We start from the raw sequence: 56,931 nt of genomic DNA on the forward strand, positions 1-56,931 counted from the left end.
CGTTGGCGATGCGGAAGGCGCCGTGCACCTTGCCGTCGCCGTCGGGTCCGCCTGCCCCCGCCGAGCTGACGCCGAGCTGTTCGGCCCCGCACATCGGCAGGGATCCGGGGGCCGCGTTCTCCGCCTCCTGCGAGGTGCCGGACACGCCGGGGCCGGGCCGCTGCGGCTTGCCCGAGGGGCCGTCGGCCGCGCCCTGGCTCGGGGACACGGTGCCGGCGGGGGGCTCGGCGCTCTGGCCGCCCTCGATGCCGGTCTCCGTGCCGGTCTCGGTGCCGGTGCCGCCCTGGGCTTCCTCGCCGTGGCCGGCGTTCACCGGGTTGGCGGCGGAGACGCCGCCCGAGGCGGCGACGTGCACGAAGGCGGGTACGGCCGTCCCGATGAGGACCGCGGCGGCGGCGGCGCCCACGACGGCCTGCCGCTTACGGGCACGGCGCGCGGGCACGGCCCGGCGCAGGTGTTCGAGGGAGCCGAGGGAGGGTTCCAGGCCGGACACGGCGCTCTGGAACAGCCGCCGCAGCGCGAGTTCGTCGTCCCCGTCGCCCTCGCCGGGGCCGGGCTCGATGTTCACCATGCGCTGTCCACTCGGTTCGTCACGTTCATCTCGACGGGCGCCGTTCTCGCCGTTCTCGCCGTTCTCGCCGTTCTCGACGGTCGCGGTGTTCTCGCCGCTGTCGACGCTCGCGATGCCGTCGCCGTTCTCGACGCTCTCCACGCCGTTCTCGACGTCCTTGCCAGGTGCCTCGCTCACGAAGTCGCTCCCATCGCGACGCGCAGCGACGCGATGCCCCGCGAACCGTACGCCTTCACCGAGCCCAGGGATATCCCGAGCGCCTCGGCGACCTGAACCTCGGTCATGTCCGAGAAGTACCGCAGGGCCAGCACCTCACGCTGGCGCCGCTGGAGTCCGCGCATCGCCTTGATCAGGTCCTCGCGCTCCAGCTGGTCGTACGCCCCCTCCTCCGCGCTGGCCATGTCCGGCATCGGCTTGGACAGCAGCTTGAGGCCGAGGATGCGGCGGCGCAGCGCGGACCGGGAGAGGTTCACGACGGTCTGGCGCAGGTAGGCGAGCGTCTTCTCGGGCTCGCGCACCCGCTTGCGGGCGGAGTGGACGCGGATGAACGCCTCCTGGACGACGTCCTCGCAGGAGGCCGTGTCGTCGAGGAGCAGCGCGGCGAGACCGAGGAGCGACCGGTAGTGGGCGCGGTAGGTCTCGGTCAGGTGGTCGACGGTCGTCCCGGCCGCGGAGGCGCCTTCGGCGCTGGTCCGGGGCGAGGGGATGCCGTCGACTGCGCTCGCGCGGGATCCGGTGGGCACGGGGGCGATCACCGGCATGCCGCCGAGAGCGCGCGGTCGTCGATAGGGGCTGACCGCGGAGCCGCGTACGGGGACGACGCCGATGCTCCGCACGGGGAGCACAGCTGTGCCCGCGCCGCGCAGCGGAGCGATGGTCGCGATGTCGAGTACCTCTGCCACGCCTGTTGGACACGCTTCCCCCCGGCAGGGTTGTACGCGTACGCCACCCTTTTTGACGGTGAGTTGTTTGTCCTCATGCGTAACCGTTCTCCCCCGATGCCCCGCTTCACAGCGTGTTCCGCGCCACACATGGTGAGTGCACGCAGAGACGCTCTCCACCCAACTACTGGTTGCAGTAAGGGGGAAGAGCATCGTCGACCACGGCATCACCGCAGTTCAAGAGGTATCTGACGCCTATTTGCTCACAGGTCGTTCACAGATCCTACAAATATGTGACAACAGATTCCGCGATCTGCAGGGCGTTGAGGGCCGCGCCCTTGCGCAGGTTGTCGGCGCAGACGAAGAAATCAAGCGCCCGCTCGTCGTCCATGGAGCGCCGCACCCGCCCGACCCAGGCGGGGTCGGTGCCGACGACGTCGGCGGGGGTGGGGAAGTCGCCCGCGGCGGGGTCGTCGTACAGCACGACTCCCGGTGAGGTCGCGAGGATCTCGTGCGCGCGTCCGAGGGGGACGGGGTTCTCGAAGCGGGCGTGCACGGAGACGGAGTGCCCGGTGACGACGGGCACGCGCACACAGGTGGCGGCGACCCGCAGCGCGGGAAGCGCGAGGATCCGCCGGGTCTCGTCCCGTACGCGCTCCTCCTCGGAGGAGGCTCCGTCGGCGCCCGCCGTGCCCGACCAGGGCAGGACGTTGAGCGCGAGCGGTCCGGGGAAGGGCCCGGTGTTCTCGCCGACGGCCCGCCGTACGTCTCCGGGCTGGGTGCCCAGGTCGTCGTGGCCGGCCACCAGACCGAGCTGGGCGCGGAGCGCGTCGACGCCGGCCTGTCCGGCACCGGCGCCGCTGGCGGCCTGCTGAGCGGTGACGACCAGTTCGGAGAGCCCGAACTCGGCGTGCAGGGCGCCCACGGCGACGATCAGCGCGAGGGTGGTGCAGCCGGGGCTCGCGACGATGCCCCGGGGGCGTACGCGCGCCGCGTGGGCGTTGGTCTCGGGGACCACGAGGGGGACGTCGGGGTCCGCGCGGAAGGCGGCGGAGGTGTCCACGACGACGGCGCCCTTGGCCGCGGCGATGGGCGCCCACTGGGCCGCCACCGCCTCGGGCACGAGGAAGAGCGCCAGATCGACGCCGTCCAGGGCCTCCTCGCTCAGTGCGAGGATCTCGCACTCCTCCCCGCGGACGGCGGCCTTTCGGCCGGCCGAGCGCGGGGAGGCGAGGAGGCGGATGTCGCCCCAGACGTCCGCGTGGTGCGAGAGCATCTGGAGCATCACCGAGCCGACGGCTCCGGTCGCACCGACGACCGCGAGCGTCGGCTTCGGCGTCATCGGCCGGTGCCTCCGTAGACGACGGCCTCGTCGGAGTCGCTGTCCAGGCCGAAGGCGCTGTGGACGGCGCGCACGGCCTCGTTGACGTCGTCGGCGCGGGTGACGACCGAGATGCGGATCTCGGAGGTCGAGATCAGCTCGATGTTCACACCCGCGTCGGAGAGCGCGCGGAAGAAGTCCGCGGTCACGCCGGGGTTGGTCTTCATACCGGCGCCGACCAGGGAGATCTTGCCGATCTGGTCGTCGTAGCGGAGCGAGTCGAAGCCGATCGCGCTCTTCGCCTTCTCCAGGGCGTCGATGGCCTTGCGGCCCTCGGCCTTGGGGAGGGTGAAGGAGATGTCCGTGAGGCCGGTGGAGGCCGCGGACACGTTCTGCACGATCATGTCGATGTTGATCTCGGCGTCCGCGACGGCCCGGAAGATGGCCGCGGCCTCGCCCGGCTTGTCCGGCACGCCAACGACGGTGATCTTCGCCTCGGAGGTGTCGTGGGCGACACCCGAGATGATGGCCTGCTCCACCTTCTGGTCCCCTTGCGGTTCGTTGCTGACCCAGGTGCCCTGCAGTCCCGAGAAGGACGAGCGGACGTGGATCGGAATGTTGTAGCGGCGCGCGTACTCGACGCAGCGGTGCAGCAGCACCTTGGAGCCGGAGGCGGCGAGCTCCAGCATGTCCTCGAAGGAGATCCAGTCGATCTTCTTCGCCTTCTTCACCACACGCGGGTCGGCGGTGAACACACCGTCGACGTCGGTGTAGATCTCGCAGACCTCGGCGTCGAGGGCCGCGGCCAGGGCCACGGCGGTGGTGTCGGACCCGCCACGGCCCAGCGTGGTGATGTCCTTCTTGTCCTGGGACACGCCCTGGAACCCGGCGACGATGGCGATGTTGCCCTCGTCGAGGGCGGTACGGATCCGGCCCGGCGTGACATCGATGATGCGCGCTTTGTTGTGGACCGAGTCGGTGATGACACCGGCCTGGCTGCCCGTGAACGACTGGGCCTCGTGGCCCAGGTTTTTGATCGCCATGGCCAGCAGGGCCATGGAGATCCGCTCTCCGGCGGTCAGCAGCATGTCGAACTCACGCCCGGCAGGGATCGGGGATACCTGCTCGGCGAGATCGATCAACTCGTCCGTCGTGTCGCCCATCGCGGAAACCACGACGACCACCTGGTGGCCGTTCTTCTTGGCGTCCACGATCCGCTTGGCGACGCGCTTGATGCCTTCGGCATCGGCAACGGAGGAGCCTCCGTACTTCTGCACGACAAGGCCCACGTGCGCTCCTCGCTCAGTGTGTGCCGCAGCCGGCGCTGCGATCGGCTCAGTCTAACGAGGGACCCGCGAACGCCTACGTGATATCGCATCGTGAGACACGGCGCTCACTGGGTGATCATTCCGGCCCCTGTGCAGGCTTCCCTCCGTGCACCCACCACTCCACCGTGCGCTCGTTCTTCGCACCGAGTGGGTCGCCCGGCCCCTGCGCGTCGAGCGCCTCGCGTACGTGGACGGTGTACGGATGGTCCTCGCCGAGGACACGGCTGCAGACGGACAGCAGCTCCGTGTATCCGGCGCGGGCCTGGTCGATCGCCCCGACGCCCACGTGGAGGCCGACCTGGTTGATCCGGATTCTCAGGGTGTCCGGGTCGTCCTCGCCGATGAGCAGGCTCATCTCTGCCGCCGCGTACGTGTTCAGCGTGAGGGCCTCCAGGGTCCGGTTCGCGGCCTGGTAGATCCCGGCGAGCTCGGCGTAGGTCTCCAGCGTCCTCCGGTCCTTCGGGCCCAGGACCCGGACCATGTCCCCGAGCACGCTTTCCTGCAGGACGGTCGCCCTGTGGGTCAGCCCGGCCTTCGCATGGGCCGTCGCGAGGCAGGACCGCGCCAGGAGCGTGTTCGGGTCGTCGGCTCCCAGCGCCTCGGTCATGCCGCGCACCGTCGCGGCCGCCGCCTCGATCGCCTCGTCCGCGCGGCCCGCCGAGGCGAGGTTCTCGGCCAGCGCGCCACGCAGGCCCAGGAGGGGGAGGTAGTCCGGGCCGTACAGCCGCTCGCAGCCGGCCAGCGACCGCTCGTACGCCTCGGCCGCCTCCTCGTACAGCCCGTTCAGGCTCAGGTACGCGCCCGCGTCGGCCAGCACCCACAGCAGGGCCTCGCCGTCCCCCGCGGGGTCCGTGTGCCGCAGGTGCGCCTCAAGGTGCGGCAGCAGCGCCCGCCACACCTCCCGGTGGGCCGGTTCCTCGCTGTCCAGCGAGGCGGCGTGGGCGAGCGCCGTCTCCGCGAGCGATCGCATGCGTTCGATCAGCCCCGGCTGCCCGGGTACGTCCCCGGGGGCCGGCCGGCGGGCGATGGCCTGCACGAGCCGGTGGACGGAGACCGAGCCGTCCTCGTGCAGGGTGATCATGCTGTGCGCGGCCAGCTCCCCGAGCGCCTCCCGGGTGCCGGGGAACGGCGGCAGGAGCATCGCGGGAATCCGGTCGGGGGCGAACCAGCCGAGCATCCGGAGCAGCCCGGAGGCATACGGGACCGTGGCGGCGAGCCTGTTGAACGTGACGCGCAGGGTCCGGGCGACGGCCTCCTCCGCGTTGCCGGGCCCGCGGCTCCGGCCCAGCTCCGCCAGGTAGTCGAGCGGGGGCGTGGCCGTGCGGCCGCAGTACGCGGCGGCGATCTCGACGGCCAGCGGCAGCTGTCCGAGGGTCTCGCAGAGCCGCTCGACGCCGGTGGTGTCCCGGGGGCCCGCGTGGTTCGCGACCCGGGTGAAGAGTTCCACGGCCTCGGCGGCCGGCAGCACGGGCAGCGCGAGGACGCGCCCGATCCCGTACCAGGCGTCCGTCGTCCGGCTGGTGACGACGACCCGCCCCCGGCCGGTCCGGGCCAGCAGGTGCTCCACGTCGGCCGGATCGGTGACGTTGTCGAGGACGAGCAGCCAGCCGTCGTGCGCGGCCAGCCACTGCAACGCCCGCTCGCGCAGGGCCTCCTGCGGGAGTACGTCGATCAGCGCGGGCTGCATCGCGGCGGCGAGGCCGGCGAGCCCGGCGTCCACGTCGGCGCGACTCTCCGCGGTGATCCACCAGACGGGGTTGCGGTGCATCGCCTGCCGCAGGGCCCAGCGGGCGGCGAGCGAGGACTTCCCCACCCCGCCGAGGCCGCTGATCACGACGGTCTCCGGCTCCTCGTCGAGCAGGGCTCCTTCCTCACCGCGCCCCACGAAGTGGGCTGCCCTGCGGGGCACGTTGACGAGTCCGGGCGGACACACCACGGGCCCGAGGGCCTCGGGCGGCAGCGCCGTCACCCGGTCCCCGGTGTGCACCCACCCGATGTACCCGCCGGCCGCGACGGAACGGTCCCCCGACGCGGATACGTCCCCGCTCACGCGCCGCGCGCCCCGACGCTCACGCGTCGCCCGTCGATACGGAGCCGATGTCGCCGCCCGCCGCGACGGACCGGTCACCGGAGGCGGTGACGGACCCGGGGGCGGCAGGGGCGGGCACGACGGAGGCCGGGGCCGTGGGAGTCGGAGCGGGTGCCGGGCTCGTACCCCTGCCCGTCGCCACGGACCCGATGTTCCCGCCGGCGGCGACGGCACCCGCACCCGAGGCGGTCACTTCCGGCGCGGCCGGAGCCGGCACCGCCGGAGCGGGCGCGGCCGGAGCGGGTGTGGCAACCCCACCGCCCCCGAACTGCCCCCAGAGGGAGAGCCCGAGACCGGCGGCCGCCAGGACGACGCCGACGACGCTCGCGATCTGGTCGGCCTTCCCGAGGTCGGCGGCCGCGACGGCGATCAGCGCGCCGATCCCGACGACACCGACGACGACGCCGCTCCACAGCCATGCCTTCGACCGTCCCCGCGTCTGCGTCGTCATGCGTCCATGATGGCAGCGCGGCGGGCGCGGCGGGTGGGCTTACGGGAGCATCTCCCGTACCAGCCGCGCCAGTTCGCCCTCCTCGATCCCGAGCGGTCCGCTACTTCCTCGACCTGAGGCCCAGCGGTGCGCCGATCTCCTCCGCCATCACGCGGCCGGCCTCTTCCGCGAGGTCGTCCTCGGTGAGGTCCTCGTCCGTGTCGAGGCCGTCCAGCTCCGCGAGCGGCTGGTCGAGGCGGACGTGGGCGACGAGGGACTGGAGGGCGCGGAGGGTGGCCGAGGCGGTGGGGCCCCAGTTGGAGAAGTAGGAGAACTGCCACCACCACAGGGCCTCGCTGGTGCGCCCGGCCCGGTAGTGGGCGAGGCCGTGGCGGAGGTCGGTGACGATGTCGGCGAGGTTGTCGGAGATCCGGGCCGGGACGGGGGCCTTGCGGGGCTCGTACGGGTCGAAGACCTCGGAGAAGACGTCGACCGGTTCGAGGAGGACCGCGAAGCGCATGCGCAGGTCGTCGACGTCGGGCTCGGGGCCCGTGTCGGTCTCGTACCTCTCGTCCGGGACGATGTCCTCGTGCGCGCCGAGCCGGCCGCCCGCGAGGAGCAGCTGCGAGATCTCCAGGAGCAGGAAGGGCACGGCGCTGTCCGGCTCGTCGCCCTTGGCGACCTCGGCGGTCGCGACGATGAAGCTCTCGATGGAGTCGGCGATCTGGACCGCGAAGTCGTCGGGGTTCTGCGTGATCGCGTGCAGCGTGGGGTCAGACATCGAGGAGCCTCCCTGAGAGCGCACCGGCCCGGTCGTCATACATCTAGCAGCCTCCGCCCCTCGAAGGCACGGCCGAGGGTCACCTCGTCGGCGTACTCCAGGTCGCCGCCGACCGGGAGCCCGCTCGCGAGCCGGGTCACCTTGAGTCCCATGGGCTTGATCATCCGCGCCAGGTACGTCGCGGTGGCCTCGCCCTCCAGGTTCGGGTCGGTCGCGAGGATCAACTCGGTGACCGCCCCGTCGGCGAGCCGCGCGAGCAGCTCGCGGATGCGGAGGTCGTCCGGGCCGACGCCCTCGATCGGGCTGATCGCGCCGCCGAGGACGTGGTACCGCCCCCGGAACTCGCGGGTCCGCTCGATCGCGACGACGTCCTTCGGCTCCTCGACCACACAGATGACGGTCAGGTCGCGGCGCGGGTCGCGGCAGATGTTGCACTGCTCCTGCTGTGCCACGTTTCCGCAGACCGCGCAGAACCTGACCTTCTCCTTGACCTCCAGGAGCGCGTGCGCGAGACGCCGTACGTCGGTCGGCTCGGCCTGGAGGATGTGGAAGGCGATCCGCTGCGCGCTCTTGGGACCGACGCCGGGCAGCCTGCCCAGTTCGTCGATGAGGTCCTGAACCACGCCTTCGTACACGGAACGCCCTTTCAAGGGAGTGCTTGATTCTTACGGTAGTGGCTTAAAGCGAGCCTAAGAAGCCCGCGGGAGGAGGGGCCTCGGAAGCCCTGCGGCCGGAAGCCTCAGAAGCCGAGGCCCGGCATGCCGCCCATGCCCTGTGCCAGCGGGCCGAGCTTGGCCTGCTGGAGCTGCTGAGCGTTGTCGCTGGCGGCCTGCACGGCGGCCACGATCAGGTCGGCGAGCGTCTCGGTGTCCTCGGGGTCCACCGCCTTGGGGTCGATGACCAGGCCGCGCAGCTCGCCGGAGCCGGTCACGGTCGCCTTGACCAGGCCGCCGCCCGCCTGTCCGTCGACCTCGGTCGCGGCCAGTTCTTCCTGCGCGCGGGCGAGGTCCTGCTGCATCTTCTGGGCCTGCTGGAGAAGCTGCTGCATGTTGGGCTGGCCACCACCGGGAATCACGGTCACTCCTGAGGTTCGCTATGTCCGTATGTCGGTACGCCGAGCCTACGTGGTCCCCGCCCGCCCTGCCTCCATCACTCTTTCGAGTGAGAAACTGCGGGCTCCTCTACCTGATCAAGACCCCCTTGCGGGCGGAAATCCCGGGATTCCGGGCCCATCGCCCACCATTCGGCGGTAGGAAGGGCAGGCACCACGTGCACCGCACGTCACAGAAGGACATGAGCGCTGAGCTGAACAGAGGAGTCCCCCGGTGAGCCAGCAGCCGGAGATGCAGCCACCGGGACCCCCCGGGGGAGACGTCCACCGCGATCTGACCGGTACGCCGTTCCCCCTGGGTGACTGGGGCGAGCCCGCCGAACGGCTCGACGAGCTGTACCGCTGGGTGGAGTCCAATGCCCTGCGCACGGCCGAGTGGTACCTCTCCGACCGGGTCTGGAAGCGCCGCAGCGCCCGGATCCTGCGGATCGGGACGGCCGCCGGGGTGATCGCGGGCGCCGCGCTGCCGCTGCTCGACCTGACGGGCGTGGCGGAGGGCACGGCCGGCTGGGGTTATCTCTCGCTACTGCTCGGCGCCGCCTGCATCGCCTGCGACCGGTACTTCGGTCTGACGTCCGGCTGGATAAGGGACGTGGCGACGGCACAGGCCGTGCAGCGGCGTCTGCAGGCCCTGCAGTTCGACTGGGCCTCGGAGAGCGTCCGGGAGGTCCTGGGCCCCACGGAGGGCACCGCCAGCGAGGCCGCCGAGCGGTGTCTGGGCGTGCTGCGCCGTTTCTCGGAGGACGTGACCGAGCTCGTACGGGCGGAGACCGCGGACTGGATGGTCGAGTTCCGCTCGGGTCCGGCGCCGCTGGCGCTCCAGTCGGTGGGCGTGGTGCCCGCGCGGGCCGAGAGCCATCACCCGTCGGGCCGTTTCCCGCTGCCGCCCGGCACCCGTCCGAACATGCCGCGTCAGCGGCCCCCGGAGGCCCGCTGACGCAGGCCTCCGGGGGGGGAGCCGCGACGGTCTCAGCTCAGGATGATCATCGAGCCCTGGGCCAGGCTCCGGGTCGCCGCCGCGTGCAGCCCCAGCCACACATGGCGCTCCCGGGCGAAGGGGCCGCCGTCCAGCTGGATCGGTACGGCCGGTTCCTCCAGGGTGGTCGGCCGCTCCGGCGGTACGGGGGGCGCCGGCGGGTTCGACGGGTCGATGCCGATCGAGGGGGCCACGAATTCCAGCTCCCTCAGCAGCCCGTACGAGGAGCCGAGCGGCCCGCCGCCCTCCAGGAGCTCGTCGCTGGTGAGCGGGACCGGGAAGTCGACCGGCACGTAGGCGCCCGCGTGGTCGTAGTGCCAGACCAGGTGGGACTGCTGGGCGGTCGCCTCGAACATCTCCAGGAGCTGTTCGTAGTCCCCGCCGAGCTCGCCGACCGGTTCGACCGGCAGTCCGCACATCTGGAGGAGGTAGGCGCGGCGCAGGAAGTGCAGGGCCTCGTAGTCGAAGCCGGCGATCGGGGCGACGTCACCGGAGAGTCCCGGCATGTACGCGTAGACCGGCACGGTCGGCAGCCCGGAGGCGCTGAGCACGGCGTCGTACGCGGCGATCTCTTCGGCGAAGGGATTGTCGGGGCTGTGGCACAGCACGTCGACGAGGGGGACCAGCCACAGGTCACAGGCCAAGGGAGGCTCGCTCTCCGTCAGTTGCGGGGGACGCTCGCAGGGCGTACGCCAGGCTTTTTGCAGGGACGGCCAGGTTAGTCGGCGCCCCACGGACACCGTCCACCCGCTCAGGAACTGCCCGGGGAGTCGGGCCCTCAACCCGACCGGCCCGTCCCGGTCGCCTCACGCGGCGCGGTCAGCGGGCCCGCTGCTCCAGCCGGTCCGCCCATTCCATCGAGTGCGTGTTGTACTCCCGGACGACCGCGACGGCCGCCTCGGCGTCGCCGCGTGTGATCGCGTCGACCAGGTTCACGTGGTCGCTCCACAGCCAGCCCAGCATGTCGCGCTCGGAGCGCAGGTACGGCACGGAGAAGACCCAGGCCTGGACGCGGAGCTTGTGCAGGAAGTCGGCGATGTAGTCGTTGGCGGCGACCAGGCGCCCCAGCTCGCGCCAGTAGCGGATGTCGTAGCCGATGAGGATGTCGAGGTCCCCGGCGCGGGCCGCGCGGGCCGCCGCCTCGCCCCTGCGCCGTATGGAGACGAGGGCGACGCCGATGCCGAGGTCGGGTTCCGTGACGGCGGAGCGGGGCGGAACCATGGCGGCGTCGCGGCGGAAGATGCCGTCGACGACGAGCATCCGGGCCTCGACCATGCCCCGGTAGTCGTCGACCGAGTACTGGTGGACGCGGAAGCCGCGGTGCTGGTCGGAGTCGAGGAGGCCCTGCGCGCAGAGGTCGACGAGGGCTTCGCGTACGGGTGTCGCGGAGACGCCGTACTGCTCGGCGATCTGCTTGACCGTGAATTCCTCGCCCGGCTGGAGACGGCCCGCGAGCACTTCGTCACGGAGCGCGTCCGCGATCTGCTGTCGCAAGGTGTTGCGGGTGACAGCTCCGCTCGCGGGCATGGGTCGGCCCCCTCCGTCCGGCTCCGGACACCCTAGTCCAGACGGAAGGGGCCGCCTCTGTGCGGCACCGCCGACGCGGTTACGCGGTGTGTTCGTCGGCGACCGCGAGGGCCGCGTCGAGGGCGGCGAGGCCTTCCTTGGCCTCCGCCTCGGTGACGTTGCACGCGGGGACGGCGTGGGTGCGGTTCATGTTGACGAAGGGCCACAGGCCGTTCTTCTTCGCCGCCGCGCCGAAGGCGGCCATGGGCGCGTTGGCCTCGCCGGCCGCGTTGTACGGGACGAGCGGCTCGCGGGTCTCGCGGTTCTTGACCAGGTCGAGCGCCCAGAAGACGCCCATGCCGCGGACCTCGCCGACGGACGGGTGGCGCTCGGCGAGCTCGCGCAGGCCGGGGCCGAGGACGTTCTCGCCGATGTGGGCGGCGTTCTCGACGACCTTCTCGTCCTCCATCACCTGGATGGTGGCGACGGCGGCGGCGCAGGCCAGCGGGTGACCGGAGTAGGTCAGTCCGCCGGGGTAGGGCCGCTTGTCGAAGGTGGCGGCGATCTCGGCGTTGATGGCGACGCCGCCGAGGGGCACGTAGCCGGAGTTCACGCCCTTGGCGAAGGTCATCAGGTCGGGCACGACGTCGAAGTGCTCGGCGGCGAACCACTTGCCGGTGCGGCCGAAGCCCGCCATGACCTCGTCGAGGACGAAGACGATGCCGTACTTGTCGCAGATCTCGCGGACGCCCGCGAGGTAGCCGGGCGGCGGGGTCATGATGCCGGCGGTGCCGGGCACGGTCTCCAGGATGATCGCGGCGATCGTCGCCGGACCCTCGAAGGCGATCGTGTCCTCCAGGTGCTGGAGGGCCCGTGCGCTCTCCTCCGCCTCGGTGGTGGCGTAGAAGGGCGAGCGGTAGAGGAACGGCGCCCAGAAGCGCACGACGCCCGCGGAGCCGTTGTCGGAGGCCCAGCGGCGCGGGTCACCGGTCAGGTTGATCGCGGTGGAGGTGGCGCCGTGGTACGAGCGGTAGGCGGAGAGCACCTTCGTACGGCCGGTGTGCAGCCGGGCCATGCGGACGGCGTTCTCGACGGCCTCGGCGCCGCCGTTGGTGAAGAAGATCTTGTCCAGGTCGCCCGGAGTGCGCTCGGCGATGAGGCGTGCGGCCTCGGAGCGGACGTCGATGGCGAAGGCGGGCGCGAAGGTGGTGAGCTTCGCGGCCTGCTCCTGGATGGCGGCGACCACACGGGGGTGCTGGTAGCCGATGTTCGTGTAGACGAGGCCGCTGGTGAAGTCCAGGTAGCGGTTTCCGTCGTAGTCCCAGAAGTACGAACCCTCGGCGCCGGCGACGGCGAGCGGGTCGATCAGGCCCTGGGCGGACCAGGAGTGGAACACGTGCGCGCGGTCGGCTGCCTTGACGGCGGCCCCGGCCTGGGGATCGGGTTCGATGACATGAGGGGTCATGGGTTCGAGGGTAAGGAACCGCAGGTAGGGCGGGCCATGGCCATCTTGTCCACCGAGACCGGGGCGGACGCGACACCTTGCTTCCCGAGGCCGATCGATTGACAGCATCCTGTCGAGATGACAGTCTGTTGTCATCGAAGTCCTGGGAACAGCCGAGGGAGCAACCATGGGAACGAAGACCGTCCACCTCGCCGTCTACGACACCCTCGCCGACTGGGAGACGGGCCACGCCACCGCCTGGCTCGCCCGCGCCGGCTACACGGTCAGGACCGTCGGCCCGGTCGCCGGGGAACCCGTCACGACGATCGCCGGGATCCGGATCGTCCCCGACCTCGCGCTCGCCGACCTCCGCCCCGAGGACAGCGCCCTGCTGATCCTTCCGGGCGCCGAGAAGTACGACGAGGGCGACGAGCTCGCCGCCTTCCCGGCCGCGGCCCGGACCTTCCTCGACGCCGGGGTGCCGGTCGCCGCGATCTGCGGCGCCACCGCCGGACTCGCCAAGGAGGGCCTGCTCGACGACCGCCCGCACACCAGCGCGGTCTCGTTCTACCTGGCCGCCACCGGCTACAAGGGCGGCGAGCACTACGTCGACGCGGACGCGGTGACCTCCGGCGGCGAGGCCGGGACCGGCGACCTGATCACGGCGGGCCCGACGGAGCCGGTCGCCTTCGCCCGCGAGGTCTTCGCCGCGCTCGGCGCGTACGAGGGCAAGCGGGACGCCTGGTACCGCCTCTTCCACGACTCGGACCCGGCGGCCTTCGTCGAGCTCAACGCCGAAGAGGACGAGTAGATGACGCGCGCGTCACAGGACGCCCTCTCCCGCACGGCCCTGGGCGTCTTCCGCCTCAACGGCCAGTTCCTCGCCGTCTCCGAGAAACTGGCCGAACCGGCCGGCCTGACCGCCGCCTGGTGGCAGGTCCTCGGAGCCGTCCTCCCGGAACCCCTCCCGGTCGCCGGGATCGCCCGGGTCATGGGCATCACCCGGCAGAGCGTCCAGCGGATCGCGGACCTGCTCGTGCGGGAGGGACTCGCGGCCTACGAACCGAACCCGGCCCACCGCCGCGCCAAGCTCCTCACCCCCACCGAGGCGGGCCGGGCGGCCATCGCCCGCATCGAACCGGGCCACGCGGAACTGGCCGCCGCGCTCCTGCGGGAACTGGGCGGCCAGGAGGCCTTCGACGAGACGGTACGGGTGCTGGACCGGCTGTCGGCGGCGCTTGACGCCGTCGAGGCCGACCACCCGTAGGCCCCGACGACCTGCCGGAACCGAGCGGTCAGGACACGCTGCTGAACAGCTCGGTCACGGCGCCCCTCAGGAGCGGCGGATGGACGAAACGGTCCGGCGACGACGGCGGGAAACGCCACGACAGCGGCCGGGTCGAGGTCGCCACGCCGTCCACCTCCGCGACGCGAAACGGAGCGACGGGCCCACGTTCGCCGTGGAGCCCGTCGTCCGGAGTGTCTTCGCCGCCCGGCAGTGATCGACTAGCAGGACAGGTTCGACCCGGCGGGGACGCCCAGGATCTGGGTGAACTGCTGGTACTTGGTGACCCGGCTCTGGACCTGGGCCGGGTTGCCGCCGTTGCATTCCAGGCTGCCGTTGATCGCCCAGATGGTCTGGCCGAAGCCGGCGCCGTTGACCATGGCGTTGTGGGCGGTCATCGTGCCGGGGCCGTTCTGGGTGTTCCAGTACCAGAGGCCGGTCATCATGGCGACGGCCGGGTCCTGCTCGACGCGCCAGGGGTTGTTCAGCAGGTCGATGCCGAGGGCGTCACCGGCGGCCTTGTAGTTGAAGTTCCAGGAGAGCTGGATGGGGCCGCGGCCGTAGTAGGCGGCCTGGCCGGCGGGGCAGCCGTAGGGCTGGCCGGCGTCACAGTAGTGCGGGTAGTTGGCCGTGTTCTGCTCGACGATGTGGACGAGGCCGCCCGTCTCGTGGGAGACGTTCGCGAGGAAGGCCGCGGCCTCCTGCTTCTTCACCGTGTCGCTGCCGGTGTTGGCGAAGCCGGGGTACGACTTGAGGGCGGCGGTGAGGCCCGCGTACGTGTAGAAGGGGTTCCGGCTCGGGAACATCTGGTTGAACTGGGCCTCGGAGACCACGAATCCGGAAGTCGGCGGGGTGGTGGGCGGGGTCGTGGGCGGAGTCGTGGACCCGCCGCCGCAGACGCCCTGGTCGGCCCAGACGCCCCACTCGCCGGTCGTGCCGGGAGTCTCGTTCTGGGTCCACCACTTGGCCGACCAGTTGTGGCCGTTGTGCGAGGCCGTCATCCCGCCCGTGTAGACGCTGGAGGAGTTCCATGCGGCCGCGCAGGCGGCCGCCGCACCGGCGGAGGCGGCGGGGAGGAACAGGACGGCGAGTCCAACGACCGTACAGAGCGCGGCCAGTGAGGTGACCAACTTACGCAGCATGCGTGCTTCCTTCCGGGTGGGGCCGGGTCGGGGAAGCACAGCGAAGCGCTATTGGTCTGGACCTGTCAAGGTCTAGACCTGAAGTTGTGACGATTGGGGTTCCACTTGGCCCGGGAACGCAAGAGGCGGCCCCGGGCTCGGAGTTCCGAGGCCCGGGGCCGCCGTCATGCGGTCACCACGCGGGTGGGACGGGTACGACTAGAAGAGGTTGAACTTCTGGTATCCCCCGCCGACCCGGACCGGCGCCTTGAACGGAGCCGAGGCGTTGCCCGTGCCCGGGTACCGGAACAGGTCGCCGTTCGACTTGCGGGCGAGCAGGTCCGCCTTGCCGTCGAGGTCGATGTCACCGGTCGAGAGCACCCGGTCGTACGTGTTCCAGCCGGAGCCGATCTTCGTACGGCCGGTGAAGGGGGCCTTGTAGTTGCCCGTGCCCTTGTAGAGCCACAGGACACCCGTCTTGTCGCGGGCGACGACGTCGGGCTTGCCGTCGCCGGTCAGGTCGCCCTGGCCCGCGATCTGGCTGTAGGTGTTCCAGCCGCCGCCGACCCGCACGCGGGGCGTGAGGGTGCCGTTCGGGTAGGCGAGGTAGCTCCACAGCACGCCGGTCTTGTCGACACCGAGCAGGTCGGCCTGCTTGGCCCCGCCGATGTTGCCGGGCGAGAGGACCGTGGCGTAGATGTTCCAGCCCCGGCCGACGACGTCCGTGTCCTGGGAGCCGCTGTCGGGCGAGTAGAAGTCCAGCCGCCCGTTCTTGTAGACGGTCCACTCGGCTTCGCCGTGCCCGTCGTCGTCGTTGTCGGCGACGATGATGTCGGCGATGTCGGAGACGTTGCCCAGCGGCCCGACGGTCTCGAAGCCGCCGTTGCCGACGGGGAACCAGACCTGAAGCTCCTGAGTCTGCTTGTTGGCGCCGTACATCTCGAAGGTGGGCTGCACCGGCAGCTCCGCGGTACCGGCACCGGCGGCGGAGGCCGTGCCGGCCACGGTGGCCGTCGCGACCGCGACGGCGGTGGCGACGAGCCCGCCCTTGAGCGCACGACCACGTCGAACGATGTTCATCAAAATCCCCCCTGGGACTCTCCAGCGGCGCACTTCACACGCCGCTGATCTTGGAATCCTGTCACAGAGGTTCGAAAACGCGCCAAACCGCGAAGAACGGCTCCGGGGCGGCGACTTGCCGCCCCGGAGCCGTTCCAGGGGGAGCGAAGGGGGGCGTGATCCCCCAGGGGGCCCGGTCAGATCAGGAGCACGATCCGGCCCGGCCGGTGGCCCGCCTCCGCGCGCCGGTGGGCCTCCGCGACCTCCTCCAGCGGGAGGACGTCGGCCACCCGGGTGAGCAGCTCGCGGTCCGCCACCTTCTGCAGCGTCTCCTTCAGCCGGGCGGCGTCCGGCGTGGCCCGGACGACCTCGACGCGGATGTTCCGTTCGGCGGGCGGAATCCGGTCGGGAGCGATCGCCGCGAAGACGCCGCCGTCCTTCAGCAACGGGAGGGACCCCCCGCCGAAGAGCGCCCCGTCGAAGATCCCGTCCACCCCCTCCGGGGCCACCTCCGTCACCCGGGCGCGCACCTCCTCCGGGGTGCCGCGCGGGACCGCGTGGTCCGCGCCGAGAATCCTCAGTTCGGCCTCGTCACCCTCGTGGGCGACGGCCACGACCCGTAGCCCGGCCGCGTGGGCGTGCTGGACCGCGAAGCGGCCCACCACCGTGCTCCCACCGGTCACGAGCAGCGTCGCCCCCGCCGGGAGCGCGAGCCGGTCGAGGCCCTGCTGGGCCGTGGCCGAGGCCAGCGGGACGGACGCGGCCACGGTGTACTCCACGTGCTCCGGGATCACGGCCAGCCACTCCGGATCGACCCAGATGACCTCGGCGTACGTGCCCTCGCCGTTCAGCAGCGCGTACCAGGGCACGGTTCCGGCCACCCGGGTCCCGGGCGCCATTCCGGGCACGGGATCGAGCAGCTTTCCCGCGAAGTCCGTCCCCAGGACGAACGGGGGCTTGAGATCGCCGACCGCGTCGGCGTACAGGCCTGCCCGGATCCGCACATCGGCCTGGTTCACGCCCGCGGCCTTGAGCCGCACGCGCACCTTGCCCGGGACGTCCCCGGCCTCCGGCTCGGGCCGGCGGGCCATTCTGAGGACCTCGGGTCCGCCGTAGGCGGTCACTTCGACGACACGCATGGGGTACTCCTCAGACGAAGGCCCCCTCGTGGCCATTACACCCACGCCCCGCAGCCCCGGGCAACCTCTGATGGCCCGCCCGCGCGGGGGCGGCTCCGGGGCCCGGCGGACGCGAAGGGGCTGTCGCCTCGACGGGTCCGGCGACGCGACGGGTCCGGCGACGGCTCCGTTGGCGGAAGGGAGAACTCCAGGTGACGGGGAGCGACGCACCCTCCGTAACCGCACACACGTCCGTACCGTCGCGCGGGTGGACTGGCTTACCGCTGAGAACCTCATCGCCGTGGTCACCGCGCTCCTCGGTGTCCTCGTCTCCACCGGCGCCGTCTGGTACGAGCGGCGCGTGCCGCACCAGCGCCGGATCGGCTACCGCGTCCAGCTCGACACGGCCATCGGCACCCGGGCGGCCCACAGCGCCGTCACCGGCCCCGGCGGGACCGTCCGGCGCGGGTTCTTCAACGCCACCCCCGGCCTGTCCGACGGCACCCTCGTCCTGCTCCGGATCGAGAACGACGGCGCCCTCGCCCTCACCCGCGAGCACTACACGGACGGTGACGACCACGGGCTCACGGTGGTCTTCGGCACGGAGGAACCCAAGATCCGGCACGTGAAGGCGATCGTCGTGACCGCCCCCGACCACCCCGGCCTGCTGACCCACTTCCCCGACAGCTGGGACGGCCCGGCCGACGGCGCCACCTCCATCGTGCTGCCCAAGGTGCCGCTCAACCGGGGCGCCCACTACAAACTGCTCGTGCTGCTCACCGGCGGCCCCATCGGCAGCCCCGTCTCGGTCCACGGCAACATCGCCGAAGGCGTCGTCCACGTGAACCACAGCACGACCCCCGACGACAAGCCGCCCGTCTTCAGCCGGGTCGCGCGGAACGTCACCGTCGTCCTCACCCTCTGCGTGGTCGCCCTCGCCGCGATCATCGTCCGGGAGCAGACCCCGCCGCCCATCGGCTGCGCCAAGGGCGAACTCACCGTCACCGGGTCGACGGCCTTCGCGCCCGTCGTACGGGAACTCGCGAAGAAGTACGAGAAGGACTGCGAGGGCGCGACCGTGCGCGTGGAGGCACACGGGTCGACGTCCGGGATCCGGCGGCTGGCCGAGGAGGGGGCCAAGACCGCCCAGGGCTCCCCCGCCGTCATCGCCCTGTCCGACGGGCGCAAGCCGGGCGGCTTCCCGCAGCTGCGGGAGAGCATGGTCGCCGTCTCCCTCTTCACCCTCGTCCTCAACGACGGGGTGCCCGTCGACAACCTGACCCTGGAGCAGATCCGCCGCATCTACCGCGGCGAGATCAAGAACTGGGGCGAGCTGATCACCAGCATGGACCAGCCGATCCTGCTGGTCAGCAGGGACGCCAACTCCGGTACCAGGGAGGTGTTCCAGCGCCGGGTCCTCGGGCGCAACGAACCCGCCAACTCCTCCCTGGACTGCGAGCACAGCAACGACCCCGAGTCCGAGGTCGTCCGCTGCGAACTCGACTCCACCGAACAGGTCCTGTCCACCGTGGCCAAGCTGCCCGGCGCGATCGGGTACACGGAGCTCCGTGACGGCACCGGCCTCAAGGGCCTGCACCGGGTCGCCGTCGACGGTCGCAGGCCCGTCCTGGACGAGATAGGCGAGTCGAGCTACCCGTACCGGGAGATCGAGTACGCCTACACCTGGGGCGAGCCGCCGGCCGACTCGCTGACCTCCAGCTTCCTCACCTATCTGCGGTGGGGCAGCGGCCAGGACGTCATCCGCACCCACGGACATCTGCCCTGCTCCACCCCGAAGGGGCTGCGGATCTGCGGGGACGGCTGATCCCCGGTCTGGCATGCTCTGACGACGTGGAGCCATTGAACGCGGAAGACCCGGTCAGCATCGGCCCGTTCCGTCTGCTCGGCCGCCTCGGCGTCGGGGGGATGGGCCGGGTGTTCCTCGCGCGTTCGTCCCGCGGACGGACGGTCGCGGTGAAGGTCGTGCACGCCGAGCTGGCCGCCCAGGAGGAGTTCCGGCGCCGGTTCGCCCGCGAGGTCGCCTCCCTGGAGCGGGTCGGCGGCACGGGCACCGCGCCCGTCCTCGGCTCCGACACCGACGCCGACTCGCCGTGGGTGGCGATCGGCTACGTACCGGGGCCCTCGCTGCGGGCCGTGGTCGGCGACGAGTTCGGGCCGCTGCCGCCCGCGACCGTGAAGGGGCTGGCCTCCGGACTCGCCCGCGCCCTCGTCCACATCCACGCCGCCGGGCTCGTCCACCGCGACCTCAAGCCGTCCAACGTCCTGCTCACCGTCGACGGCCCGCAGATCATCGACTTCGGCATCGCGCGCGCCGTCGACACGATCGCCGACGGCGGCGGTCTGACCACCACCGGGGCGGTCGTCGGCTCGCCCGGCTTCATGTCGCCCGAGCAGGTGCGGGGCGACCGCCTCACCCCCGCGTCGGACGTCTTCTGCCTCGGTTCGGTCCTCGCGTACGCGGCGACCGGCCGTTCTCCCTTCGGCACGGCGGACAGCGGCGTCCACGCCACCATGTTCCGCATCGCCCACGACGAGCCCGACCTGACGGATCTCGCGCCCGAGCTGTCCGGGCTGATCCGGGCCTGCCTCGCCAAGGACGCGGCCGGCCGGCCCTCGGCCGCCGAGATCGCCGAGACCCTGTCGGTCCCCGATCCCTGGCTCCCCGCGGACGTCCTCGCCCGGCTCGGGCGCCACGCGGCCCGGCTCCTGGAAGCGGAGACGGAGAGCCCGACCGGGACGGGGGCGGGCGCCCTCGCCGCCGGGGACCCGACCCCGCCCACCCCGCTGCCGTCCACGTCCCCGCCGTCCACCGCCTCCACCGCGCCCCGGCCCCCGGCCCGCCGCCCGCGCCGCACCGCCCTGGTCGCCGGCCTCACGGCGCTCGCGGTGGTGGCCGCGGCCTCCGCCGCGTACACCTTCTGGCCCGACTGGAGGAACGGCGACGGCGGTCAGAAGAACCGGGGCCAGGGTTCCACGCCGGGCAACACCTCCGCCGGGCCCGCCGGGATCGTCCCGGCCGCCTTCCTCGGCGCCTGGGAGGGCGTCGTCCAGGGCTCCCCCGACCATCCCAGGGAGACGGCCCGGATCGAGATCGCCCAGGGCGAAGCGGGCGCCAAGAACGCGGTGTACGTCCAGGTCGCCGAGAACCGCCTGTGCATGGGCCGCTCCCGGCTCGTCTCGGCCGACGAGGACAAGGTCGTCTTCGGCGAGTCCGACGTGACGACCAGCGTGCCCGCGCAGCGCTGCGTCCCCGCCGCGCACCAGACCCTCACCCTGCGCTCCCCCGACGTCCTGGAGTGGCGCTCGGGCGCCGTGAAGACCACCCTCCGCAAGGCCCCCACCGGCACCGACGTCGTTCCCGCCCGCTTCCTCGGCAGCTGGTCGCGCATCCCGGCACCGGAGATCTACGGCGAGAACGACGACCGCTTCACCTCACAGGTGACGATCACCCAGGGCCCGGTCGGCGCCCCCGTGATCAGCACCCTCGACGGCTATCCCCGCACCGTCGACGGCGTGCTCATGGACGAGGACTGGTCCTGCGGCACCACGGCCGTCCTCGCGGGCGTCGGCAACCTCCTGATCGTCGGCCCCGCCACCCGGGACACCAACGCCTGGGACCGCGAATGCCAGGAAGGCCTCTCCCGCTACCTGCTCGTCGACAAGCAGAACGGCAAGGACCGGCTCCTCGTCTACCCGATGCTCGACGGCGAACCGAACGAGTACCACCGGTCGCGGTAGACGGCCCCCTCAGGTCTCACGAAGGCCGACTTCGGCCGCCGCTCGGGCGTACGCCTCGACCAGGGGGCGGGTGTCGTCGGCGCGCCAGGCGAGGACGAAGCAGCTGGGGGTGACGCCGTCGACGGGGCGGGTGACGACACCGCCCCGGGTGAGCAGCGGCGCGTTGCCGGCCGCGACCAGGCAGACGCCGAGGCCGCCGACGAGCGCCTCGTACGTCTCGTCGGCGCTGGCGATCTCCCCGCCGACGACCGGCGGGCGGCCGCCGCGGGAGTCCAGCGCGAGCCAGTGGTCGCGCAGTTCGGGACCCGTGTCCGGCAGGGCGAGGAACGGCTCGTCGAGGAGGTCCGCGAAGTCCAGCCGCTCTCGGGCGGCCAGCGGATGGGTCTCCGGGAGGGCGACGAGCCGGGGTTCGGCGGCCACGACGACCCAGCGGAAGCGTTCCTCCCCGGCCAGTGGCAGCCAGACGAACGCCACGTCGCTCACGCCGTCGGCGAGCCCGGCCGTCGGGTCCTCCCACCCCACCTGACGCAGTCTGAGCACCGCCTCCGGGTGGGCCTCGGTGAAGCGGGAGCGGATCGCGGGCAGCAGCCCGCCGCGTCCGGGGCTGGTGCTCATCCCGACGACGAGGGTGCCGCTCGCCGCCTCCCGGGCCCGCCGCACCGCCTCGCGGCCCTCCTGCCAGGCGGCGAGCAGGGTCCGGGCGTGCGGCACCAGGGCCGTACCGACGGGGGTGAGGGCGACGCCCTGCCGGTCACGGTCGAAGAGGGGCCCGCCGAGCTGCCGCTCCAGCGCGCGGATCTGCTTGCTGAGCGCGGGCTGCGAGACGTACAGCCGCTCGGCGGCCCGGGTGAAGTGGAGCTCCTCCGCGACGGCCAGGAAGTACCGCAGCTCGCGCAGGTGGACGTCGGTGATCGTCATGCCCATGGGTTATCACGGAAGGTCTTGGACGACCAAAGCCCTTTTGGAGCAGGCTTGTTGTGTCACCGAGAACGAATCGCCAAGGGAGTACGGACATGAGCAAGGTCTGGCTGATCACGGGCGCCAACAGCGGTTTCGGGCGCGCCTTCGCCGAGGCCGCGATCGCCGCCGGCGATGTCGTGGTCGCCGCCGCCCGCCGCACCGAGACCCTGGACGACCTGGTCGCGGCCCACCCCGACCAGGTGGACCCGGTCGCCCTGGACGTCACCGACACGGCGGCGGTCGACCGGGTCGTCGCGGAGGTCGCGGAGCGTCACGGCCGCATCGACGTCCTCGTCAACAACGCGGGCCGCACCCACGTCGGTTCGGTCGAGGAGACCTCCGACGCCGAACTGCGCTCCCTCTTCGACGTCCACGTCTTCGGCCCCGCCGCCCTCACCCGCGCCGTCCTGCCCCACATGCGGGCCCGCCGCTCGGGCGCGATCGTGCAGCTCAGCAGCGTCGGCGGCCAGATGTCGATGGCGGGCTTCGGCGCGTACAGCGCGACCAAGTTCGCCCTGGAGGGCATGTCGGAGGCGCTCGCGGCGGAGGTACGCCCGCTGGGCATAGACGTCCTGATCGTCGAACCGGGCGCCTTTCGCACGAGCCTCTTCGGCAACCACAGCCTGAGCGGCGACGGCATCGCCGACTACACGGACACGGTGGGCGCGACCCGCACGTTCGTGGAGACGGGCGGGGGCGCACAGGAGGGTGACCCCGCGAAGGCGGCGGCAGCGGTCCTGGCCGCCCTGAACGCCGACGAGACCCCACTGCGCCTCGCCCTCGGCGACGACTCGATCGACACGATCCTGGGGCACCTGGACCAGGTGCGGTCGGACGTGACGGCCTGGGAGAAGGTGGGCCGGGACACCAAGCTGGACGCCTGACGACGACGAAGGGCCCGCACCCCGGGAAGGGTGCGGGCCCTCGTCGTGCCCTGCCCACGCGGCCGGCAGACCTACGGGACTACGGGACTACGGGACTACAGGAACGAGTTGATCTCGATCGTCTCGGTACGGCCGGGGCCCACACCGATCGCGGAGATCGGGGCGCCCGACATCTCCTCCAGGGCCTTCACGTAGGCCTGCGCGTTCTTCGGCAGGTCCGCGAAGGTCTTGGCCTTGGTGATGTCCTCGGACCAGCCCGGGAGCATCTCGTAGATCGGCTTCGCGTGGTGGAAGTCGGTCTGCGAGTAGGGCAGCTCCTCGACGCGCTTGCCGTCGATCTCGTACGCGACGCAGACCGGGATCTGCTCCCAGCCCGTCAGCACGTCGAGCTTGGTGAGGAAGAAGTCGGTCAGGCCGTTGACCCGGGTCGCGTAGCGCGCGATGACCGCGTCGAACCAGCCGCAGCGGCGGTCACGGCCGGTGGTGACACCGCGCTCGCCGCCGATGCGGCGCAGCGCCTCGCCGTCCGCGTCGAAGAGCTCGGTCGGGAACGGGCCGGCGCCGACACGGGTCGTGTACGCCTTGAGGATGCCGATGACCCGGCTGATCTTCGTCGGGCCCACGCCGGCGCCGGTGCAGGCGCCGCCCGCGGTCGGGTTCGAGGAGGTGACGAAGGGGTACGTGCCGTGGTCGACGTCGAGCAGCGTGCCCTGGCCGCCCTCGAACAGGACGACCTTGTCCTCGTCGAGCGCATTGTTCAGGATCAGCGTGGTGTCCGCGACGAACGGCTTGATCTGCTCCGCGTACTGGAGCATCTCCTCGACGATCTGCGCGGCGTCGATCGAGCGGCGGTTGTACAGCTTGGCGAGCAGCTGGTTCTTGCCCTCCAGCGCCGCCTCGACCTTCTGGACGAGGATCGACTCGTCGTACAGGTCCTGGACCCGGATGCCGACACGGTTGATCTTGTCGGCGTACGTCGGGCCGATGCCACGGCCCGTGGTGCCGATCTTGCGCTTGCCGAGGAACCGTTCCGTCACCTTGTCGAGGGTGACGTTGTACGGGGTGATCAGGTGGGCGTTACCGCTGATCAGGAGCTTCGACGTGTCAACGCCGCGCTCGTTCAGTCCGCTCAGCTCGGAGAGCAGGACCGCCGGGTCGACGACGACACCGTTTCCGATCACCGGGGTACACCCCGGCGACAGGATTCCGGAAGGGAGAAGATGCAGCGCGTACTTCTGGTCGCCGACGACGACGGTGTGGCCGGCGTTGTTGCCGCCCTGGTAACGCACTACATAGTCAACGGATCCACCGAGGAGGTCGGTGGCCTTTCCCTTGCCCTCGTCACCCCACTGAGCACCGAGCAGCACAAGTGCGGGCACAGGCGTACACCCCTTCCGGGTGGGGCATGTCCAAGGTCAGGGGCCGAGGCCGCCTCACCGGTGTGCCCCGGAATAGACGAAGCCCCTGGCGCAATAGCGCAAGGGGCTCTTGCACAAAGATGCTACCCGAGGAAGGACCGAGGTGTCGGCTCACGACCAGCTGCTGGTGGTCATCGACCCGGTCGCCCGCCGAAGTGACGGCGAGTCCGTGCGGATCGCGAAAGATGTGTTGTCCGCAGGCGCGGAAGCGAAGATCTGCCTGCCGGACAGCCCGGAAGAATTCTCCCGTGCCCTGGCCCGGCGCGGCTCCCGGCGCCCCGTGGTGCTCGGGGACGACCGGACCCTGCTGCGTACGGTGGCCCTCCTCCACCGCGAGCGGGAGCTCGCCGAGGGGGCCCTCTCCCTCGTCCCGATCGGCGCCCCCGACGACCTGGAAATCGCCCACGCCCTCGGCGTGCCGCGTTCCACCCCGGCGGCCGCCCGGGCCGTCCTCGACGGGGCCGTACGACGCCTGGACCTGCTGGTCGACGACAGCGACGGCGTCGTCCTCGGCGACCTCCGCATCCCCGGCGTACCCGCCCTCGCGTCCACGGCCCCGACCGTCTGGGGCACCTGCCGCTCCCTGGTCCGCACCCTGGTCCGCCCGGCCCCGACGGCCCTCGCGGTCCGCACCCACCGGCTGCGGGTGGAGGCGGACGGGGTGCTGCTCACCGATGTCGACACCCCGCTGGACAGCCTCACGGTGCGCTCGGTGGGCGGTACGGCCGAGGTGGTCGTCCACCCCTCGGCCGCCCCGCCGCGGCATTCGACCGCCCGTGTCCTCACGGTCTCGGGCCCGGACTTCCGCTACCGCGCGGACGGCCGCGTCACGGGGCCGGTCCGCCGCCGGACGTGGACGGTCCGGGCGGACGCGTGGGGGCTCACCCTGCCCCGGGACCGGCCCCTGCCCCGCGGCTGACCCTGCCCCGGGACCGGCCCCTGCCCCGCCGCTCACCCGGCCCGCGCCCCGACTCCCCCTCGCAGGAAGGTTCCTGCCAGGCGCCCTTCCGCGGCCCTTCCACGGCCTTACAGTTCCCCCATATGTCGGGGGCGGGGCGGGGTGCCGGTCGGCACCCCTTGGGGAGGGGGCTCTTCATGACATGTGCGGTGGATCTTCCGGAGACGGCCGGGGCGCTGGAGCGGTACCGGCGAAGAGCGGTCGAGCTGACGGTCTCGGGCGTGGTGGTGATCGCGCTGGCCGTCGGCGTCGGGTCGCTGCTCCCGGGGGCCTGGACGTCCGACGCGGCGGCTCTGCTCGGCGGGCTCGGTGCGGTGGCGCTGCTCGGCGGGCTCGGAGCCCGCCGGATCGAGCGGCGGATGCGGCGCGTCCTGGGCGCCGGGGCCTGGTCGGCCCATGCCGCGGTGCCGGTGGAGCGGCCCTGGTCCTCGGCGACCGTGGTCCTGAGCGCCCCGGAGAGCGAGGAGGCCTGGCCGCTGGCCGTGGTGGCGTTCCGGCATCGGTACGACGCCGTGCGACCGGGCCCGCAGGGCGTGCTGTGGTGGTGCGGCGATCCCCGCGCGGGCGGGGTGCTGGCCCCGCTCGGCGGCGGCGAGCTGATCTGGGCGAAGCCGGTACGGGGCCGGGGCGCCCGGCTGCGGATCGTCCGGCGGGCGGGGGAGGCCGGGCTGCGGGGCCGACCGGAGCCCTTGCAGCCCCAGCAGATGCGTCAGGCCCCGAAGACGCCTCAAGCGGCGAAGACACATCCGGCCTCGCAGTCCCCGCAGGCACAGCGGGTGCGGCGGTGGGGGCTCTGGCGCTGGGTCGTGCTCGTGGCCGCGGTCGCTTTCGGCCTCGGCGTCTACGGCACGGAGGCCTCGGACGGCGACCCGCAGGTCGACCTCACGGTCCTGAGCAAGCAGGCCGACGGCAGCTGCACGGTCGCCTGGAAGGACCCCTTCGACGGCGGTCGGCGGACCGGCCCGTACCGGTGCGCCACGGACCTGGACCCGGTCCTCGAAGGCTGGGACACCGGATTCGTCGTCTCGTACGGCCCGTGGAAGGGCGACCTGTACAACGCCGACTGGCAGGGGACCCCGGCGGGCACGGTGAACGAGGTCCTCGGCCTCGGTGGGATCGTGGGGCTGCTCGTGGGCCTCGGCGGCGGCGGGGTCTCCTGGTGGCGGCGCCGGCCGGCCGCCCCGGTCCCCTATCCGGCTCCCGGGACCGACACCCCCCGCGTAAGCCTCTCCCAGCAGGACACGGCGAAGACCGCCACCCCCGCGCTGACGTACGCGCGGCTCGCCGCCCAGGCCGAACGGGACCCCCTCGTGCAGACCCGCGAACCCCGTCCCGAGCCGGACGTGCGCGAGGTGCCGTGGTGGCGGACGCGGGGGCTGCGCCGGGTCTCCGGGCTGTCGGAGGTGCTGATCGGCGTGGCCACCTGTGTGGGCATGGGCGCGCTGATCCTGACCGCACCTGACGGATTCTCGGGGATCCAGTCGAACGTGATCGGGGTGCTCGTGCTCGGCGGCACGGTCGTCTCCGGCTACCGCTTCGTCACCGGCGGGCGCCCCGCGGCCGTGCTGCTCGTCCGGGCCGCGCGGGCTCCCGTGCCCGTCCCCCGGCGGTACGTCCTGCTGCACGACCCGTACGGCGGCGCCCCCGTCCTGGCCCTGTTCCCGATGGGTGACGGCGCGGACGACGAGCCGGAGGCCCTGCTCGTCCTCGCCTCTCCGGGCACGCGCAGGCACCCGTGGGTCGGGCTCCCGTCCGCGCCCGCCGGGAGCGTGGAGCTGCGGGGCTGGCTGGACCACGCGGCGAACGGGGCGCCGGTCGTGGTGCCCCGGATCGAGGACCGGGTGCTGTGGCCGCAGGAGCCGTATCTGGAGGCGGGCACGCCGCAGTTCGCCGAACTGGCCGAGCGCCTCGGCGCGGTGGCCCCTCAGGAGGCCGCGCGCGACTCCTTGTAGGCGCCCCAGCGGTCCATGATCCCCAGCATCTCCCGCTGGAGGAACGCGAAGAACTCGGCCGTCTCGGCGGTGCGCGTGCCCGCCGCCGAGTCCGGTCCGAGCAGCTCGGAGCCGTCGCGGAGGACCTTCTCCCAGCGGGTGAGGACCTGGTCGCGGCGGGTGAAGGTCTCGTACCAGAGCTCGTTGTGGAGGACGTACCGCTCGCGCCGGGTGCCGGGGTCGCGCTCGCGGCTGACCATGCTGACCTGGCTGAGGTAGCGGATCGCGCCGGAGACGGCGGCGGGGCTGATCCTCAGTTGCTCGGCCAGCTCGGCGGAGGTCATGGAGGCGGTCTCGGAGGCGAGGAGTGCCGCGAAGACGCGGGAGGCCATGCGCTGCATGCCGGCTTCCGTCAGCTCGGCGGCGAACCGCTCCACGAAGCGGGACACGGCCTCGTCCTTGCCCTCGCCGCTGCCCTCGGTGGTCGTCATGCCGGTCATCGTCTCCCTCGCTCGCTCCCGCCGCCCCGACTTTATACGCTTCCTTAACTTCACAACTTTGTGAAATGAGCGTACGTTCTGAAGCATGACGAAGGCAATCAGCATCGCCGGACTGCACAAGTCCTTCGGGCGTACGCACGCGCTCGACGGCCTCGACCTCGCCGTCGAGACCGGCGAGGTCCACGGTTTCCTCGGCCCCAACGGCGCCGGGAAGTCCACGACCATCCGGGTCCTCCTGGGCCTCCTGCGGCCCGACTCCGGCGCCGCCCGGCTCCTCGGCAAGGACCCCTGGCAGGACGCCGTCGAACTGCACCGCCGGATCGCGTACGTCCCCGGCGACGTGACCCTGTGGCGGAACCTCTCCGGCGGCGAGGTCATCGACCTGTACGGACGGCTGCGCGGCGGCCTCGACACGGCCAAGCGCGCCGAACTGATCGAGCGCTTCGAGCTCGACCCCACCAAGAAGGGCCGGACCTACTCCAAGGGCAACCGGCAGAAGGTCGCCCTCGTCGCGGCCTTCGCCTCCGACGTCGACCTGTACGTCCTCGACGAGCCGACCAGCGGCCTCGACCCGCTGATGGAGGAGGTCTTCCAGAGCTGCGTCGAGGAGGCCCGCGACCGCGGCCGGACCGTGCTTCTGTCCAGCCACATCCTCAGCGAGGTCGAGACCCTCTGCGACCGGGTCAGCATCGTCCGCAAGGGCCGGACCGTGGAGTCCGGTTCGCTCACGGAGCTGCGGCACCTGACCCGTACCAGCGTCACCGCCGAACTCGCCGCCGCGCCCAACGGCCTCGCCCACCTCCCCGGCGTCCACGACCTCGACGTCGTGGGCCACCGCGTGAAGCTCCAGGTCGACACCGACAAGCTCGACGCCGTCCTGCGCTCCCTGACCGCCTCGGGCGTACGGAGCCTCACCAGTACCCCGCCCACCCTGGAGGAGCTGTTCCTCCGGCACTACGCGGACGAGGTGACCGCGCGATGAGCGCCGCCCTCACCGGCACCGGCACCCTGACCCGGCTCGCCCTGCGCCGCGACCGGCTGACGATCCCCCTCTGGGCGCTCGTCACCGGCGGCCTGGTCGCGAGCGGCGCGGGCTCGCTCGAAGGGCTCTACGGCACGGCCGCCGAACGGACCGAGGCCGCCGCCTCCATGACCGCCAACAGCTCGATGCGCGCGCTGTACGGGCCGGTGTTCGGCGACTCCCTCGGCGGGCTCGTGGCCTGGCGGTTCGGCACCTTCGCCGCCGTCCTCGCCGCCGTCGCGAGCCTGATCGTGGTCGTCCGGCACACCCGCGAGGAGGAGGAGACGGGCCGCCAGGAGATGCTCTCGGCCGGCGCGGTCGGCCGGCGGGCGCCGCTCACCGCCGCCCTCCTGGCCGCGCTCGTCGTCAACGCCGCCGTCGCTCTCATCGTCACCGCCGGGCTCGCCGGGCAGGGCGCCGCCGGGGCGCTCGCCCTCGGTCTGGCGATCGGCGGCACCGGCATGGTCTTCGCGACGACGGCCGCGCTCGCCGCCCAGCTGACGGAGAGCGCGCGGCTCGCCAAGGGCCTGACGGGCGCCGCCCTCGGGCTGGCGTTCGTCCTGCGGGCGGCGGGCGACTCCGGGACCGCGGACGGCTCGTCCGTCCTGACCTGGCTGTCGCCGATCGGCTGGGCCGAGAACGTCCGCGCCTTCGCCGGAGAACGCTGGTGGGTGCTGCTCCTGATCGTCGCGGCCGTCCTGGTCCAGACGGCGGTGGCGTACGTGCTGACCGGCCGTCGTGACGTCGGCGCGAGCTTCCTCGCGACCCGGCCCGGCCCGGCGGAGGGCGGGCTCGCGACGGCGGGCGCGCTCGCGTGGCGGCTCCAGCGCGGCACGCTCCTCGGCTGGTCGCTGGGCTTCCTGCTCGGCGGGCTCGTCTTCGGCGGGATGGTCGAGGGCGCGGCCGACATCGTCGGCGACAACGAGCAGGCCCGGCAGATCTTCGAGCGGATGGGCGGCCAGAGCGCCCTCACGGACGCCTTCCTCGCCACCATGGTGTCCCTCTTCGGGATGGTCGCGGCCCTGTTCGCGGTCGGCTCGGTGCTGCGGGCACACGGCGAGGAGACCTCCGGCCGCGCGGAACCGCTCCTCGCGAACGCGGTCGGCCGACTCCGCTGGGCGGCCGGCCACCTGGTCGTCGCCTTCGGCGGCTCGGCCCTGATCCTGCTCCTCAGCGGGCTCGGCCTGGCCCTCTCGTACGGGCACGACCTCGGCCCGGTCCTGGGCGCCTCGCTCGCCCAGCTCCCGGCGGTGTGGACGCTCGCCGGCCTCGCGGTACTCCTCTGGGGCGCGGCCCCGAAGGTCGCGACCGCCGCCTGGGGCGCGGCCGGCCTCTGCCTGGCCCTCGGCTGGATCGGCCCGGCGCTCGACCTGCCGCAGGCGGCCCTCGACCTCTCCCCCTTCGGCCACCTGCCGAAGCTCCCGGGCCAGGAGATGACCTGGACCCCGGTCCTGGCGCTGACGGCTCTGGCGGCAGCCCTGGTCGCGGCGGGCCTGGCGGGGCTGCGGCGGCGGGACATGACGAGCTGATGTCCCGTCCGTACGGTTCAGGACCGGGACTGCGCCGTCGGCATCAGGGCGCGGGCCAGTAGGTCCAACGCCTCGGTGACCTCCGCCAGCCGCCGCGGGTCGTCGGATCCGAGCGCGGTGGCGAGCGCGCCGTCGATCCCGGCGGCCCGCACCTCCGCCACCCGCTCGGACCGCTCCGCGACCGAGCGCACGAGCACGCGGCGCCGGTCGGCGGGGTCGGGTACGGCCCGCACCGCCCCCGCCTCCTTCAACCGGGCCACGGCGGTCGACACCTGGCTCTGCGGGAGTCCCGTCCGGGCGGCGATCTCGCCGACGGCGCTGTCGGGGTGGGAGGCGATGTCGGCGGCGACGATCAGTACCAGTCGGGCGCTGCCGGCGTACCGGCCCTCGCGGCCGGGCGGCTCGGGCAGCGCCTCCTCGCCGATCTTCATCAGGACGCGGCCCAGCAGGAACAGTTCGGCTGCATTCACCCCGTCAAGGTACATCCAACTCGATCCATCGAAACCAATGCATCGAAGTTGATGCATCTAGATTGATGTATCCAATCCGATGGAATATCGTGGACGGAGGACGCGGCACGAAGCCCGTCCCACACGAGGGGGACCACCATGACCAGGACCGAAGGCACGCTCGACGTTCCCGGAGCAGTCCTGCACCACCAGGTGCGGGGCACCGGCCCGATGCTGCTGATCTCGCAGAGCGGGGAGGGCGACGCCGACCGCAGCACCGACCTCGTCGCCCGGCTCACCGACTCCTACACCGTGATCACCTACGACCGCCGCGGCCTCTCCCGCAGCCGGCTCGACGCCCCGGAGCAGGGGACGACCCTGGCCGAGCACGCCGACGACGTCCACCGCCTCCTCGCCGCCCTCACCGACGAGCCCGTCCTCATGCTCGGCTGCAGCCTGGGGGCCGTCATCGGACTGCACACCGCCGCGCGCCACCCCGGGCAGATCGCCACCCTCGTCGCCCACGAACCCGTCGCCCCGCGCCTGCTCCCCGAGCAGGAGCGCATCCACCACGAGCGGGAACTGACCGCCCTTCAGGACCTGTACCGGCGAGACGGCCTCCGCGCGACGCTGCCGGAGATCGCCAGGACGCTGGGCATCGACCCCACCGGCGCCGACGCGGAGCCCGATCTGACACCCCAGCCGATGAACGCCCGGCGCCTCGCCAACTTCGACCACTTCATCCGGCACGACTTCACCGCGATCGTCGACGACACGCTCGACACGGCCGCGCTGGCGAGCACCGGAACGCGGATCGTGCCCGCCGTCGGCCGCACCACCCCGCACACGGTCTTCGACCACAAGTGCGCGGTCTCCCTGGCCGAGCTCGTCGGCAGCGACCTGCTGGAGTTCCCCGGCGGCCACAACGGGAACACCAGCCACCCGGAGGCCTATGCGGCCCGCCTCCGCCAGGTCCTCGCCGGCGCCCGATGAGTGCCCGGCGGGGACGCCGTCCCGCGCCCCGCGCCGCACGACGCCCCGCGGCGGGCGCGGCTCACACCTCCACCAGCAGCTCCTCGAACCCCCTGATCACGTACCCCGGCTTCCGTACGGGCTCCGCCGCGAGCCGCATGCCCGGCGCCTGCTTCAGCACCTCCCCGAAGACCGCCGTCAGTTCGAGGCGGGCGAGCGGGGCGCCGAGGCAGTAGTGGATGCCCGCGCCGAAGGTGAGGTGCGGGTTGTCGGCTCGGGTGAGGTCGAGGGTGTCGGCGGTGGGGCCGAAGCGGGCGGGGTCGCGGTTGGCGGAGCCGAAGAGCAGGGCGACCTCGGAGCCGCGCGGGATGGTCCGGCCGCCGATCTCGATGTCGTCGAGGACCCAGCGCTCGAACATCTGGAGCGGGGTGTCGTAGCGCAGAAGTTCTTCCACAGCTGTGGACAACTTTTCGGGATCGGGACGCACGCCCTCTCTCAGGAGCGTCCACCAGCCGTTGACCGTGGTGTTCACGGTGGCCTCGTGGCCCGCGTTCAGGAGCAGGACACAGGTGGAGATCATCTCCTGTTCGGTCAGCTCCTCCACCGCGATCAGGGACGAGATCAGGTCGTCCCCGGGTTCCTTCCGCCGCCGTGCGATCAGCTCCCGCAGATAGTCCGAGAACTCGACGGAAGCCTCCACCGCCTGCCGGGCCGTCTCCTCCGAGGGGTTCAGCTCGAACATCCCGCAGATCGCCGCCGACCAGGGCCGCAGCCGCCCCCGCTCCTCGTCGTCCTCCGGGACGCCCAGCATCTCGGCGATCACCGCGACCGGCAGCGGCTCCGCGACCAGGGCCTGCAGATCACCGCCGCCCGCCGCCACCAGCCCCCCGACCAGGTCGGCGGCGAGCCGCCGTACCGTCGGGGCCAGGTTCTCCACCGTCCTCGGCGTGAACGCCTTCGACACCAGCCGCCGGATCCGGCTGTGGTCGGCCGCCTCCAGATCGAGCAGCCCGTGGTCGTTCAGCGTGTGGAAGGGCTCGTGCGCGGCGGCCGGAGCCTCCTGCCCGAACTCCTCGTGGGTGAACCGGTGGGTGTACGTACGGCCGAGCCGCCGGTCCCTGAGGAGCGCCGACACGTCCTCGTGGTGCGGGATCAGCCACTGGCGGGTCGGGCCGTGCCAGTGGGCACGGCCCGCCGCCCGCAGCTCGGCATAGGCGGGGTACGGATCGGCGACGAACTCCGGGGAGAAGGGGTCGTAAACAGCCTCGACAGCGTCCATGGCCGGACGCTACCCGCGCGCCGGAGCCGGATCCACCCGCCGCCGCGCACCTCTGGCCGGCCCGACCCCGATCCGCCGTCGCGACCCCGATCCACCGGGCGCGACCTAGCCGCCGACGCGCACCAGACCCGCCTCGTACGCGAAGACCGCCGCCTGCGTCCGGTCCCGCAGTCCCAGCTTCACCAGGATGCGGCTCACATGCGTCTTGATCGTCGACTCGGCGACGACGAGGTGCTCGGCGATCTCGGAGTTCGACAGGCCCTGCGCGATGAGCACCAGGACCTCCGTCTCGCGCTCCGTCAGCTCCCCTATCTGCGCCATCGCGGGCGGGCGCGGAGAACTTCCCGGCGCCTTCGCGAACTCGGTGATGAGCCGCTTGGTGACGGTCGGCGCGAGGAGCGCCTCGCCGGCCGCGACGACCCGCACCCCGTCGGCGAGCTGGCGGGCGGAGGCGTCCTTGAGCAGGAAGCCGGAGGCCCCGGCGCGCAGCGCCTGGTAGACGTACTCGTCGAGGTCGAAGGTGGTCAGGACGAGCACCTTGGCGTCCGCGTCGGCGGCGACGATCTCCCGGGTGGCGTCGATGCCGTTCAGTTCGGGCATCCGGATGTCCATGAGGACGACGTCGGGTTGGAGGGCGGCGACCTGCGCGACGGCCTCCCGGCCGTTGACGGCCTCCCCGACGACCTCGATGTCCGGCATCGCGCCGAGCAGCACCGAGAACCCCTCGCGGACCATGATCTGGTCGTCGACGATCAGTACGCGGATCACTGGTCATTCTCCTCACGGCTGACGGGGACGAAGGCGGCCACCTCGTAGCCACCGTCCTCGGTCACCTCGGCCGTCATCTCCCCACCGAGCATCGTGACACGTTCCCGCATGCCGGTGATGCCGTGCCCGGCGCCCATCGAACGGGGCGGGCGAAGCCCTCCTTGAGGGGTGGTGTCCGGGTGACGGGTGGGCTTGACGGGGCCGCGCGCCGGACCGTTGGCGATGCGCAGGCCCAGACCGCCGAGGACATAGCTGACCTCGACCTTCGCGGCCGCGCCCGGCGCGTGCCGCAGCACGTTCGACAGGGCCTCCTGGACGATCCGGTACGCGGAGAGCTCCACGCCCTGCGGCAGCTCCCGTACCGCGCCGGTCACCGTCTTCTCGACGACGAGCCCGGCCTCCTGCACGTTGCGGACGAGCGAGTCGAGGTCGGCGAGGGTCGGCTGCGGGGCGTCGGGGGCCTCGTAGTCCTCGGCGCGGACGACACCGAGGATGCGGCGCAGCTCGGTCAGCGCGGCGACCGCGTTCTCGCGGATGGTGAGGAAGGCCTGCTCCAGCTCCGGCGGCGGGTTCTCGACCCGGTACGGCGCGGCCTCGGCCTGGATCGCGACCACCGACATGTGGTGGGCGACGACGTCGTGGAGCTCGCGGGCGATCGTGGTGCGCTCCTCCAGAAGGGTCCGCTTGGAGCGCTCCTGCGCGGTGACGGTCTGCTGGGCGGTGACCGCGCGGTCGGCCTGGCGGCGGACCTGGAGGACGGTCACGGCGAGGAGCACCAGGGCGGCGACGAAGAGCAGCGGGACGGCGTCGGAGTTGTATCCCCTCCCGAGGAACATCTCCGTGAAGAGGGAGAAGGCGGCCGTCACCAGCCACATCCACGCCGAGGCGCGGGGCCGGCAGCGGGCCGCGACCACGCCGAGGACCGCGAGGTGGGAGAAGAACGTGATGTGCGACCAGGGCCAGCCGGCGTCGTAGCCGGTGAGGTAGCCGATGACGGGCGCGGTGGCCAGCGAGGCCCAGAAGGCGAGGACCGGCCGCACGAGGGTGAGCAGCACGACCGCGGGCGGGGTGCAGACGACGATCAGTGTCAGCGGGGCGAAGGCCGTGTCGAACTCCTCGTACCCCAAAGCGAAGGCGATCAGGGCGAGGAACGCGACGACGGTGTGCGGGAACAGGCCGAGGTGCGGTCGTATCCCCTTCGGCAGGAAGCGCGCGATCTTGGGGTTCACTTCGGCCGGCTGGAGCGGCCGGTAGGCCGACGCGTCGTGGAAGAGTTCCTGCCGCAGGCCGCCGAGGACGACCTGGACCAGGTGGAACTCGGGGGCGCGGCTCGTCTCGGGGGTCTGTGTCTGGGTCACCCGCACCACGGTACGGGCGGCGGGGAACCCGGTCGTCCCGCTCGATGCGGATCCTTCCGGGTCCCCCTTGAGGACTAGGAGAGTCCTCAGGCCACGCTGTTGAACGTGGTGCCCTCGCCCGCGTACAGATCGGTCGTCCGACGGCTGAAGGGTGTGATGGCGGAGCCCGTGGAGCGGTAGACGTACGTGCCGCCCGTGCCGTAGGCGATCAGGTCGGGGCGGCCGTCGTTGTCGACGTCGCCGGCGCCGACGAGCTGGGAGAAGGCGCCCCAGCCGCCGCCGACCCTCACCCGGGTGGCGAAGTTGCCGCGGCCGTCGCCCTGGTACAGCCACAGGACGCCGGCGGTGTCGCGGGCGACGAGGTCCCCCGCCGCCGTGCCGGCGATGTCGCCGACGGCGGTGAGCTGGTTGTAGACGCCCCAGCCGCCGCCGACCTTCACCCGGGTCGCGAACGGCTTCGCCGCGTCGCCCGTGCCCTTGTAGAACCACAGCACGCCGGACGCGTCCGTGGCGAGCAGGTCGCTGCGGCCGTCGCCGTCGAGGTCCGAGCCGCCGGTCAGCTGGTTGTAGACGCCCCAGCCGCCGCCGACCTTCACCCGGGTCGCGAAGGTGCCGTCGCCCTTGCCGAGGTAGTGCCAGAGCACGCCGGAGCCGTCGAGGGCGATCAGGTCGGCGACCTGGTTGCCCTCCAGGTCGCCGACGGCCTCGATCTGCTTGTACGTGTTCCACCCGGAGCCGATCCGGGTGCGGCCCGAGGTCTCGATGTGGCCGTCCGCCGACCGGTCCCGCAGGTCGTCGCGCCACAGCACGCCGGCGGCGTCACGGGCGAGGACGTCGGTGGAGCCGTTGTTGGTGTAGTCGTGCGCGTTGAACGTGCGGCGGGCGGTGAACAGCCAGCCCTGGAAGGCGGGCTCGCCGACGCCGTCGAGCGGGGTCGCCTCGGCCGAGACGGCGTACCGGCCGTTCGGCGCGTCCACGCCGTCGATGCGGCCGTCCCAGGTGAACGAGAAGCGGGTGCCGGTGGCGGGGGCCTGGACCCTCGTGTGGAACTCCTTGCCCGAGGCGATGTGGTGGAGCGAGACGTCCAGGTGGGCGTCGGGGCGGGACAGCGTCCAGCCGAGCGTCACCTCGCCGCCGGTCTGGTCGAGGTTCACGCTGTCGGGGATGTGGACCTGCTCGATGTTCAGCGCCTCGGTCATGTCCGCGACCTTGGTGACGGACGGAGCGCCGCTCTCCGAGGCGACGATCCGGAACAGCCCGGATCCGTCGGCGGTCCGTCGGCCGCTGATCACCGCGCTGCCGTCGCCGGCCCCGGCCGAACCGGTCACCTTCTCGGCGATGTCGATCGTCTCACCGCCGGTCAGCGGGACGGCCTTGCCCGGCCTCCAGGCGTTGCCGTACACGAGCCACCCGCCCACGAGCTGGGTGCTGTACTCGTCGTCGGCGCCCAGGAAGGTCCGCTTCACCTGGCGCGTCGAGCGGTCGACGGACACGGCGTACCGCCCGGTGCCGCTCTCCGACTCCTGCCAGGCCACGTGCGAACGGGAGAGCATCAGGGCGCTGGTTCCGTAGCCGGACCCGGCGGAGGCGTACGTCTCGGAGACCGTCCCGGCCGCCGTGTCGATCAGCGCCCGGCCGCCGGTCCGCGCGCCCGCCGGGCCCGTCTCGTACCCGATGAGGGCGATGCCGTCCTGGACCGCGGCGCTGGTGAAGAAGTGGTCGGCGTCCGCGGGCAGTCCCGAGATCTTGCGGCTGCTCGTCGCCGTGCCGTCCTTGGTCACGACGTGGAGTTCCGCCGTGCCGTCCTCGTTCGTCACCTGTGCGAGCACGCTCGTCGGGCTCAGCACGGTCACGTAGTTCCCGTTCAGCGCCCCCAGGTCGATCTCCACGCCCGGAGCGGTCGGGGCGGCCATGTTCCGCAGGGTGAGCGAACGCGCCCGGGCCATGAATCCGGTGTCCCCGAGGACGACCACATCGCTGCCCGACATCGCCCAGCCGCCGCCGTCGGGGCTCTGCAACGGAGTCGGCTCGCCGCCCGCGAACGGCGTCCAGAGCAGCCCGCTGCCGGCCTCCTGGTCGGCGGAGCCGTACGTGAGGAAGCCGGTGGTGCCCGTACCCGTGACCCGGGCGGCGGTGGGAACGACGGGCAGGTCGGCGGCCTGACCGTCTTGAGCCGGAGCCTGGGCGGCCGCGAAGGCCGTCGGAGCGGTGGCGAGCGTGCCGGCGCCGAGGGCCGTGACGGCGAGGACGGCCGTGACGGCCGCGGCGAGACGGGTGGAACGGGTGCCGGTGGAGCGGAACTGCAAGGTGAACCCCCACGAGAAAGATCGGACACGGGAGTGCCGTGCCCGATCAGACTCACGACCCGGTCGAGTGGTTGTACGGAAAACCTCTGGTCCCGAGAAGGCGTCGTCGGGTCACCAGGCCAGCTGGGCGATCTCCTCCGCCACCACCGCGCACGCGTCCGCCGCCGGGTCGATCAGCGGGAAGTGGCCGACCTCCTCCAGGAGCGTCAGGCCGACCGCCTCGCCCGCCTTCGCGGCCGCCTCGGCGTAGGCGTCGGCGACGGTGTACGGCACGTCGAGGTCCGTGCGGCCCTGGACGACGGTGGTCGCGATCCCGGTCGGCAGGAGCGCCGACGGGTCGGCGTGAGCCGCCCGCTCCTCGTACGCGGAGGGGTCGCCGAGCAGCTCGGTGACCGCGCCGCCGCACACGCCCAGCTCGACCGCCCGCCCGAAGTGGGCGATCGGGGCGAGGGCGACGACCCCGCGCAGCGCGGGCGGGGCGGGCAGCCGCCAGGGGGAGCCGGCGGGCAGCACGTGGCGGGCGGCGGCCCACAGGGCGAGCTGGCCGCCCGCGGAGTGGCCGGTGAGGACGATCCGGCCGGTGTCGGCCTCCGGCAGGTGCGCGGCGGCCAGTTCCGGCAGGGCGTCGAGTGCGGCGGCCACGTCGTCGAAGGTCTCGGGCCAGCGCCCGGCGACCGGGGCGGCGCCACCCTGTCGGGGGATGTCGCTGCCGCGCCGGTACTCGACGTTCGCCACGGCGAAGCCGCGACGGGCCAGGAAGTCCACGAAAGGGGTCAGGTGCTGCCGGTCGTAGGGTGCCCGCCAGGCGCCGCCGTGCAGGGCGACGACGAGCGGGGCCCGGGTGTGGCCACCGCGCGGGGCGTAGAAGTCGATCACCTGGTCCGGGTGGTCGCCGTACGCGGCGGTGGCGTCCGGGGGGACGGCCGGGTGCGAGAAGGCGGACGCCTCTTCGGCGGCATCGCGCGCGGCGGGGTCCGGCATGCTGTTCCAACCTCTCGGGTACGGGGCCGAATTGGCCTGACCTGCGGGGACGGTACCAGGACTGGAGCCCCCCGCAGATCAGGCGATCATCGGACCGTCATCCCTCAGGCGGGGAGGTCGGCCAGGACCTCCCCGAGGGTCCGCGCGGCCTTCTCCGCGTCCGCGAAGCCGACGTACAGCGGGGTGAAGCCGAACCGCAGGATGTCGGGGCGGCGCAGATCGCCGACGACACCGCGCTTGATCAGCTCGGCCATCACGGCCGGGGCGTTCTCGCAGCTCAGCGCGGCCTGACTGCCCCGCTCGCCGTGCGCCTCGGGCGTCACGGACGCGACGCGGCCCGCCGGCACGTACGCGCGCACGCACTCCAGGAAGAAGTCCGTGAGCGCCAGGGACTTGGCCCGTACGGCCTCGATCGCGACCCCGTCCCAGACGTCGAGCGCCGCTTCGAGGGCCAGCATGGAGAGGATGTCGGGCGTGCCGACCCGGCCCCGCACGGCGCCCGCGGCGGCCTCGTACCCGGGGGTCATGGCGAAGGGGTCGGCGTGCGAGTTCCAGCCGGGCAGCGGCGAGTCGAAGGCTGCCTGGTGGCGCTCGGCGACGTACAGGTAGGCCGGCGAACCGGGCCCGCCGTTCAGGTACTTGTACGTGCAGCCGACGGCCAGGTCGACCCCGTGGACGTCCAGGCCGACGGGCAGGGCGCCCGCGCTGTGGCACAGGTCCCAGACCGCGAGCGCGCCCGCCTCGTGGAGCGCGGCGGTGATCCCGGGCAGGTCCTGCAGACGACCGGAGCGGTAGTCCACGTGGTTGACGAGGGCGGCGGCCGTGCGGTCGCTCACCGCGTCCGCCATGTCGGCCGGGTCGCAGGCCACGATCTCGTGACCCGTCATCCGCGCTGCGGACTGCGCGATGTACCCGTCCGTGGGAAAGGTGGTCGCGTCGACGAGGATCTCGTCCCGGTCGTCACCGTTCAGCCGGGCCGCCGCGACGACCGCCTTGAAGACGTTCACGCTGGTCGAGTCGCCGACCACGATCTGCCCGGGGGCGGCGCCGACGATCGGGGCGATCCGGTCGCCGATCCGCTCGGGCGCGGTCCACCAGCCCGACTCGTCCCAGGAGCGGATGCGCAGCTCGCCCCACTCACGGGTGATGACGTCGGCCATCCGGGCCGGGACGTGGGCGGGCAGCGCGCCGAGCGAGTTGCCGTCGAGGTAGACGGTCCCTGCGTCGAGGGCGAACTTCTCGCGGTGCTTGCCCAGTTCGTCTGCTGTGTCGAGGGCGTGTGCCTGCTTCTGGAGGTCTGCCATGACATCAGTCTCAGACATGGCTGCGCGCCGTCCAGAGCTCCGGGAAGACGTTCTTCTGCGCCCGCTTCTCCAGCCAGGCCACGCCCGCCGAGCCGCCGGTGCCGGTCTTCGAGCCCATCGCGCGGCGGGTCGCCACCAGGTGGTCGTTGCGCCATCGCCAGACGAGTTCGGCGACGTCGCTGAGCGCCTCGCCGAGCCTCACGAGCTCGGCGTTCTGGTCGGCGTCCGCGTAGATCGCGGCCCAGACCGCCTCGACCTCGGTCGAGGGTTCGTAGCGCTGCGCGAGGTCGCGGCCGAGGACGGCGGCCGGGACGGGCAGGCCGCGGCGGGCGAGCAGCCCGAGGACCTCGTCGTACAGGCTCGGCTCGTGGAGCGCCTTCTCCAGCTCGGCGTGGACGCGGGGCGCGCCCCGGTGCGGGACGAGCATGGACGCGGACTTCTCGCCGAGCAGGAACTCCATCCGCCGGTACATCGCGGACTGGAACCCGGAGCCCTCGCCGAGCGCGGCGCGGTAGGCGTTGAACTGGCCGGGAGTGAGCTGGGCGAGCGGACGCCAGGAGTGGTTGAGGGCCTCCAGCTCGCGCACGGAGCGCTTGAGCGCATCCATCGCGACGGGGACCCGGTCCTCGCGCAGGGCGCGGCTCGCGGTTTCCCACTCGTGGACGATGACGGTGAACCACAGCTCCATGACCTGGGTGGTGACCAGGAAGACCATCTCGCCGGGGTCGTCCGAGCGAAGGTGCTGGAGGTGGGTCAGGACGTCCGCCTGGACGTAGTCCTCGTACGGCGTCGTGCCGGCGAAGTCGAGGTTCGGGTCGTTGGTGACCGAACCGGCTCCGGAATCGGGAGAACCCGGGGAGAGTGACATTTCTGTCTCCTCGATACGAACTACCGGGTAGCGGTCTGCTCCACCGCGCGCACGTCGTTCCGTGCGTCACGGGAGCCCCGGTCCCCTCGGGAGGCGGGCTTCGTCGCGCACCGTCCCAAGCGCATCATGACACGATCGGCCCGGTGATGTAGCTCCCGTCTTCGTCATACGGAAACGCGTTCGAACGGCATCCGTTCAGACCCTTGATCTGCTGCATCATCGCGGGCGCGAGCTTGCCCGGACCCGGGCAGTCCATGTGCTCGCGGATGCCGATCTCGTGCCCGACCTCGTGGTTGATGATCAGATGTCGGTACTCGGCGGCCTCCCCCGCGAAGGTCGGCGAGCCCAGCATCCACCGCCTGAGGTTCACCACGACCCCGTCGGTGGTCTCGCAGTTCAGCTCGCCGTGGGTGTCCAGGCCCTGCTGCAGACAGAGCGCGTCGGCGGTGTCCGGGGTGGCGATCCGGATGACGAAGTCGGCGTCCTCCGACACCAGCTGGAAGCGGCCCCGGCCGTGCGCGGCCCAGCCGCGCGGATGCGCCAGGATCTGCTGGATCTCGGCGGCCGCCCCGCGCGCCGACAGGTCGATGCCCTCCTCGACCTGGACCTGATAGCGGCGCAACGTGCCGCTCTCGCCGACCGGCGTACCGGAGGCCTGCGCGGTGGTGAAGGTCCCGGCACCGGACTTCGGCACGGTGGCGGGCGTCTTCTTCGGGGCCTTCGAGGCCTTCGGCGTCTTCTTCGGCGTCGGTTTCGGTTTCGGTTTCGGTTTCGGCGGCGGCTTCGGTTTCGCCGTCGTGGGCCTGGGGGCGGGGACGGTCTTCTCCGGGGCCGGGCTCCCCGTCGTCGGCTCCGGCACGGGGGTGATGGCCGGGGCCGCCGCCGTGTCCTCGGGCGCCTGACCCTTGAAGTGGGCGAGGGCGACACCGGTGCCGAGCGCGACCGTCATCAGGGCCAGCGCCGGGAGCGCGAGCCGGCCCACGGGGCCGCGTCTGCCTCTCCCCTGCCGCCGGCCCTGCGTTTTTCGCCGTCCTGCGGATGCGGCACGCTTGCCCACGACAGACGTCTCCCCTGCGTCGGCCGGCAGTGGGGGAAGAGGAGATGGGGCCTCGGTACCGGCGGCTTCGGTCCTGCGGTCCCGGGGATCGTACCGACCCCACTCGAACACCTTCGAACGAACCAGGGGGGTGTGTCCGGATTTCCCCCGGTCCGTCGGACAGGGCGAAATCCGGACAGTGTCAGACGGCTTTCAGCCGACGGACAGCGGACGGACGACGACGGACGATGTCAGCCGAGCGTCTCCGCCGCGGTCTCCGAGGAGTCCCGCAGGAAGGTGGTGCAGCGCTCGTACTCGTCCTTCTCGCCGATCTCGCCGGCCGCACGGGCGAGCGAGTGCAGCGCGCGCAGGAAGCCACGGTTCGGCTCGTGCTCCCACGGCACCGGGCCGTGGCCCTTCCAGCCGTTGCGGCGCAGCGCGTCGAGGCCGCGGTGGTAGCCGGTACGGGCGTAGGCGTAGGACTCGACGACCGAGCCGCGCTCGTAGGCGTCGTCGGCGAGCTGGGCCCAGGCGAGCGAGGAGGTCGGGTACTTCGCGGCGACGTCCGCCGGCGCCGTACCGTTCGCGAGCAGCTCGCGCGGACCCGGGTCGTCGGGCAGGTGGGTGGGGGCCGGTCCCCCCAGGAGGTTCTCATGCATGGCCATGGGCCCCAGTCTGCCTCAGTCCCGGCGCCCGGAGGCCTCGTGGCGGAAGGACGTGCGCCGGAGGCCCCGCCGCGCAAGCACCGGCCCGCTCAGGCCGCCGCGTCCCGCTGTCCCGGATCGAGCGGCGGGGACGACACCCCGCAGTGCACCTTGCACTCCGGGTGGCAGTCCGCGCCCGCAGGGGTCCGCATCGTCGTCCAGGCGAGGACCGCGCCCACCACCAGGATCCCCGCGCACATCGGCATCGCCCGCCGGAACGTCTCCCCGAACTCCTCCGCCGAGCGGTACGCCTCCGGGCCCATCCCGGCGAGCATCGGCAGCGCGGCCACCGCGAGCAGCCCGGCCGCCCGTGCCGCCGCGTTGTTGATCCCGCTCGCGAGGCCCGCCCTGGACACGTCCACCGAGGCGAGCACGGTCGCGGTCAGCGGCGCGACCAGGGCCGTCATCCCGAGCCCGAGCACCAGCATGGCCGGCAGCACGTCCTGTACGTACGAGGCGTCCTCGCCGACCCGCAGCATCAGGAGCATCCCCGCGGCGCACAGCAGCGGTCCCACCGTGAGCGGGATCCTGGGCCCGATGCGCTCCCCCAGCTCCCCGGACTTCGCCGAGAGCAGCAGCATCAGGACGGTCGTCGGCAGCAGGGCCGTACCGGCGCCGAGCGCCGAGTAGCCGGCCACCACCTGGAGCTGGAGGGCGGCCAGGAAGAAGAAGCCGCCGAAGGCCGCGTACACACAGAGGGTGACCAGGTTGACCGCGACGAACATCCGCGACGCGAAGATCGACGGCGGCACCATCGCCGACTCCCCGCGCCGCCGCTCCACCACCACGAACCAGACCCCGACGAGGACCCCGGCCGCCCCGGCCCACCAGGCCGCGCCGATCAGCGCGTACGTCACGAGGGCGAGGGCCGCCGCACCCAGGGCCGCGCCGAGCACGTCGAAGCGGCCGTGCGCGGTCTCGTCCCGCGATTCCGGCACGTGGCGCAGGGCGACGGGGACGCAGAGGGCGGCGAGCGGCACGTTCAGCAGGAACACCCACCGCCAGCCCGGCCCGTCCACCAGCCAGCCGCCGACGAACGGCCCGATCGCCGCCCCCACCCCGCCGAAGCCGGACCACAGGCCGACCGCCCTGGCCCGGTCCTCCTCGTGGAAACTCGCCTGGATCAGGGCGAGCGAGCCGGGGGTGAGGAGCGCCCCGCCGACCCCCTGGAGGGCGCGGGCCCCGATCAGCACGCCGGCGTTCGGCGCGAGGCCGCACAGCAGCGAGGCCAGCGCGAACCACACCACCCCGATCACGAAGACCCGACGGCGCCCGAACCGGTCGCCCAGCGCCCCGCCGAGCAGGATCAGCCCGGCGAGGGTCAGCATGTAGGCGTTGACCGTCCACTGGAGCACGGCCATGTCGGCGCCCAGGTCCTCCCCGATGTGGGGCAGGGCGACATTGACGACGGTGGAGTCGAGCAGCGCCATCCCGGAACCGAGGACGGTGGTGAACAGGATCCACCGACCGGTCCCCGAGGCCATCCGCACGTCCCGCACGCCCATGCCAGCATGGTCCCGCGAAGCGCGCCGCCCCGCCCTCCGGAACGGTGGCCTCAGGTCGTGCGCAGTCGTCCCGCCGCCCGCACCAGGGCCTCCATGCCCCGCTCGGCCTTCTTCCGCGGACAGCCCACGTTCAGCCGGACGAAGCCGGGCGTGCCGTACACCCCGCCCGGCATGATCGCGACCTTCTCGACCGTGACCAGCTCCTCCTGGAGCCTGGCCTCCTCGATGCCGAGCGGGCGCAGGTCGATCCAGGCGAGGTAGCCCGCCTGCGGGGGTGCCCAGACGAGCTCGGGAAGGCCGTCCGCGAGGTGCTCCCGGACCATGCTCATCGTGCCCGCCACGTAGGCGCGCAGCTCGTCCAGCCAGGCCGCGCCGTGCCGGTACGCGGCGATGTGGGCGGTCAGCGAGAGCACCGCCGGCGAGGCCAGCCCCTCGCCGGTCTCCATGCGCCGGACGAAGGTCTCTCGCTCGTCGGGGTCGCCGATGATCCCGTACGAGCCGGAGAGCGCGGGGAAGTTGAAGGCCTTGGTGGCCGAGGTGATCAGCGCCCAGCGGCGGCCCCGGCCCCGCTCGGCGATCCGGGTCCACGGGACGTGGCGGTGGCCCTCGGTGGTCAGGTCCGCGTGGATCTCGTCGCTGACGACGGCCACGCCGTGGCGCTCGGCGAGCGCGGCGAAGGAGGTCAGTTCCTCTTCCGTCCACACCCGGCCGGTCGGGTTGTGCGGGGAGCAGAGCAGCAGCATCGTGCTGTCCGGCCGGGCCAGCTCCCGTTCGAGCGCCTCGGTGTCGCCGACGGGGACGCCGCGCAGCTCGCGCCCGAGCCCGGTGACGGCCTTGCGGAAGCCGTCGTACGTGGGGGTGTGGACGACCACGCCGTCGCCGGGTCCGGTCCACATCCGCAGCAGCTGGGAGAGCTGGTTGAGCACGGAGGGCGCGTACACGAGGGAGTCCGGGTCGATGTCGGCGTCGAACCGGCCCGCGTACCAGTGCCGGATCGCCTCCCGGAACTCGCCGAGCCGCCAGTCCGTGTAGCCGAAGACCCCGTGGTCGACGCGGTCGCGGAGGGCCGCGAGGACCTCCGGCGGGGAGGCGAAGTCCATGTCGGAGATGGTGAAGGGGAGGAGGTCGGGCACGCCGAAGCGGTCCGCGATCCCGTCCCACTGGACCGACCAGGTCCCGCGCCGGTCGATCTCCCGGTCGAAGTCGTACGTCGTCACCGTCATCCTCCTCCAGACGTGCCGAGGGCCCGGTACCCCCACGCCAGGGTGGAGGTACCGGGCCGCTCGTACAACGCTTGCCTCAGCGCTTACTTCAGCTTGGTGCCGGTCGAGCGCAGCGCCGCGCACGCCTCGGTCACCCGGACGGCCATGCCGGCCTCGGCCAGCTTGCCCCAGGTGCGCGGGTCGTAGGTCGACTTGATGCCGACCTCGCCGTCGACCTTCAGGACACCGTCGTAGTTCTTGAACATGTGGTTCGCCACCGGACGCGTGAAGGCGTACTGGGTGTCGGTGTCCAGGTTCATCTTCACGACGCCGTTCTCAAGGGCGGTGGCGATCTCCTCGGCCGTGGAGCCCGAGCCGCCGTGGAAGACGAAGTCGAACGGGGAGGCCTTGCCGTACTTCTCGGCGACACCGGCCTGGAGGTCCTTGAGGAGCTCCGGGCGGAGGACGACGTTGCCCGGCTTGTAGACGCCGTGCACGTTGCCGAAGGAGGCGGCGAGCAGGTAGCGGCCCTTCTCGCCCAGGCCGAGGGCCTCGGCGGTGCGGAGCGCGTCGTCGACGGTCGTGTACAGCTCGTCGTTGATCTCGTGGGTGACGCCGTCCTCCTCGCCACCGGTCGGGGTGATCTCGACCTCAAGGATGATCTTGGCGGCGGCGGCCTTCGCGAGCAGCTCCTGGCCGATGGCCAGGTTGTCGGCGAGGGTCTCGGCGGAGCCGTCCCACATGTGCGACTGGAACAGCGGGTTCTCGCCACGGGCGACGCGCTCGGCGGAGACGTCGAGCAGCGGACGGACGTAGCCGTCCAGCTTGTCCTTCGGGCAGTGGTCGGTGTGCAGCGCGACCGTGATGTCGTACTTCGCGGCGACGATGTGCGCGAACTCGGCCAGGGCAACGGCGCCCGTGACCATGTCCTTGTTGTACTGGCCGCCCAGGAACTCGGCTCCGCCGGTCGAGATCTGGATGATGCCGTCGCTCTCGGCCTCCGCGAAGCCGCGCAGCGCGGCGTGCAGGGTCTGGGACGAAGTCACGTTGATGGCCGGGTAGGCGAACTTGCCTGCCTTCGCCCGGTCGAGCATCTCGTTGTAGACCTCGGGGGTTGCGATGGGCATTCGTCCGCTCCTTGTGATGTGCGGGGTGTGTGCGTTGCTGTCCCTGACCTGGGGGCGACGTCATCGTCGACGCCCATCCTTCCAGACTCTTCTCCGGGCTCCCACGGGCACGGCATGCCAAGGGGCGGGGTGTTTCACGTGAAACACCCCGCCCCTTGGAAAAAATGCAGGTCAGACCCGTTCTCGCTCGGGTCCGGGACCTAAGTCACGACTTCGCGGCGGTTACGCCAGCCCAAGATCGGCCAGCTGGTACCCCGTGAGGTACGCCAGACCCGCCCCGGAGATGGCCTCGGCGGCGCCCCGGTCGACGATCGTGGCCACGGCGACGACCTCGCCACCGGCCTCACGGACGGCCTCGACGGCGGTCAGCGGCGAGCCGCCGGTGGTCGAGGTGTCCTCGACCACGAGGCAGCGACGGCCCTTGACGTCCGTGCCCTCGATACGGCGCTGCATGCCGTGCGCCTTCTGCGCCTTCCGTACGACGAAGGCGTCGAGGCGCTGTCCGCGCGCGGCGGAGGCGTGCAGCATCGAGGTCGCGACCGGGTCGGCGCCCAGGGTCAGACCGCCGACGCAGTCGAAGTCCAGGTCGGCGGTGAGGTCGAGCATGACCTGACCCACCATCGGCGCGGCCTCGCCGTCCAGCGTGACCCGGCGCAGGTCGATGTAGTAGTCGGCTTCCAGACCCGAGGAGAGGGTCACCTTGCCGTGCACCACGGCCTTGTCCTTGATCTGCTGGAGCAGCTCAGCGCGTACGTCAGTCATGGTCAGCAGCTTAAGGGGCGCCGTGGAGACACCGCTCAGAGGCGGCGCCAGCTCCAGGTGCTCTCGACCTCCAGCGGGTCGATCGGGGTGACCAGGCGCGGATGGGTGTTGAGGCCGTTCGGCGGGCCGGACTGCGGCTCGACACAGACGGCTTCCTCGGGTTCGTCGTAGATCACGACCCATGCGGCGCGGCTGGTGACCTTCAGCTCCAGCTCCTCCGGCCAGGTGAGGGTGACGTCGACGCCTTCGGGCATGCCGAAGCAGTCGTCCCAGGGGCCGGGGAGGGGGTCGATCCGGCGCCCGGTGGGCAGGTGGTTCTCCCCGCGCTCCTCCTGCCACGCGGCGGTGAAGTCGAGCCGTACGTCCTGACCGCCCCGGCCGAGGTTGCGCAGGAACCAGGGGTGCCAGCCGGCCTGGGCCGGGAAGGAGTCGTCGTAGGTCTCAACGCCGAAGCGGAGGGTGAGGGCGTCCTCGGCCAGCTCGAAGACCTGGGTGACCCTGCCCTTGTACGGCCACGGGTCGCCCAGCTCGCAGGTGAAGACGGCCTCGGTCGCGGAGGTCCGGGCGGTCTTCCAGGCGAGGTCACGGACGGTGCCGTGGATGGCGTGCGGGGGCGCGTTGACCGGCAGCTGCAGGGTGGTCGCCCCGTTGCGGAAGCGGCCGTTCTCGGTCCGCCCGCACCAGGGCACCATCGGGAAGCTTCCGAACCGCTCGCCCTGGCGCAGCACCTCGGTGCCGCCGATGCGCAGGCTCTCGATCCGGCAGCCGTTCTCGGGGCTGATGGTCAACTCGGCGTCGCCCGCCGTCAGTCGCGTCTGCATGCTCACGCCCTGACCCTAATCGCGCGAGACCCCGAACGAGGCCGACCGTTTCCGGGCAGGTTTCAGCGGCGTCGGCGCAGCGCCCGGCTGACGACCACGGCGGAGGCGAGCGCGAGGGCCGCGGCCGGTGCGATCCAGCGCAGGGTGGCCCCGGCGCTGGACGACTCGGGGGCGGGAACGGGGGCGTACCGGCCGCGCGGTGGGGCGTGGTCGACCTCCTCGGCACTCCGCCCGATCATGGTCCGGCGGGCGTGCGCCGCCTCGGCGGCGGGCTGCGGGGCGGGGAAATCGATGGGGGTGTCGGCGAAGCCCTCGTCCAGGAGCGGGTCGAGGGGCGGCGGCGGGATCTGCGCGTCGAAGACGGGCCGGCGCGGCTCCTCGACACCGTCGTCGACCCCGTCGTCGTCGGTGTCGGGCTCGGCGGCGGCCGACTCCGGCTCCTCCACCGGCTCCGGCTTCTCCACCGGCTCCGGCTCGTCCGCCATCGCCGCCAGCGCCTCCACGAACTTGTCGAGCAGCCGGGCGCCCGCCGTGGACCGGGCCTCGTCCGTCGTCTCGGCGAGCCGGCCGGCCGCCGTCAGGCCGCCGGTGAAGCTCAGGCTGGTGCCCTCGGCCACCGGAGTGAGGACGACGGTGAGCGACAGCTCCGCCGTGCCCTTGCCTCTGGCCTCGGTGCCCTGGCCCTCGTAGGTGATGGCACCGTCCCGCTCGACGACCTTCAGGGCGCCCCGGTAGGTGATGGTGTTGCCGCCGACCCGCACCTTGAGCCGGCCCGTGAGCGGGCCCGCCTCCGCGTCGGCGTCCCGCTGGAGGCCGGGGACGCAGCGCACCACCCGGGCCGGGTCCGTGAGCGTCGCGCGCAGAACCTCGGCCGGGACCGGGACGAACACCTCATGCTCCATGGAAGCCGAGCCTACTCAGGCAGCGGCGCGGCGTCGCCTGTTCCGCACGGGAGCCGCTCCCCTCGGCCGCCGTCCTCAGCCGCCGTACCGCGGGTGCACCAGGGTCGAGGGGGGCAGTTCGGGGCCCCGGCCGCGCTCGGCGCGGCGCGCCGCGGCCTCCAGGGTGCCTTCGCCGAGCGAGCGCAGCCGGGGTGCGTCGGGGGCGAGGCCGAGGGCGGGCGGGCGGCTGCCCGGGACCGCCAGGAGGAAGCCCCAGTCGTCGGGCCCCTGTCCCGTACCGCTGGCGCGGTCGGCGCGGTCGGGTCCGGCGGGGAAGCCGGGGGTGCGGCCGCTCGCGCTGTAGGGGCGGGTCGCGAAGCCGGCCGCGTGCAGGGTGGCGTCCACGGTCCAGTAGGTGCGGGGCCTGTCGGTGACGGACCCGGCGTGCACGGCGAACCGTCCGGAGAGGGTGAGGACCTGGGCCACCAGACCGTAGAACTCCTCCGAGTACAGCTTGGTGCTGGGGGTGATTCCGGGGTCGGGCAGATCGGAGATCACCACGTCGTACCGTTCCTGCACACGATCGGTGGCGCCCCGGAGCCAGTGGAAGGCGTCCGCGTAGACCACCCGGACGCGGCGGTCGCGGAACGCCTGCGCGTTGAGCGTGGCGAGGGCCGGGTCCGTACGGGCGAGGCGGACGACGCCCGGGTCGAGTTCGACGATGGTGACGGAGCGGACTCCGGGGTAGCGCAGGGCCTCGCGGGCGGCCATGCCGTCCCCGCCGCCGACGATCAGGACGCGGGCGTGCGCGCCGTTCATCGCCGGGTGGACGAGCGCCTCGTGGTAGCGGTACTCGTCCTGGCCGGCCACCCGGAGGCGCCCGTCGAGGAACAGGTCGGGCGGGCCCTCGCGGCCTCCGGTCACGACCACTTCCTGGAGTTCGGTGTGTACGGCGACCCGCACCCGCTCCCCGTACACCGCCCGGCGCGCGGCCTGTTCGAAGTCGTCGACGAGCACGGTCGCCGTGGCGAGGACGGCGAGGACCAACACGTTCACGGCCACGAGCAGGGCCCGCGAGCGGGTCGTCAGGTCCCGGCGGAACACCCACAGGACGAGGCCGCCGCCCGCCACCACGTTGACCGCGCCGGTGACGAGGGCGCCGGTGAGCTGGCCGAGCCAGGGCAGCAGGAGGAACGGGAAGGCGAGGCCGCCGACCAGCGCCCCGACGTAGTCGGCGGCGAAGAGGTCGGCGACCGTCCCGGCGGCGTCGTCCTGCTCCCCGAGCGAGGCCTTCCGCCCGGGACGACCGGTACGGCCGGAACGCCCGGAGCGGTCGGCCCGCCCCGGGGCCTCCGGCTGTCCCCCGGCCCGCTGTATCAGCGACATCAGGAGGGGGATCTCCGCGCCGATGAGCACCCCGATGGCGAGCGAGAACGCCACGAGCACGTACCGCGATTCGCCGAGCCAGGCGAAGGCCGCGTAGAGCACCATCGCCGAGCAGCCGCCGACGAGCGCGAGCCCGGCCTCGACCAGGCCGAAGCCGACGGCGGCGCGACAGCGCAGCCGCTTGGCGAGGAGCGAGCCCACGCCCATGGCGAAGACCATCACGGAGAGCACGACGGAGGCCTGGGTGACCGAGTCGCCGATCAAATAGGAGGCGAGCGCGACCAGTTCGAGTTCGTAGACCAGACCGCAGGCGGCGCAGACGAAGACCACCGCGAGGACCGGGAACCGCACCGTCTCGCGCGGCGGCTCGGGCCGCCGCGCGGGCGCCCGCCGCACCCTCTTGGGTGGCATGGTCACGGTCGGCTCGATCATGACCGTAACGCTACGTCACGACTCGGGCGCCCCTTGTCACCCACACGAGTGCATCTGAGGCTCCGGGAGGGCGTATTAGAGCGTTGCAGGCATACGTGCGCCGATCCGGGTCCTGGTCACCACCAACTGCCCTTCCTGCGGGTAGGCGTGCCAGGTGCGCCAGCGCACCTGCCCCTCGTGGCGCTGCGCCAGCATCGCCGTGAAGGCGTGCGGCGAGCCGGGGAAGGTCCCCGCGAGTCCGTTGGGGTGGTCGGCGACGAGTGCGAGCAACTCCTGTGCCCGGCCCGCGAAGGAGCCGTGCGAGAGCGTCTCGACGCGGGCGGCGAATTCGTACTCCCATTCGCCGACGCGCTTGGAGACGCCGAGCGGGAGCGGGGTGCTGCTGCCCGGCATACAGGCGACGGTCTCCGAACAGCTGCGGCCCTCCTCTTCCAGGAGGACCTGGTGGGAGGCGCCGAGCAGCCTCAACTGGAGTATGGCGCCGGAGAGTTCGAGGTCGAGCACGGCGAGGGCGGGCAGCGGCTCGCGCCCGAGGGCCCAGGCCAGATCGGCCGCGCGGGTGTCGGTATAGGAGGTTTTCAGGGTGGTGAGCATGGGTCGGCTCCGCAAACACGGTTTGACGGGTGGGCCGGGGGCGCCCCGGAGAAGGGTTCAACGGGAGTGGGGAATCGCCGGCTCGGGTCCACACACGGTCCGAGGGCTGTCTCTGTCAGGAGCGAGAGAACCACGGACGCCGGACGACTCGCAGCGTTTTTACCCAACTTGCTGTGTTTTCCAACCCCTTCGGGGACCCAACAGTTCAATTGTTCAATCAGAATCGATCGACAAGTCGGCGCCGATTGCCCACGTCACGTGCCAAGGGGACGTGGGCACTTCCCGAATCGGCGTCCGCTCAGCTGCCGCCGCCGCAACCGCCCCCGCCCCCGCCACCGCAGCTGGAGGATCCGCCGCAGGAGCTGGAGCTCCCGCCACAGCTGCTCCCGCCACCGCCGCCGTCCGCCCAGGTGATGCCGCCCCCGCTGCCGGCCGAGGTCGAACGCCCGCCGCGCCGCCGCGACCGCCGCGTGCCACCGCCGAGCCTGCCCTTGACGGCGGAGAACACCGCCACGACGACCAGGAGCCCCATGAGGCCGAAGAAGATTTCCATCAGTACTACCCCCGTTCTCTTGTGCGAGGGAGATGCCCTTGGTGGCACCCCGTCAAAGCCGACTTGAGCAAGTCCAGAGCTTGGCTCCGGAGGTTCCTCGGTTCCGGAGCCTCAGCTGCACGAGGAGGAGCTGGAGCAACTCGACGAGGAGCAGGACGAGCTCGAACACGAGGAGCTGGAACAGGAGAAGGAATCCGAGGACGACGAGGAGAACGAGGACGACGAGCAGGAGGAGACGGACGAGGAGGTCGATCCCGTCGAGCCCGCCCACCAGCTGTCACCACCGCCCGAGCGGCGCGGGGAGCCCCTCAGCCCCGACACGAGGATGGCCACCCCGATCGCGATCACGCCCACGATCCCGAAGAGGAAGAATGTGATGCTCATGCCAGGGCGATCCCCGTTCCGGCCACTCGTCAAAGCGCACTTGAGGAACTCCAGAGCTTCGCCCCAGGATGGCCGTCATGACACGACCGCTGCTCAACCGCCGCCTCGCCGAGTTCGGAACGACGATCTTCGCCGAGATGTCCGCGCTCGCCGCCAGGACCGGGTCGATCAACCTGGGCCAGGGCTTCCCCGACACCGACGGCCCCGAGGAGATCCGGGAAGCCGCGGTCCGCGCGCTGCGGGACGGCCGGGGCAACCAGTACCCGCCCGGCCCCGGCGTCCCCGAGCTGCGGTCGGCGATCGCCGACCACCAGCGGGAGCGGTACGGCCTCACGTACGACCCGGACGCGGAGGTGCTCGTCACCGCGGGCGCCACCGAGGCGATCGCGGCGGCGCTGCTCGCGCTGGTCGAACCGGGCGACGAGGTGATCGCCCTGGAGCCGTACTACGACTCGTACGCCGCCTGTGTCGCGATGGCCGGCGGGACCAGGGTCCCCGTCACCCTGCGCCCCCACGAGGGCTCCTACCTCCTCGACCTGGACGAGCTGCGGGCCGCCGTCACCGACCGGACCCGGCTGATCCTCCTCAACACCCCGCACAACCCGACCGGCACCGTCCTCACCCGGGCCGAGCTGACCGCCGTCGCCGAGCTGGCGATCGAGCGGGACCTGCTCGTCGTCACCGACGAGGTGTACGAGCACCTGGTCTTCGACGACGCCGAGCACCTGCCGATCGCGAGCCTGCCCGGGATGCGGGAGCGCACGGTCACCATCGGCTCGGCCGGCAAGACGTTCTCGTTCACCGGCTGGAAGGTCGGCTGGATCACCGCGAGCCCCGAGCTGACCTCCGCGGTCCGCTCGGCCAAGCAGTTCCTCACGTACGTGTCGTCCGGCCCGTTCCAGTACGCGATCGCCGAGGCGCTCCGCCTGCCCGCCACGTACTTCGACACCCTCCGCGCGGAGCTCGCGGCCAAGCGGGACCTGCTGAGCGACGGCCTCGCGGAGGCGGGCTTCGAGGTCTACCGCCCGGCGGGCACCTACTTCGTCACCACCGACATCCGCTCCCTCGGCGCCGAGGACGGCTTCGCCTTCTGCCGCTCGCTGCCGGAGCGCGCCGGTGTCGTCGCCATCCCCAACGCCGTCTTCTACGACGACCGCGAGGCCGGCGCCCCCTTCGTCCGCTTCGCCTTCTGCAAGAAGACCGAGGTCCTGGAGGAGGCCGTCTCCCGCCTCAAGCGCCTGGCCTGAACCTTCCCCCGCGCACACGGCGAGAGCCCGGCTTCCCACAGGGGAAACCGGGCTCTGCACCGAGTCGGGTACCGGGTCGGGACCGGGTCGGGTGCGGGGAGGCTCAGGCCTCCTCGTCGCCCTCGGCCTTCTCCTCGGGGGACTCCAGGCCGAACTGCTCCACGACCCACTTGTCGAACTCGATGGAGGCGCGGACCCAGCTGACCGTGGAGGACACGAAGTGCTCCAGGGCGACGCCGGTGCCGATCAGCATCTGGGCCTCACCGATGAGGCGGAGGGTGGCGGAGCCGTCCTCCTCCTCGTGCAGGTGCGTGTAGACCTTGGGCCACAGGGTGCGGCGGTTCCAGTCGTCGATCGCGTCGAGAACCTTGGCGCGGTCGTCGGCGGAGTGCGGGCGGTCGTAGAACGTCCGCACCGAGAAGACCTGCTGCTCGCCTTCGCCGCGGAACATGAAGTACGTGCGGAATTCCTCCCACGGCGCCGCGAGGTCACCCTCGTCGTCGACGACGTACTTCAGCTCCATCTGCTCGAGAAGCTGCTTGACGAGGTCCTGGTCGGGGACGACGGGGCCCGCCGGTCCTGCGGCCTGAGGCTGGGGCTGGCCCCCGAAATTCGGAATCGAGGACGGGTCGATGCTCACCGTGTATTTCCCTTCGTACGGATGCTCGCCATCCTCCCCCATGCCGGGCGGTACGTGGCAACCCCCACCTCCCGCGATCCGCTGCGGGCTGACAAGATCTGGTCCTCATGGGGGAGAAAACGGGGAAGAAGACCGGACCGGTGAAGCCACGCACATGGACCTGGGTGTGGGTCTCGGCGGCGGTGACCGTGTTCTGCGGCGGGCCGGTGGCCGTACTGGCCTGGGGCGCGATGGCCTGGAGCGAGATCGGTGAGTCGAAACCGGTCGACTGCGCCGAGGTGATGACGTTCGCGCGGGGAAGCCTCCCGGTGAGCGCCGAGGACGCCCGCTGCACGGCGGCCCACTGGCAGGACACCCAGGCCACAGCCGAGTTCCGGATGCCACGCTCCGAGCTCGGGGGGTGGCTGGAAGCGACCTACCCGACGGGCGAGCCCTCGTTCTCCTGCGAGGAGGACCGGTGCGTGGACGTGTCGTTCGACGAAGCGCTGTACGTGCACCTGCGGGTCACGTACGAGGACGGCGACACCGCCCTCGTACGTGTCCGGGCCTTCGACAACTGAGCTACCGCGCCGGGCCCACGATCAGACCGTCCTCGAAGCGGTCCACGCGGACCGTGTCGCCGTCCTGGACCTCTCCCGCGAGGATCTCCTTGGCGAGCCGGTCGCCGATCGCCGTCTGGATGAGGCGGCGCAGCGGCCGGGCGCCGTACGCCGGGTCGTTGCCCTCCTCGGCGAGCCACTCCAGGGCCTCCGGGGTGACGTCCAGGGTGAGCCGGCGCTCGGCGAGCCGCTTGGCGAGCCGGTCGATCTGGAGCCGGGCGATCCGGCCCAGCTCGGCCCGGTCGAGGGCGGAGAAGACCACGAGGTCGTCGAGCCGGTTCAGGAACTCCGGCTTGAAGCTCGCCCTGACGACGTCCAGGACCTGCTGCTTCTTCACGTCCTCCGAGGTCAGCGGGTCGACGAGGTACTGGCTGCCCAGGTTCGAGGTGAGGATCAGGATGGTGTTGCGGAAGTCCACCGTCCGCCCCTGCCCGTCGGTCAGCCGTCCGTCGTCCAGGACCTGGAGCAGGACGTCGAAGACCTCCGGATGCGCCTTCTCCACCTCGTCGAGCAGGACCACGCTGTACGGACGGCGGCGGACCGCCTCCGTGAGCTGGCCGCCCTCCTCGTAGCCGACGTAGCCGGGAGGCGCGCCGACCAGCCGGGCGACGCTGTGCTTCTCGCCGTACTCCGACATGTCGATGCGGATCATGGCCCGCTCGTCGTCGAAGAGGAAGTCCGCGAGCGCCTTCGCCAGCTCCGTCTTGCCGACGCCGGTGGGGCCGAGGAAGAGGAAGGAACCGGTGGGGCGGTCGGGGTCGGCGATGCCCGCGCGGGTGCGGCGCACGGCGTCGGAGACGGCCTGGACGGCCTCGGACTGGCCGATCAGCCGCCGGCCGAGCTCCTCCTCCATGCGGAGCAGCTTCTGCGTCTCGCCCTCCAGGAGGCGGCCGGCGGGGATGCCGGTCCAGGCGCCGACGACGTCCGCGATGTCGTCGGGGCCGACCTCCTCCTTGACCATGGTGTCCTTGCTGGACTCCTGCTGGGCCTCGGCCTCGCTCGCCTCCTCCAGCTCCCGCTCCAGGGCCGGGATCTCGCCGTAGAGCAGCTTGGAGGCGGTGTCGAAGTCGCCGTCGCGCTGGGCGCGCTCGGCGCGGCCGCGGGTCTCGTCGAGGCGCTCCTTCAGCTCGCCGACCCGGTTGAGTGACTGCTTCTCCTTCTCCCAGCGGGCGGTGAGGCCGCGCAGCTCCTCCTCGCGGTCGGCGAGGTCGCGCCGCAGCTTCTCCAGGCGCTGCTTGCTGGCCGCGTCCGTCTCGTTCTTCAGGGCCAGCTCCTCCATGCGGAGCCGGTCCACGGAGCGCTGGAGCTCGTCGATCTCGACGGGCGAGGAGTCGATCTCCATGCGGAGCCGGGAGGCGGCCTCGTCGACGAGGTCGATGGCCTTGTCGGGGAGGAAGCGGGAGGTGATGTACCGGTCGGAGAGGGTCGCGGCGGCCACCAGCGCGGAGTCGTTGATCTGCACCTTGTGGTGGGCCTCGTACCGGCCCTTGAGGCCGCGGAGGATCGCGATGGTGTCCTCGACGGTGGGTTCGGCGACCAGGACCTGCTGGAAGCGGCGCTCCAGGGCGGGGTCCTTCTCGATCCGCTCGCGGTACTCGTCGAGGGTGGTCGCGCCGACCATCCGCAGCTCGCCGCGGGCCAGCATGGGCTTGAGCATGTTGCCCGCGTCCATGGAGGAGTCGCCGCCGGCGCCCGCGCCGACGACCGTGTGCAGCTCGTCGATGAAGGTGATGATCTGGCCGTCGCTGGCCTTGATCTCGGAGAGGACGGTCTTGAGCCGCTCCTCGAACTCGCCGCGGTACTTGGCTCCGGCGACCATCGCGCCGAGGTCGAGCGAGACCAGCCTCTTGTTCTTCAGCGACTCGGGTACGTCGCCCTTCACGATCCGCTGGGCGAGGCCCTCGACGACGGCGGTCTTGCCGACGCCGGGCTCACCGATGAGGACCGGGTTGTTCTTGGTGCGGCGGGACAGCACCTGCACGACGCGGCGGATCTCGTGGTCGCGGCCGATGACCGGGTCCAGCTTGCCCTCGCGCGCGGCGGCCGTGAAGTCCGTACCGAACTTCTCCAGCGCCTTGTACTGCCCCTCCGGGTCGGGTGTGGTCACCCGGCGTCCTCCCCTGCTCTTCTCGAAGGCGTCGAGCAGCTTCGGTGCGCTCGCGCCCTGCCGGTCGAGGATCTCACCGGCCTGGCCGCCCTTGGCCGCGATCGCGATGAGGAGGTGCTCGGTGGACAGGTAGTCGTCGCCGAGCTCCTTGGCCTGCCGGTCGGCGTCGGCGATGACCGCGAGGAACTCGCGGCTGGGCTGCGGGGGCGCGACCGTGGACCCGGTGACGCTCGGCAGAGCGGCGAGCAGCCGCTCCGCACCGGCCCGGACGACCGCTTGGTCGGCCTCGACGGCGGCGAGCAGGTCGGTGATGTTCTCGTTGTCCTGACCGGTGAGCAGTGCGAGCAGAAGGTGGGCGGGGGTCAGGTCGGCGTGCCCTTCGGACACGGCGCGGCTGCTGGCCGCGTTGATCGCGTCCCGGCTCCGGTTGGTCAGTTCGGCGTCCACGTGCGGTGTTCCTCCTGGGGTTTCGCGGGTCCTCTCCCTTTATGACTCCTCCAGGGTACACAAAGTTGAGTCGGTTCCGCTCAAGGTTTCGGAGGGAGCTCTGCCCCGGGTAGTTTCCGTGCATGGCGACCGACCCGAGGAACCCCTCCGACTCGTACCTCAGCTTCTGGCGCGAGTACCACATGTGCACCCTGACCACCCCGCGCCCGGACGGCACTCCGCACGTCGTGGCGGTGGG

General features: G+C 72.1%; 55 protein-coding genes (2 of these 55 cut by a window edge). 15 read left to right on the forward strand and 40 right to left on the reverse strand.

Going from position 1 to position 56,931, the window contains the following annotated elements:
* The 9 genes from OG514_RS11370 to OG514_RS11410 all read right to left on the reverse strand — a co-directional run.
* Positions 1-748: the 5' portion of a hypothetical protein gene (locus OG514_RS11370; RefSeq protein WP_266893516.1), read on the reverse strand. It extends 542 nt beyond the left edge of the window; 748 of the gene's 1,290 nt are visible here — the first part of the coding sequence; the start codon lies at positions 746-748; the stop codon falls past the left edge of the window.
* A complete protein-coding gene (locus OG514_RS11375) occupies positions 745-1,473 on the reverse strand; it encodes a SigE family RNA polymerase sigma factor (protein WP_266893518.1) in 729 nt (242 codons plus the stop codon). The genes OG514_RS11370 and OG514_RS11375 overlap by 4 nt, the downstream gene beginning before the upstream one ends.
* A 262-nt stretch (positions 1,474-1,735) precedes the next feature.
* Positions 1,736-2,794 (reverse strand): aspartate-semialdehyde dehydrogenase, encoded by a 1,059-nt coding sequence (locus OG514_RS11380; RefSeq protein ID WP_266893520.1) that lies wholly within the window; start codon positions 2,792-2,794, stop codon positions 1,736-1,738.
* A complete protein-coding gene (locus OG514_RS11385) occupies positions 2,791-4,062 on the reverse strand; it encodes an aspartate kinase (protein WP_189832074.1) in 1,272 nt (423 codons plus the stop codon). Before OG514_RS11385 ends, OG514_RS11380 begins: the two co-directional genes overlap by 4 nt.
* A gap of 115 nt (positions 4,063-4,177) precedes the next feature.
* Complete coding sequence (locus OG514_RS11390; RefSeq protein WP_266893526.1) at positions 4,178-6,151, reverse strand: tetratricopeptide repeat protein; 1,974 nt, start codon at positions 6,149-6,151, stop codon at positions 4,178-4,180.
* 19 nt (positions 6,152-6,170) lie between these two features.
* Positions 6,171-6,641 (reverse strand): hypothetical protein, encoded by a 471-nt coding sequence (locus tag OG514_RS11395; protein ID WP_266893528.1) that lies wholly within the window; start codon positions 6,639-6,641, stop codon positions 6,171-6,173.
* 100 nt (positions 6,642-6,741) lie between these two features.
* Positions 6,742-7,401, reverse strand: a complete 660-nt coding sequence (locus OG514_RS11400; protein WP_266893530.1) for a DUF5063 domain-containing protein — start codon at positions 7,399-7,401, stop codon at positions 6,742-6,744.
* A gap of 35 nt (positions 7,402-7,436) precedes the next feature.
* Positions 7,437-8,036, reverse strand: coding sequence for a recombination mediator RecR (gene recR / locus OG514_RS11405; RefSeq protein ID WP_017240166.1), 600 nt, complete (start codon positions 8,034-8,036; stop codon positions 7,437-7,439).
* 104 nt (positions 8,037-8,140) lie between these two features.
* A complete protein-coding gene (locus OG514_RS11410; protein WP_266893536.1) occupies positions 8,141-8,476 on the reverse strand; it encodes a YbaB/EbfC family nucleoid-associated protein in 336 nt (111 codons plus the stop codon).
* Between the two features lie 268 nt (positions 8,477-8,744).
* Between OG514_RS11410 and OG514_RS11415 the strand changes: the two genes are divergently transcribed.
* Positions 8,745-9,449, forward strand: coding sequence for an SLATT domain-containing protein (locus tag OG514_RS11415; protein WP_266900822.1), 705 nt, complete (start codon positions 8,745-8,747; stop codon positions 9,447-9,449).
* 32 nt (positions 9,450-9,481) lie between these two features.
* Here OG514_RS11415 and OG514_RS11420 read toward each other — a convergent pair whose 3' ends face one another.
* The 3 genes from OG514_RS11420 to OG514_RS11430 form a co-directional block, all read right to left on the reverse strand.
* Positions 9,482-10,132 (reverse strand): hypothetical protein, encoded by a 651-nt coding sequence (locus OG514_RS11420; RefSeq protein ID WP_266893538.1) that lies wholly within the window; start codon positions 10,130-10,132, stop codon positions 9,482-9,484.
* A gap of 175 nt (positions 10,133-10,307) precedes the next feature.
* The gene (locus OG514_RS11425; protein WP_266893539.1) at positions 10,308-11,015 is read right to left on the reverse strand and encodes a GntR family transcriptional regulator; all 708 of its coding nucleotides are present in this window, start codon (positions 11,013-11,015) and stop codon (positions 10,308-10,310) included.
* 79 nt (positions 11,016-11,094) lie between these two features.
* Complete coding sequence (locus OG514_RS11430; RefSeq protein ID WP_266893541.1) at positions 11,095-12,459, reverse strand: aspartate aminotransferase family protein; 1,365 nt, start codon at positions 12,457-12,459, stop codon at positions 11,095-11,097.
* Between the two features lie 166 nt (positions 12,460-12,625).
* Between OG514_RS11430 and OG514_RS11435 the strand changes: the two genes are divergently transcribed.
* Together OG514_RS11435 and OG514_RS11440 are read left to right on the forward strand one after the other, a co-directional pair.
* On the forward strand, positions 12,626-13,249 hold the full coding sequence (locus OG514_RS11435) for a DJ-1/PfpI family protein (protein ID WP_266893543.1): 624 nt from the start codon (positions 12,626-12,628) through the stop codon (positions 13,247-13,249).
* Positions 13,250-13,705 (forward strand): MarR family winged helix-turn-helix transcriptional regulator, encoded by a 456-nt coding sequence (locus OG514_RS11440; RefSeq protein WP_266893545.1) that lies wholly within the window; start codon positions 13,250-13,252, stop codon positions 13,703-13,705. It begins immediately after the preceding gene.
* 239 nt (positions 13,706-13,944) lie between these two features.
* On the opposite strand, the gene OG514_RS11445 is transcribed toward OG514_RS11440, so the two are convergent.
* The 3 genes from OG514_RS11445 to OG514_RS11455 all read right to left on the reverse strand — a co-directional run bounded on the left by OG514_RS11445 (position 13,945) and on the right by OG514_RS11455 (position 17,042).
* The gene (locus tag OG514_RS11445; protein WP_266893547.1) at positions 13,945-14,865 is read right to left on the reverse strand and encodes a glycoside hydrolase family 19 protein; all 921 of its coding nucleotides are present in this window, start codon (positions 14,863-14,865) and stop codon (positions 13,945-13,947) included.
* Positions 14,866-15,063: 198 nt separating this feature from the next.
* Positions 15,064-15,924: a VCBS repeat-containing protein gene (locus tag OG514_RS11450; protein ID WP_266893548.1), complete on the reverse strand. Its 861-nt coding sequence runs from the start codon at positions 15,922-15,924 to the stop codon at positions 15,064-15,066.
* A gap of 176 nt (positions 15,925-16,100) precedes the next feature.
* The gene (locus OG514_RS11455) at positions 16,101-17,042 is read right to left on the reverse strand and encodes an NADP-dependent oxidoreductase (protein WP_266893549.1); all 942 of its coding nucleotides are present in this window, start codon (positions 17,040-17,042) and stop codon (positions 16,101-16,103) included.
* A gap of 247 nt (positions 17,043-17,289) precedes the next feature.
* On the opposite strand from OG514_RS11455, the gene OG514_RS11460 reads away from it, so the two are divergent.
* Complete coding sequence (locus OG514_RS11460) at positions 17,290-18,846, forward strand: substrate-binding domain-containing protein (RefSeq protein WP_266893550.1); 1,557 nt, start codon at positions 17,290-17,292, stop codon at positions 18,844-18,846.
* 26 nt (positions 18,847-18,872) lie between these two features.
* Positions 18,873-20,780, forward strand: coding sequence for a serine/threonine-protein kinase (locus OG514_RS11465; protein ID WP_266893552.1), 1,908 nt, complete (start codon positions 18,873-18,875; stop codon positions 20,778-20,780).
* A gap of 9 nt (positions 20,781-20,789) precedes the next feature.
* On the opposite strand, the gene OG514_RS11470 is transcribed toward OG514_RS11465, so the two are convergent.
* Entirely contained in the window at positions 20,790-21,698 is a 909-nt protein-coding gene (locus OG514_RS11470) for a LysR family transcriptional regulator (RefSeq protein WP_266893554.1), read from the reverse strand.
* A gap of 95 nt (positions 21,699-21,793) precedes the next feature.
* Here OG514_RS11470 and OG514_RS11475 point away from each other — a divergent pair, with 95 nt between their 5' ends.
* Positions 21,794-22,624 (forward strand): oxidoreductase, encoded by an 831-nt coding sequence (locus OG514_RS11475; RefSeq protein ID WP_266893556.1) that lies wholly within the window; start codon positions 21,794-21,796, stop codon positions 22,622-22,624.
* A gap of 95 nt (positions 22,625-22,719) precedes the next feature.
* On the opposite strand, the gene OG514_RS11480 is transcribed toward OG514_RS11475, so the two are convergent.
* Positions 22,720-24,003 (reverse strand): adenylosuccinate synthase, encoded by a 1,284-nt coding sequence (locus OG514_RS11480; RefSeq protein ID WP_266893558.1) that lies wholly within the window; start codon positions 24,001-24,003, stop codon positions 22,720-22,722.
* Positions 24,004-24,145: 142 nt separating this feature from the next.
* Between OG514_RS11480 and OG514_RS11485 the strand changes: the two genes are divergently transcribed.
* A complete protein-coding gene (locus OG514_RS11485; protein WP_266893560.1) occupies positions 24,146-24,961 on the forward strand; it encodes a diacylglycerol kinase in 816 nt (271 codons plus the stop codon).
* Positions 24,962-25,137: 176 nt separating this feature from the next.
* Positions 25,138-26,952, forward strand: a complete 1,815-nt coding sequence (locus OG514_RS11490) for a hypothetical protein (protein WP_266893562.1) — start codon at positions 25,138-25,140, stop codon at positions 26,950-26,952.
* Here the strand turns inward: OG514_RS11490 and OG514_RS11495 are convergent.
* A complete protein-coding gene (locus OG514_RS11495; RefSeq protein ID WP_266893564.1) occupies positions 26,925-27,431 on the reverse strand; it encodes a GbsR/MarR family transcriptional regulator in 507 nt (168 codons plus the stop codon). The two genes, OG514_RS11490 and OG514_RS11495, sit on opposite strands and share 28 nt — an antisense overlap.
* Before the next feature lie 85 nt (positions 27,432-27,516).
* On the opposite strand from OG514_RS11495, the gene OG514_RS11500 reads away from it, so the two are divergent.
* Together OG514_RS11500 and OG514_RS11505 are read left to right on the forward strand one after the other, a co-directional pair.
* A complete protein-coding gene (locus OG514_RS11500) occupies positions 27,517-28,413 on the forward strand; it encodes an ABC transporter ATP-binding protein (protein ID WP_266893566.1) in 897 nt (298 codons plus the stop codon).
* Entirely contained in the window at positions 28,410-29,981 is a 1,572-nt protein-coding gene (locus OG514_RS11505) for an ABC transporter permease (protein ID WP_266893567.1), read from the forward strand. Before OG514_RS11500 ends, OG514_RS11505 begins: the two co-directional genes overlap by 4 nt.
* Positions 29,982-29,998: 17 nt before the next feature.
* On the opposite strand, the gene OG514_RS11510 is transcribed toward OG514_RS11505, so the two are convergent.
* Positions 29,999-30,451 carry a MarR family winged helix-turn-helix transcriptional regulator gene (locus OG514_RS11510; protein WP_266893569.1) on the reverse strand — a complete coding sequence of 151 codons (453 nt, stop codon included), beginning with the start codon at positions 30,449-30,451 and terminating at the stop codon, positions 29,999-30,001.
* Between the two features lie 138 nt (positions 30,452-30,589).
* On the opposite strand from OG514_RS11510, the gene OG514_RS11515 reads away from it, so the two are divergent.
* Entirely contained in the window at positions 30,590-31,423 is an 834-nt protein-coding gene (locus OG514_RS11515; RefSeq protein ID WP_266893571.1) for an alpha/beta fold hydrolase, read from the forward strand.
* 61 nt (positions 31,424-31,484) lie between these two features.
* On the opposite strand, the gene OG514_RS11520 is transcribed toward OG514_RS11515, so the two are convergent.
* From OG514_RS11520 to OG514_RS11555, 8 genes are all read right to left on the reverse strand, one after another.
* The gene (locus tag OG514_RS11520) at positions 31,485-32,681 is read right to left on the reverse strand and encodes a cytochrome P450 (protein ID WP_266893573.1); all 1,197 of its coding nucleotides are present in this window, start codon (positions 32,679-32,681) and stop codon (positions 31,485-31,487) included.
* 105 nt (positions 32,682-32,786) lie between these two features.
* Entirely contained in the window at positions 32,787-33,449 is a 663-nt protein-coding gene (locus tag OG514_RS11525) for a response regulator transcription factor (RefSeq protein WP_266893575.1), read from the reverse strand.
* Positions 33,446-34,816, reverse strand: coding sequence for a sensor histidine kinase (locus tag OG514_RS11530; protein WP_266893577.1), 1,371 nt, complete (start codon positions 34,814-34,816; stop codon positions 33,446-33,448). The genes OG514_RS11525 and OG514_RS11530 overlap by 4 nt, the downstream gene beginning before the upstream one ends.
* Before the next feature lie 77 nt (positions 34,817-34,893).
* The gene (locus OG514_RS11535) at positions 34,894-37,113 is read right to left on the reverse strand and encodes a VCBS repeat-containing protein (RefSeq protein WP_266893579.1); all 2,220 of its coding nucleotides are present in this window, start codon (positions 37,111-37,113) and stop codon (positions 34,894-34,896) included.
* A gap of 111 nt (positions 37,114-37,224) precedes the next feature.
* The gene (locus OG514_RS11540) at positions 37,225-38,094 is read right to left on the reverse strand and encodes an alpha/beta hydrolase (protein ID WP_266893581.1); all 870 of its coding nucleotides are present in this window, start codon (positions 38,092-38,094) and stop codon (positions 37,225-37,227) included.
* 104 nt (positions 38,095-38,198) lie between these two features.
* Entirely contained in the window at positions 38,199-39,398 is a 1,200-nt protein-coding gene (gene kynU, locus OG514_RS11545) for a kynureninase (RefSeq protein WP_266893584.1), read from the reverse strand.
* Between the two features lie 10 nt (positions 39,399-39,408).
* Positions 39,409-40,266, reverse strand: coding sequence for a tryptophan 2,3-dioxygenase family protein (locus tag OG514_RS11550; RefSeq protein ID WP_266893586.1), 858 nt, complete (start codon positions 40,264-40,266; stop codon positions 39,409-39,411).
* A gap of 124 nt (positions 40,267-40,390) precedes the next feature.
* Entirely contained in the window at positions 40,391-40,960 is a 570-nt protein-coding gene (locus OG514_RS11555) for a DUF3152 domain-containing protein (RefSeq protein ID WP_266893588.1), read from the reverse strand.
* Between OG514_RS11555 and OG514_RS11560 the strand changes: the two genes are divergently transcribed.
* Positions 40,929-41,168 carry a hypothetical protein gene (locus OG514_RS11560; protein WP_266893590.1) on the forward strand — a complete coding sequence of 80 codons (240 nt, stop codon included), beginning with the start codon at positions 40,929-40,931 and terminating at the stop codon, positions 41,166-41,168. The two genes, OG514_RS11555 and OG514_RS11560, sit on opposite strands and share 32 nt — an antisense overlap.
* 385 nt (positions 41,169-41,553) lie before the next feature.
* Here OG514_RS11560 and OG514_RS11565 read toward each other — a convergent pair whose 3' ends face one another.
* The 11 genes from OG514_RS11565 to OG514_RS11615 form a co-directional block, all read right to left on the reverse strand.
* Entirely contained in the window at positions 41,554-41,967 is a 414-nt protein-coding gene (locus OG514_RS11565; protein WP_266893592.1) for a DUF3151 domain-containing protein, read from the reverse strand.
* An 89-nt stretch (positions 41,968-42,056) separates the two neighbouring features.
* Positions 42,057-43,511 carry an MFS transporter gene (locus OG514_RS11570; protein ID WP_266893594.1) on the reverse strand — a complete coding sequence of 485 codons (1,455 nt, stop codon included), beginning with the start codon at positions 43,509-43,511 and terminating at the stop codon, positions 42,057-42,059.
* Between the two features lie 50 nt (positions 43,512-43,561).
* A complete protein-coding gene (locus tag OG514_RS11575; RefSeq protein ID WP_266893596.1) occupies positions 43,562-44,728 on the reverse strand; it encodes a MalY/PatB family protein in 1,167 nt (388 codons plus the stop codon).
* Between the two features lie 89 nt (positions 44,729-44,817).
* A complete protein-coding gene (gene fbaA, locus OG514_RS11580; protein ID WP_266893598.1) occupies positions 44,818-45,840 on the reverse strand; it encodes a class II fructose-bisphosphate aldolase in 1,023 nt (340 codons plus the stop codon).
* A 222-nt stretch (positions 45,841-46,062) separates the two neighbouring features.
* Positions 46,063-46,602 (reverse strand): orotate phosphoribosyltransferase, encoded by a 540-nt coding sequence (gene pyrE / locus OG514_RS11585; RefSeq protein ID WP_266893600.1) that lies wholly within the window; start codon positions 46,600-46,602, stop codon positions 46,063-46,065.
* 35 nt (positions 46,603-46,637) lie between these two features.
* On the reverse strand, positions 46,638-47,423 hold the full coding sequence (locus tag OG514_RS11590) for an aldose 1-epimerase (protein WP_266900823.1): 786 nt from the start codon (positions 47,421-47,423) through the stop codon (positions 46,638-46,640).
* 62 nt (positions 47,424-47,485) lie between these two features.
* On the reverse strand, positions 47,486-48,325 hold the full coding sequence (locus OG514_RS11595; RefSeq protein ID WP_266893602.1) for an SRPBCC family protein: 840 nt from the start codon (positions 48,323-48,325) through the stop codon (positions 47,486-47,488).
* 75 nt (positions 48,326-48,400) lie between these two features.
* Positions 48,401-50,122: a spermidine synthase gene (locus tag OG514_RS11600; protein WP_266893604.1), complete on the reverse strand. Its 1,722-nt coding sequence runs from the start codon at positions 50,120-50,122 to the stop codon at positions 48,401-48,403.
* Positions 50,123-50,197: 75 nt separating this feature from the next.
* On the reverse strand, positions 50,198-50,716 hold the full coding sequence (locus tag OG514_RS11605; RefSeq protein WP_266893606.1) for a DUF2617 family protein: 519 nt from the start codon (positions 50,714-50,716) through the stop codon (positions 50,198-50,200).
* A gap of 298 nt (positions 50,717-51,014) precedes the next feature.
* Positions 51,015-51,269 carry a hypothetical protein gene (locus OG514_RS11610; protein ID WP_266893608.1) on the reverse strand — a complete coding sequence of 85 codons (255 nt, stop codon included), beginning with the start codon at positions 51,267-51,269 and terminating at the stop codon, positions 51,015-51,017.
* Positions 51,270-51,321: 52 nt separating this feature from the next.
* Complete coding sequence (locus OG514_RS11615; RefSeq protein ID WP_266893610.1) at positions 51,322-51,540, reverse strand: hypothetical protein; 219 nt, start codon at positions 51,538-51,540, stop codon at positions 51,322-51,324.
* 190 nt (positions 51,541-51,730) lie between these two features.
* Between OG514_RS11615 and OG514_RS11620 the strand changes: the two genes are divergently transcribed.
* A complete protein-coding gene (locus OG514_RS11620; protein WP_266893612.1) occupies positions 51,731-52,900 on the forward strand; it encodes a pyridoxal phosphate-dependent aminotransferase in 1,170 nt (389 codons plus the stop codon).
* A 103-nt stretch (positions 52,901-53,003) separates the two neighbouring features.
* Here the strand turns inward: OG514_RS11620 and OG514_RS11625 are convergent, their stop codons facing one another.
* Complete coding sequence (locus OG514_RS11625; RefSeq protein WP_266893614.1) at positions 53,004-53,540, reverse strand: YbjN domain-containing protein; 537 nt, start codon at positions 53,538-53,540, stop codon at positions 53,004-53,006.
* Positions 53,541-53,680: 140 nt separating this feature from the next.
* Between OG514_RS11625 and OG514_RS11630 the strand changes: the two genes are divergently transcribed.
* The gene (locus OG514_RS11630; RefSeq protein ID WP_266893616.1) at positions 53,681-54,100 is read left to right on the forward strand and encodes a hypothetical protein; all 420 of its coding nucleotides are present in this window, start codon (positions 53,681-53,683) and stop codon (positions 54,098-54,100) included.
* 1 nt (position 54,101) lies between these two features.
* Here the strand turns inward: OG514_RS11630 and clpB are convergent, their stop codons facing one another.
* Positions 54,102-56,693: an ATP-dependent chaperone ClpB gene (gene clpB / locus OG514_RS11635; protein WP_266893618.1), complete on the reverse strand. Its 2,592-nt coding sequence runs from the start codon at positions 56,691-56,693 to the stop codon at positions 54,102-54,104.
* Between the two features lie 122 nt (positions 56,694-56,815).
* Between clpB and OG514_RS11640 the strand changes: the two genes are divergently transcribed.
* On the forward strand, positions 56,816-56,931 hold the 5' portion of the coding sequence (locus OG514_RS11640; protein WP_266893620.1) for a pyridoxamine 5'-phosphate oxidase family protein. 289 nt of this gene lie beyond the right edge of the window; only the first 116 of its 405 coding nucleotides appear in the window; it begins with the start codon at positions 56,816-56,818; its stop codon lies off the right edge, out of view.

The sequence above is a fragment of the Streptomyces sp. NBC_00572 genome, assembly GCF_026341815.1.
Lineage (GTDB): Bacteria > Actinomycetota > Actinomycetes > Streptomycetales > Streptomycetaceae > Streptomyces.

Bases quoted from the DNA above. Each gene is read 5' to 3' on its own strand.
- OG514_RS11380 (WP_266893520.1), bottom strand. From the start codon at position 2,794: ATGACGCCGAAGCCGACGCTCGCGGTCGTCGGTGCGACCGGAGCCGTC.
- OG514_RS11395 (WP_266893528.1), bottom strand. From the start codon at position 6,641: ATGACGACGCAGACGCGGGGACGGTCGAAGGCATGGCTGTGGAGCGGC.
- OG514_RS11400 (WP_266893530.1), bottom strand. From the start codon at position 7,401: ATGTCTGACCCCACGCTGCACGCGATCACGCAGAACCCCGACGACTTC.
- OG514_RS11415 (WP_266900822.1), top strand. From the start codon at position 8,745: ATGCAGCCACCGGGACCCCCCGGGGGAGACGTCCACCGCGATCTGACC.
- OG514_RS11425 (WP_266893539.1), bottom strand. From the start codon at position 11,015: ATGCCCGCGAGCGGAGCTGTCACCCGCAACACCTTGCGACAGCAGATC.
- OG514_RS11430 (WP_266893541.1), bottom strand. From the start codon at position 12,459: ATGACCCCTCATGTCATCGAACCCGATCCCCAGGCCGGGGCCGCCGTC.
- OG514_RS11435 (WP_266893543.1), top strand. From the start codon at position 12,626: ATGGGAACGAAGACCGTCCACCTCGCCGTCTACGACACCCTCGCCGAC.
- OG514_RS11440 (WP_266893545.1), top strand. From the start codon at position 13,250: ATGACGCGCGCGTCACAGGACGCCCTCTCCCGCACGGCCCTGGGCGTC.
- OG514_RS11445 (WP_266893547.1), bottom strand. From the start codon at position 14,865: ATGCTGCGTAAGTTGGTCACCTCACTGGCCGCGCTCTGTACGGTCGTT.
- OG514_RS11450 (WP_266893548.1), bottom strand. From the start codon at position 15,924: ATGAACATCGTTCGACGTGGTCGTGCGCTCAAGGGCGGGCTCGTCGCC.
- OG514_RS11455 (WP_266893549.1), bottom strand. From the start codon at position 17,042: ATGCGTGTCGTCGAAGTGACCGCCTACGGCGGACCCGAGGTCCTCAGA.
- OG514_RS11470 (WP_266893554.1), bottom strand. From the start codon at position 21,698: ATGACGATCACCGACGTCCACCTGCGCGAGCTGCGGTACTTCCTGGCC.
- OG514_RS11475 (WP_266893556.1), top strand. From the start codon at position 21,794: ATGAGCAAGGTCTGGCTGATCACGGGCGCCAACAGCGGTTTCGGGCGC.
- OG514_RS11490 (WP_266893562.1), top strand. From the start codon at position 25,138: ATGACATGTGCGGTGGATCTTCCGGAGACGGCCGGGGCGCTGGAGCGG.
- OG514_RS11495 (WP_266893564.1), bottom strand. From the start codon at position 27,431: ATGACCGGCATGACGACCACCGAGGGCAGCGGCGAGGGCAAGGACGAG.
- OG514_RS11500 (WP_266893566.1), top strand. From the start codon at position 27,517: ATGACGAAGGCAATCAGCATCGCCGGACTGCACAAGTCCTTCGGGCGT.
- OG514_RS11505 (WP_266893567.1), top strand. From the start codon at position 28,410: ATGAGCGCCGCCCTCACCGGCACCGGCACCCTGACCCGGCTCGCCCTG.
- OG514_RS11515 (WP_266893571.1), top strand. From the start codon at position 30,590: ATGACCAGGACCGAAGGCACGCTCGACGTTCCCGGAGCAGTCCTGCAC.
- OG514_RS11520 (WP_266893573.1), bottom strand. From the start codon at position 32,681: ATGGACGCTGTCGAGGCTGTTTACGACCCCTTCTCCCCGGAGTTCGTC.
- OG514_RS11540 (WP_266893581.1), bottom strand. From the start codon at position 38,094: ATGCCGGACCCCGCCGCGCGCGATGCCGCCGAAGAGGCGTCCGCCTTC.
- kynU (WP_266893584.1), bottom strand. From the start codon at position 39,398: ATGGCAGACCTCCAGAAGCAGGCACACGCCCTCGACACAGCAGACGAA.
- OG514_RS11550 (WP_266893586.1), bottom strand. From the start codon at position 40,266: ATGTCACTCTCCCCGGGTTCTCCCGATTCCGGAGCCGGTTCGGTCACC.
- OG514_RS11565 (WP_266893592.1), bottom strand. From the start codon at position 41,967: ATGGCCATGCATGAGAACCTCCTGGGGGGACCGGCCCCCACCCACCTG.
- OG514_RS11570 (WP_266893594.1), bottom strand. From the start codon at position 43,511: ATGGGCGTGCGGGACGTGCGGATGGCCTCGGGGACCGGTCGGTGGATC.
- fbaA (WP_266893598.1), bottom strand. From the start codon at position 45,840: ATGCCCATCGCAACCCCCGAGGTCTACAACGAGATGCTCGACCGGGCG.
- pyrE (WP_266893600.1), bottom strand. From the start codon at position 46,602: ATGACTGACGTACGCGCTGAGCTGCTCCAGCAGATCAAGGACAAGGCC.
- OG514_RS11590 (WP_266900823.1), bottom strand. From the start codon at position 47,423: ATGCAGACGCGACTGACGGCGGGCGACGCCGAGTTGACCATCAGCCCC.
- OG514_RS11595 (WP_266893602.1), bottom strand. From the start codon at position 48,325: ATGGAGCATGAGGTGTTCGTCCCGGTCCCGGCCGAGGTTCTGCGCGCG.
- OG514_RS11600 (WP_266893604.1), bottom strand. From the start codon at position 50,122: ATGATCGAGCCGACCGTGACCATGCCACCCAAGAGGGTGCGGCGGGCG.
- OG514_RS11605 (WP_266893606.1), bottom strand. From the start codon at position 50,716: ATGCTCACCACCCTGAAAACCTCCTATACCGACACCCGCGCGGCCGAT.
- OG514_RS11610 (WP_266893608.1), bottom strand. From the start codon at position 51,269: ATGGAAATCTTCTTCGGCCTCATGGGGCTCCTGGTCGTCGTGGCGGTG.
- OG514_RS11620 (WP_266893612.1), top strand. From the start codon at position 51,731: ATGACACGACCGCTGCTCAACCGCCGCCTCGCCGAGTTCGGAACGACG.